Below are 56,017 nucleotides of genomic sequence, written 5' to 3' on the forward strand. Positions count from 1 at the left end.
GTCCACGGCGGAAAATCTCGAGGTGTTCGAGCCGGATGTCCCGGACTTCGTGCTCGCGCACGTGACCGGCCGGGCGAAGTACCCGCTGCCGGGCGCGGCGATCGTCCTGGTGATCGACGGGGAGTTCACGCTCAAGGGTTCCCGATCGAAGACCGTGCTGAAGCGGGGCGAGGCCACGTATGTGTCGCCTGAGGAACTCAGCCTGTCGATCAGCGGCGAGGGCGAACTCTTCATCGCGTCCACGCACCTGCCGGAGGGCGAGCCCGCGATGCCGTAGTGCGTCCGCTGGTCGCCTGCCGAGACCTGCCCCTGTCCCGAAATCCCAACTCTCGGTGTTGGGAGCAAGCAACAACAGACCTCTCGAATTCTCCTCAACTAGGCTGGGTCGGTGACTGAAACCGCAGAATTGATGCGCCCCCGGGGTTCTCGCCGGACAAAGCGTCACCGGCGCGCATCGCCTGTCACCGTCATCGCTGAACTGCTGATCACGGCCGGTGTGCTGGTGTTGCTGTTCCTCGGATGGCAGTTGTGGTTCAACGAACTCGTGATGGGATCGAAGCAGCACGACCAGGCGCTCGAGACAGCTCAGGAGTGGGAGCGCGACGTCGAACCGGCGCCCGCCAACGCTGAACCCATCGTGCGGCCCGAGCCCGCCGCGGACGGTGAGATCTTCGCGAACCTGGTCATCCCGCGCTTCGGCCAGGACTACTACCGTCCGATCGCGCAAGGCGTCGGGCTGAAAGCGGTGCTGAACACCATCGGCGTCGGACACTATCCCGGTGCGCAGATGCCCGGCGAGGTCGGCAACTTCTCGCTCGCGGCACACCGCACTTCATACGGGCGACCGTTCAATCTGCTCGCCGAACTGCGTAAGGGCGACAAGATCTGGGTCGAAACCGCCGACGGCTGGTACGAGTACGCCTACCTCACCCAGCGAGTGATCCAGCCCACCGAGGTTGAGGTGATCGAGGTGTTGCCACCGGGCCTCACGGAGGTGGACCGGTACATCACCCTGACCACGTGTCACCCGATGTGGTCAGCACGGGAGCGGCTGATCGCGCACGGGGTGCTCGATCAGTTCTATCCGCGAGCCGCGGGCGTTCCGGAAGAGATCGCTTACACGCAGGCGCAGCCGCAAGCAGGAGGTCAGTAATGTACGCAGCTCTCTGGCGGGTGATGCCGGGACCGTGGTGGGTGCGGCTGTTGCTGCTCGTCGTCCTCGCGGGCGTCGTGCTGGCGGCGCTGGCGTTCTGGGTGTTCCCCTGGATCGATTCGTTGCTCGTGACCGAGGTCACCGTGGGGGAGGCGCCCACCGGGGATTAGCCCCTTGAAGGGCGGGGTTTCGAGACGCGTCCGACTCCGTCGGGGGCTCCTCAACCGGTTTCAGGACGCCAGTTCGCGCGTCTGCGGGCCGTGTGCGAAGGTGCGCCGGTACGCGGTCGGCGTGGTCTGCAGAGTACGAACGAAGTGGTGCCGCATCACCGACGCGGTGCCGAAACCGGTCCGCTGCGCGATGTACTCCAGCGAGTCATCCGTCTGCTCCAGCAATTGCTGCGCCCGGATGGTGCGCTGCCGATTCAGCCACGCCGCCGGCGTCGTGCCCATGTCGGCACGGAACCGACGGGCGAAGGTGCGGCTCGACATCAGCGCCTTGCGGGCCAAGTCATCGACGGTGAGGTCCTCGTCAAGGTGCTCGAGCGCCCAGTCGGCGACCAGCGCCAGCGAGTCGTCGGTGCACTCAGCGATCGGCGAGGCGATGAACTGGGACTGCCCGCCATCGCGCTGCGGGGGCACCACCATCCGACGCGCGATCACGTTCGCGGCGGCCGCGCCGAGTTCCTTGCGCACGAGGTGCAGGCAGGCGTCGATGCCTGCCGCGGTGCCGGCGCCGGTGATCACGTTGCCGTCCTCGACGAACAGCACATCCGGATCGACGGTCACCTCGGGGTACTGGTCGGCGAGCCGGTCGGCATACATCCAGTGAGTGGTCGCACGGCGACCATCGAGAACGCCCGCCTCGGCCAGCACGAAGGCGCCCGAGCAGACGCTCAGCACCCAGGCTCCGCGCGATTGTGCGTCCCGGATGACCTGCAGGAAGCGCTCGTCGACCGGCGCGCGTTCGCCGTCTCGGTAGATCGAGTGCGCCGGCACTGCAATCAGGTCCGCGTCGGCCGCGGCATCCAACCCGCTGGTGATGAGCATGTCGTAGCCCAAGCTGGTGCGCACCGGACCGGGATCCGCGGTGGCGATGGTGAAGTCGAACTGGGGGCCATCCATCTCGGAGCGGTCGATGCCGAACACTTCGCAGACGGTTCCGAACTCGAAGGGCGCGACGCCCGGGAGGGCGAGCAAAACGACCTTGTTCAACATGGCGGGCTCCTTGGCAGGAAATTGTCGATGTATGGCAAGACTGCCACTCGTGGCTGAAAATCGCAAGACCTAGATTTACTGCCATGTTCGTTCTAACCGTTTTCCTTGTTCTACTTGCTGCACTCGCCGTCTGGGGCATAGCCGCCTCGGCCTGGCAACTTCCGCGCGACGGCTACCGGCAGATTCCGATGCACGATCCGACTGACTGGACCAGCGGGGCATCCCCGGTGATCCGCTGACCTCTTCCCCATTCCCAGACCCCGCGACGCCAACCGCGTCGAGGGGTCTTGTTATGTCCCGTCACGGTTGCGGACACCGAAGTGCGAGCCTGTGACGCGGATTTACCCATCAAGGGTGAAACTGCCTCGCCAGCCGCTAACGTGGCGGTGTGAACTGGCTGGTTACCGGCGGGGCCGGGTACATCGGAGCTCACGTTGTGCGCGCCCTGCAGGATGCCGGGCTCGGCGCCGTCGTGATCGACGACCTGTCGAGTGGACGCGAAGAGTTCGTTCCAAGCGAGACGCCGTTCGTGCGCGGCTCAATCCTTGACAGCAATCTGCTCGATCGGGTCATCGATGACTACGACGTGCGCGGAGTTATCCACGTCGCGGGCTTCAAGTACGCCGGCGTCAGCGTGCAGCAGCCGCTGCGCACGTACGCCCAGAACGTCACCGGAACTGCAACGCTTCTCGCGGCAATGCAGGCGGCGGATGTTGACGCCATCGTCTTCTCGTCGAGCGCGGCTGTCTACGGCACGCCCGATGTCGACCTGGTCACTGAGAGCACGCCCAAGCGTCCGAAGTCCCCATACGGGGAGTCCAAGCTCATCTGTGAGTGGATGCTTCAGGATCAGGAAGTCGCCACAGGGTTGCGCCACACGTCGTTGCGGTATTTCAACGTTGTCGGGTCAGGCACGCCCGAGGTTTACGACAGCAGCCCGCACAACCTGTTCCCGCTGGTTTTCGATGCGCTGCTTGCCGAATGCAGCCCGCTGATCCACGGCGACGACTACGCGACTCCCGACGGCACCTGCGTCCGCGACTACCTGCACGTCGCTGACCTGGCCCGTGCCCACGTCGCCGCGGCCAAGCGGCTGATGGCGGGGGAGCCGATCGAACCGGTGTACAACCTCGGCAGCGGCGATGGCGTCTCGGTGCGGGAGATCATGTCCGCGGTGGCGGAGGTCACCGGCATCCGGTTCGAGCCCGAGATCGGGCCGCGCCGTCCTGGTGATCCGGCGCGGATCGTGGCGAACGGCGATCTGGCAGCCCGGGATCTGGACTGGCGGATGCGCCACTCCTTGCACGAGATGGTGGCAACTGCGTGGCAGGCACGCCGTCATGGAACGTCTCACTCGTAACGAAAAGGTCGAGCGGCGGGGCGGCGATATCCCATTCGGGGGACGACAGATCGTGCGTAACGCGATCACCGGCGCGCCGCAACTCTCGTTGTCCGGTTGAGGGTTCTAAGATTTGCGACTTGACGTGGAGGTAACTACAACGGTGTAATTATCCCTAGCGCGTTACCACGACGCGTTGGAGGGGAGACCGGGACATGCCGAGCGGATACCGCAACTCAGTTCCTGATGACTGGTTCGTCGACCCCGTCCGGCTGGGGGTGCCGGGGGTTAGAACCGCTGTAGATGATGACAATCCGCTGGCCTGGCAGTCTGACGCGTTGTGCGCGCAGACCGACCCGGAAGCGTTCTTCCCCGAGAAGGGCGGTTCGACTCGCGATGCGAAGAAGATCTGCTCGACTTGCGAAGTTCGTTCCGAGTGCCTCGAGTACGCGCTCTCGAATGACGAGCGCTTCGGGATCTGGGGCGGCCTGTCCGAGCGGGAGCGCCGCAAGCTGCGCAAGCGCGCGGTGTAGACGCCGTCACACGCAACACAGCACGCGGCATCCGTGCCGCTAGTCTTTCGGCTCCGCGCTGGTGAAACTTCACCGGCGCGGAGCCGTTCTAGTGGCGCGCGGTTTCGAGACGCGTCACTCGCTTCGCTCGCGGCGCTCCTCAACCACCGGGTGGGGCGGTAGAGACCTTTTCCGGCGAGTGCTGCCCCGCATTTGTTTGACGCCGCTTAGGCTCGTAGCCAAATGCATCCGAGAGTCACAGCGATCCTGGTCGCCCGCGACGGGGCTAAGTACCTGAACCGCACGATCGAGGCTCTCGCCCGCCAGACCCGCCAGCCGGACCGGCTGATCGGGGTCGACGCTGGCTCCCGGGACGACTCCGGCGCGGTGCTCGGCACCGCCCGTCCGAGCCAGATCGTCCGCGTCGACGGCCAGCCAACCTTCGGCAAGGCGATCGCCCACGCCGTGCACGCCGCGCAACCGGCCGAGACCCAGAACGAGTGGCTGTGGCTGCTCGCCCATGACAACGCACCCGACCCGCACGCCCTCGAGCGGCTGCTCGGCGCGGTGGAGATCGCTCCGACCGTCGCGGTCGCCGGCCCGAAACTGATGCGCTCCGACGACCCGTCGGTGATCGCGGCCTACGGGGAGACGCTCACCCGTTTCGGGGCATCCGTGATCCTCGTCGAGAACGAACTCGACCAGGCGCAGCACGATGCGACCAGCGACGTGATGGGCGTCGGCGCGAGCGGCATGCTCGTGCGACGCAGCGTCTGGACCGAACTCGGCGGATTCGACCCCGGACTGCCCACCGTGGACGCTGCGCTGGACTTCTCGATCCGAGCCCGCCTGGCCGGTCACCGCGTCGTCGGCGTGCCGGATGCCCGCGTCGCCAGCGCCGGCGGACCGGAGTTGTTCGGCCGGGAGACCGTCTCCGGCGCCACCACCCGTCGGATCGCCCGCTCCGCGCAACTGCATCGCCGACTGGTCTACGCCTCCGCCGCGGCCGTGCCATTGCACTGGCTCACCCTGGTCCCGCTCGCCATCCTGCGATCGCTCTGGCACCTGGTCGCCAAACGGCCCGGCGCAATCCCGGGGGAGTTCCACGCCGCGTTCCAGACCGCGTTCGGCGGCAGCCGCGTCATCGGCGCGCGTCGCAACCTCGGCCGCACCCGACGGTTCGGCTGGGCGGCCATCGCCCCGCTGCGGATGCCGTGGGAGCAACTCCGCGAGCATCGAGCGCACGAACGCGCCGTCTCTGCGGGCCCGGCGGTCGAGACCGTGCCTCGAGAACGTCCCGACTTCTTCACCGGTGGCGGCGCCTGGGTCGTGTTGCTCGCCGCGCTCGTCGGCGGCATCGCGTTCAGTCCGTTCGCGTCGGCCTCGGCGCTCGCCGGCGGGGGACTGCTGCCGCTCAGCGACTCGGTCGCCGAACTCTGGGCGAACGCCGCCCTCGGCTGGCGCGACATCGGCACCGGCGGCCTCGGCGCCGCCGACCCGTTCGCCGCGGTGCTCGCCGTGCTCGGCAGCATCACCTTCTGGTCGCCGACGCTGTCGATCGTCGGCCTGTACCTGATCGCCCTGCCGCTCGCCGCGCTCGGTGCCTGGTGGTGCGTCGCCTGGTTCTCGGAGCGGTCCTGGGCGCCGAACGTGGCCGGCCTGCTCTGGGCCTTCGCGCCACCGTTCCTCACCGCACTGAACGACGGCCGACTCGGTGCCGTCATCGCGCACCTGTTGCTGCCGTGGCTGGTGCTCTGCACAGTCCGCGCGGTGCGCTCGTGGGGCGCCGCGGCATCCGCAGCCCTGCTCTTCGCGGCCGTCACCGCGGCGGCGCCCGCCCTCGCGCCTGCCCTGCTGCTGCTCTGGATCATCGGCATGGTCGTGCGTCCGAAGCAGATTCACCGGCTGGCGCTCATCCCGATCCCCGCGCTCGCGCTGTTCGCGCCGCTCGTCTGGGACCAGGTGCGGCGCGGCAACCCACTCGGGCTGCTCGCCGACCCGGGACTGCCTGCCGGCTTCACGCCCGCCTCAGGTTGGCAGCTCTCGCTCGGCGCACCGGAACTCGGCCTGCATGGCTGGACCAGCGTCGCCGCCGCGATCGGCCTCGAAGACAGCCCCGCGGCCGCCGTGCTCGTGGCGGTCCTGCTGGTTCCCCTCGCGGCATTGGCGCTGGCGGCGCTGTTCCTGCGCGGCTGGCTGTCCGCCATCGCGGCTCTCGCGGTCGGCCTGCTCGGCTTCGTCACCGCGGTGGCCGCAGCGCACATCGAGGTGTCGGTGCTCGAAGCCGGCACCACCGCGATCTGGCCGGGCTCCGCGCTCAGCCTCTACTGGCTCGGCGTCACCGGCGCCGCCGCGATCACGGTCAGCGCCCTCGGCCGGTTCGTCGCCGCCCCAGCGCTGGTCACCGTGATCGCGTCGATGGCTGTGGTCGCGCCGCTGCTGGTCGCCCCGCTCACCGGAACCAGCGCCGTGCAGCCAAGCAACGGACGGATGCTTCCCGCCTACGTCACCGCGGAGGCCAAAGCCGCCCCCGACCGCGGCACCCTCGTGCTGCGGCCGACCCCCGACGGGGGCTTCGCGGCCGAGATCCAGCGCGGCGCCGGGACCACCCTCGACGAGCAGTGGACCGTCGCCGCGACCAGCACCGAGATCACCGAGGCCGAACGGCAGGTCGCCGAACTCGCCGCGAACCTGGTCCGGCCAAGCGGCTATGACCCGGTGCCCGCGCTCACCGAACTGGGCATCGGCTTCATCGTGCTCGGCGACGCCGAACCCGGTGCAGCGGCGCAGGCCCGACGGCTGGCCGCGCAGACGCTGGATTCGAACAGCACGTTTGTCGCCGTCGGCGAGACCACCACCGGAATGCTCTGGCGCTACCCGGGCTTGGAACCGACGCCGCTCGAGCGGGTCGAACCGGCCCCTTGGCAACCGTGGGTCATCGGCATCCAGCTCGCCGTGTTCGCGCTCACCCTGCTGCTGGCGATGCCGACCGGTCGGCGCCACCGCCGGTCCCGGCGCACCGCCTCGGAGCTGACCGCCCCAGCCGACACGTTCGATCCCGAGGACGCCCATGTCTGATCCCACTGACCGCCCCGGGAACCGGCCCGCGCCGATCCCCGAGTATCCCGAGGGTCCCCAGAACGTCGACTTCTCGGAGTTCTCCGACGAGTCCGGCCGCCGCGCCAAGCCGCAGGCGCTCGCCGTGCGCATCACGGTCGGCGTGATCGGCGTCGCGGTCGCGGGGGCCACGATCGCCGCGGCCGCTCTGCTGCCGCTCCCACAGTTGCGTGCCACGCCAGCCGCGGTGTCGGTCACCCCGGTGTCCACCGAGCAGCAGTTGGTGTGCGCCGGTCCGCTGCTGCGGCTCGGCGATGCGCAGGGTCAGGATGCCTCGAACGCGTCAGCCATCGGCAGCGAACAGCTCCAGGTCGGCGGCGACGTGACCGAAAGTTCGATCGCCTCCAGCGACGCGACCGATAGCGCTCCGACCGTGCTCACCGCTCCCGCGGGCCTTGATGCCGCCGCCGTTTCGGGGGCGCAATCGCAGACGTTGAGTGGGGAGGGCCTCGGGGGCTTCGCGGCGACCGCGTGCACGGAACCGACCAGCGACACCTGGCTGGTCGCCGGATCCAACGGGGTCGGCCGCACTTCGATCCTCACGCTCAGCAACGCCAGCGAGGTGTCGTCGACCGTGAACCTGGCGCTGTACGGCGCCAACGGTGAGGTGCAGGCGCCAGGCGCGACCGGCATCGTCGTTCCCGCGGGTGGTCAGCGGGTGTTCCCACTGGCCGGACTGATGCCCGGCGAGCAGTCCCCGGTGGTGCGGGTCACCAGCCGCGGCGGTGCCGTCACCGCGAACCTGCAGCAGGTGACCGAGCGCGGGCTCGAGGCAGGCGGAGTCGACGTCGTCGGCGGGACTGCGAGCCCGTCCGACCGATTGCTGATCCCCGGTGTGGTCATCACCAACGGGGCCGCGACCCTCGAGAACCTCAGCCGCGAGGGCTTCGCCGATCTGCAGACCACGCTGCGCATCTTCACCCCGGGCGAGGCATCCGCCACGGTACGGGTCGGGATCACGCGCGACTCCGGCGACCCGACCGGACAGTCGTTCGAAGTCGACCTGCAGGCCGGCGCGGTCAGCGAACTGCCGATCGACAACCTCGCCGACGGCACCTACACGGTGTCGGTCCTGTCCTCGGTGCCCGTCGTCGCGGGGGTGCGCGCCTCTACCGTCGGCACCGACACCGCCGACTTCGCCTGGCACAACGCCGCGCCGCAGCTGGATGACGAGGTGCTGTTCAGCGCCGCAGCGGGCGACGCTCCGACCCTGTTCGTCACGAACCCGAGCGACACCGAGGTGACCGTGACCCTGGCCGCGGATGCCGGCAGTGACCGGCCGATCACGGTTCCCGCCGGCGGTACTGCCAGCGCGTCGCTCACCGCGGCCACCAGTTACCGGCTGAGCGGAGCGGATGGACTGCACGCCGCGGTCTCCTACAGCGGCGATGGAGTGCTGGCGAGTCATGCGGTGCCAGTGCCGCGCGCGGCATCCGAACCGGTCACGATCTACCCGTAGGGGCCCACCTTCTTCTTCCCGAAACTCCTCCCTTCTCGGCGAGACGCTTTTCGTTTCGACGGACTCTTTCGCAGATCAGCATGAAATGGAGGAGTTTCTGCGCGCGGATGCCAGAACTTCCGTCATCCCGGATGCCATACACCTCGCCAGAATTTCGAGGGCAAAAACGGAGGGTCATCGCCGTGGAATGACGCAAGACCAGCCGGTGCGTGGCACGGTTGCATGGCCTCTACGCACTCAAGCAAGCTTGCCGCCGGGACTTTTGTCGCAGCAACCGTAAGGTGTTCGCATGACTTACGCCGCGGCCTCCGACCGCTACGACCAGATGGAGTACCGGCACACCGGACGCAGCGGGCTCAAGCTGCCGGCCCTGTCGCTCGGCCTTTGGCAGAACTTCGGCGATGACAAGCCGGGCGGGGTGCAGCGCGCAATCCTGCGCCGGGCCTTCGACCGCGGCGTGACGCACTTCGACCTGGCCAACAATTACGGTCCGCCGTACGGCCAGGCCGAGATCAACTTCGGGCAGGCGCTGCGCACCGACTTCGCGCCGTACCGTGACGAGCTGATCATCTCGACCAAGGCCGGCTGGGACATGTGGCCGGGACCGTACGGGCAGGGCGGCGGCTCGCGCAAGTACGTGCTGTCGAGCCTCGACCAGTCGCTGCAGCGGCTCGGACTCGACTACGTCGACATCTTCTACAGTCACCGGTTCGACCCGGACACTCCGATCGAAGAGACCATGATGGCGCTCGATCAGGCGGTGCGCTCCGGACGCGCGCTGTACGTCGGCATCTCGTCGTATTCGGCGGCGAAGACCCGCGAGGCGGCGACCATCGCCCGCGAGCTGGGCACGCCGCTGCTGATTCACCAGCCGTCGTACTCAATGCTGAACCGTTGGATCGAGCCCGACCTGCTCGACGAGCTGGCGACGCAGGGCATGGGATGCATCGTCTTCACCGCGCTCGCGCAGGGACTGCTGACCGGCAAGTACCTGACCGGCGTGCCCACCGACTCGCGCGGATCGCGGCCCGGGACTCTCAAGCCGGAACACCTCGACGAGGCCATCCTCGAGCGGGTGCGTGGACTGAACGAGATCGCCGCCGCACGCGGTCAACAGCTCGCTCAGTTGGCGTTGCAGTGGGCGCTGCGGGATCCGCGGGTGACCTCCGCGGTGATCGGCGCGTCGTCGGTGGAACAGCTCGACATGAACCTGGATGCGCTGAACGGTCCGGAACTGTCGACGGACGAACTGGCGGCGATCGACCGGTTCGCGGTCGACTCCAGCATCAACCTGTGGGCGGAGCAGACCGCGGACTAGGTGCGATCCGCAGATCGAGGCTGAACCCCTTCCAGCCGAGGTTCTGCCCTGCGGTGGTGCTGGAGCGTTGGCGCGAGCCCGTGAGGGATCGCCCCAGCGAGCGTATCGTTCTGCGTAGTTCCAAGGAGCGCGTCCCATGAATACTCCGTCCACCCTCGTCGCTGACCGCTACCGGCTGGTTGCGATGCTGGGTGCGGGCGGTATGGGGGTCGTCTGGCACGCCTGGGACGAGCGCCTGCATCGTGATGTGGCGCTCAAGATGCTGCGCACGGGGCCGGAACTGACTGACACCGAACGCCAACTGGCGACCGATCGGGCGATGCGCGAGGCGCGGATCACTGCGGGGCTTCATCATCCGCACGCAGTTACCGTGTTCGACGTCGTCGAGCACGAAGGCCAGCCGTGCATCGTCATGGAGCTCATTGAGTCGACGCCGCTGTCGACCCTGCTGCAAGAGCACGGCACGCTAACCCCGTCCGAGACGGCGCGGGTCGGGGCGCAGGTCAGCTCTGCCCTGGCTGCGGCCCACAAGCTGCGGATCGTGCATCGGGATGTCAAGCCGGGGAACATCCTCATCACTGAGGACGGCTCCGCGATGATCAGCGACTTCGGCATTTCCCACGCACTCGGGGATGCGTCGATCACCGCGACCGGAATGATTCACGGCACTCCCGCCTACCTCGCGCCCGAGGTTGCGCGGGGGCTGCCGACGAGCTTCGCATCCGACGTGTTCTCGCTCGGGTCAACCCTCTACGCGATGGTGGAGGGGGACCCGCCGTTCGGTTCGGACAAGAACGCGATCGCCTTGCTGCACAAGGTCGCGGGCGGCGGGTATCCGCCGCCGGAGCACGCCGGCCCGCTTGCGCCGCTGCTGCTGGAGATGCTGGCGAAGCATCCCAAGCTACGGCCGAGCATGGCGTCGATCAGCCAGTCGCTTTCGGCGTTGCATGACGAGACCCGAATCGCGGCCGCGCCGGCGGCCCACCCGGTGGTGCCCGACCTATCAGGTGAGGACCCCGCTCCGGAACGCACCGAGGATGTGGCGACCAAACCCATCGAGCGACACCCGCCCACTGCAACCGTTCCGCTGCACGATGCCGAGGAAGCAGCGACTAAGCCCTTGGCTGAACCCGCCGCCCGCCACCCCGTGACGGCGGAGCCAAGTTTCGGGCACGTCCCGCCGCCGAAAAGTGTGGCGGCGCCCGAGGGCCGGATCAGGCGGCGTCGTCGCGCGAGTGTGATCGCCAGCATCCTGGTTCTGGTCGCTGCTGCCCTCGCCTTCGGCGCAATCCTGCTTGCCAATCCGCTTCGGCCGGGCGCTGACGACGCTGCCGAACCCGGGACCGGCAGTCCGACCGCACCGTCGGTCACCGAGACACCGGATTCCGAGGCCGCTCCGCCCACGCCCGCGCCCGAGACGCCAGCGCCGCCTGAGCAAAGCACCCCGCCTACGAGTGCGCCGCCGCCGACGGAGGCACCGGAGCCGGAGACGCCCGAGCAGCAAGCCGTGGACACAGTCGCCGGTTACTACGCGATGCTCCCAGGCGATCTCGACAGCGCATGGCCACTGATGACCGCCGACTACCAGGAGAATCACGCCGGCGGTCGGGGCGCCTACGAGGCCTTCTGGGACGACATCGCCGACGTCGAGGTCGCCGATGTCAGGGCTTCGGCACCAGATCGGGCGCAGGCGACGCTCACGTACTACTTCCGCGATGGGCGAGTCGTGCGGGAGGTGACGGCGTACCGGTTGGAGGACGAGGGCGGCGCGCTCAAGATCGCGGCGACCGAGGTGCTCAGCAGCACGCAGCTCGAATAGGCGAGAAGGGGAGCGGCGCCTAGAAGTGCATGAAGCGGCCGGGGGCCAGCTCCCACGGGTCGCGGCCAATCCACTCGGCGACCGCCCGGAAGACACAGCTCTCGATGACCGCGCGCCGGTGCCACTCGTCGTTGCGGTGGAGCTTGGTCATCCGCTGGATCGGCAGCCGGTACAGGATGATCCTGCTGCCGCGGCGGTCGACGGTCCAGCGGTCCACCCCGTCGGGGTTGGACAGGTTCGACGGAAGCGCCGCCACCTCGAACCGCACCTTGGCCAGGTCGTCGGGCCAGACATCCTTCAAATACTCCGCGGTGGACGCGACGACCTCATCGAAAAAGTCCATACGGGTGTTCAACGGCGGCAGGTAGGGGCCGGTGACCGAGGAACGCACCCCGCGATGCCGCTCGCGGGCACGGGCGCGGGCAGGCGCCTGGCGACGAGTTCGGGGCATGTCAACCAGCCTATCCGTCACAGGTGGGCAATAGGCTTGAGCAACGATGAGTGCCCGAGTCTGCAGCAAGGTGGCGTGCCGTGATGAGGCCGTCGCCACTCTGACCTACGACTACGCGGACTCGATGGTCGTCCTCGGACCCCTGAGCCTGCAGGCGGAGCCGCACACCTACGACCTCTGCGTGCGGCACGCGGAGCGTCTCTCGGCTCCCAAGGGCTGGCAAGTTGTCCGGCACGTGCTGCTCGGTGAGATAGGTTTCGGGGTGTGAGCACGCCCGATCTGAGCCAGTTTGTCAAGACCTACGACGTACGAGGACTGGTTGGCAGCCAACTCACCGACGAGGTCATCGAGGCCTTCGGCGCCGGGTTCGTCGACGAAGTCGGCGCCAACGGCTCCGAAGTGCTTGTCGGACACGACATGCGTGACTCGTCCCCGGGTTTCGCCGCCGCCTTCGCCCGTGGCGCGCAGGCCCGCGGCGCGACGGTGATCAACATCGGCCTGTGCTCCACCGATGAGAGCTACTTCGGCTCGGGCACCTTCAACGTTCCGGCCGCGATGTTCACCGCGAGCCACAACCCGGCCACTTACAACGGCATCAAGTTCTCCCGCGCCGGCGCGCAGGGCATCAGCCTCGACACCGGACTCGCCGGCATCCGCGACCGCGCCGCCGCCTACCTGGCAGACGGCATCCAGACGGTCGACCAGCCCGGTGGACTCGTCGAACGCGACCTGCTCGCCGACTACGCCGGCTACCTCCGCTCGCTCGTCGGACTCGGCAGCATCCGCCCGATCCGAATCGTCGTCGACGCCGGTAACGGCATGGGCGGAATGACGGTTCCGGCGGTGCTGTCGGATGCCGCCGGCCTGCCGAAGCTGCCGGTCGAAGTGATCCCGCTCTACTTCGAGCTGGACGGCAGCTTCCCGAACCACGAAGCCAACCCGCTGGACCCGGCGAACCTGGTCGACCTGCAGAAGGCCGTCATCGAACATGGCGCCGACCTCGGCCTGGCCTTTGACGGCGACGCCGACCGTTGCTTCGTGATCGATGAGAAGGGCCAGCCGGTCACCCCGTCCGCGGTGGCGGCGATCGTTGCCCTCCGGGAGATCAACCGGGTGCGTGCGTCCGGCGAGAGCGGCGATATCTACGTCATCCACAACCTGATCACCTCGCTGATCGTCCCCGAGACGATCGAGCAGGCCGGCGCGATCCCGGTGCGCACCCGCGTCGGGCACTCCCTGATCAAGGACGAAATGCATGCCACCGGCGCTATCTTCGGCGGCGAGCACAGTGCGCACTACTACTTCCGCGACTTCTGGGGTGCCGACAACGGCATGCTCGCGGCGATGCACCTGATCGCCGAGTTCGGACATCAGGATGCCCCGATGTCCGAGTTCACTGCCGCGTACGACCCGTACTTCGCCAGCGGCGAGATTAACTCGACCGTGACGGACGTTCCCGCCGCCTACACCCGCATCGTCGAGGAGTTCCACGATTCGGAATTCGACGAGCTCGACGGGCTCACCGTCTCGGGCGCGGGGGACACCTTCTGGTGGTTCAACGTGCGCCCTTCGAACACCGAGCCGCTGCTGCGCCTGAACGTTGAAGCGGGCACCCGCGGCGAAATGGAACGTCTGCGCGACCGCGTGCTCGCCCTGATCCGCGCCTAGCGTCATTCGTCGATGGCGCACCTTTCTGCCGATGGCGCATGCCGAAACCACCGCCATCGGCAGAAAACTGCGCCACCGCGTGCTCGGGGTTGAGGAGCGCGTGCCTACATTCCCGGCAGTTCCAGCCCCTCGAACACCTCAATGGTGCTCCCCGGCATCAGCAGGTGCGGGTGGCCTTTGAGTAACTCGACCACCTGGTCGGCGCTGTCCGCCTGCATGATCGAGTAGCCGGCGGCTTTGCTCGACGATGGCGATGTGCCGTCCGCGGTGACCACCTGGCCGGTGGCGAGCGGGGTGCCGAGGTCGACGAGCGCGTCGCCGGCCCGGTCCGCCCATTCCATCCAGAGCCGCATGCCCTCGTTCGCCTGCTCCGAGTCGTTCGATTCCATCTGCGCTTCTGCCGACTGCTCAGCGTTGTAGAGCACGAGGTACTTGGGCATCATTGCCTCCGAAGTTCGGTGCCCCGCTGGTGGCGGAGCCTCAGCTCAGGTGTACCACCCGGCACTCACCGACGGAATGGGTCAGGCCTGCGGCATCCGGGACCGTAACCGTCAGCCCCACCTGCGACAATGGTGCAATGCCTGTCACCCAGTCAACCAACGTGCAGTTCAAGGTCGCCGACATCACCCTCGCCGAGGCCGGGCGCCACCAGATTCGCCTCGCCGAGAACGAGATGCCCGGGCTGATGGCCCTGCGTGAGGAGTTCGGCACCAGCCAGCCGCTCAAGGGCGCCCGCATCGCCGGGTCGCTGCACATGACCGTGCAGACCGCGGTGCTGATCGAGACCCTCACCGCCCTCGGCGCGCAGGTGCGCTGGGCGAGCTGCAACATCTTCTCGACGCAGGATGACGCGGCCGCCGCGATCGCGGTCGGTCCGACCGGCACGCCCGAGGCTCCGGCCGGGGTGCCCGTGTTCGCGTGGAAGGGCGAGACCCTCGAGGAGTACTGGTGGGCCACCTCGCAGATCTTCGACTGGTCGGCGGAGGCCGCGGCATCCGGTGACAGCTACACCGGCCCGAACATGATCCTCGACGACGGCGGCGACGCCACCCTGCTCGTGCACAAGGGCCGGGAATTCGAGCTGGCCGGCGCGGTTCCGGCGACTCCGGATGACGCCAGCCACGAGTTCCGCGTGATCCTCGACGTTCTGCGCGCGTCGCTCGCCAGCTCGAGCGACAAGTGGACCAAGATCGCCGCCGACATCCAGGGCGTCACCGAGGAGACCACCACCGGCGTGCACCGCCTGTACGAGCTCGCTCGCGAGGGCCAGCTGCTGTTCCCGGCGATCAATGTGAACGACTCGGTCACCAAGTCCAAGTTCGACAACAAGTACGGCATCCGGCACTCGCTGCCCGACGGCCTGAACCGCGCCACCGACGTGCTGATGGGCGGCAAGGTCGCCCTCGTCGCCGGCTACGGCGACGTCGGCAAGGGCGCGGCGGAAGCGCTGCGCGGCCAGGGTTCCCGGGTCATCGTCACCGAGATCGACCCGATCAACGCCCTGCAGGCCGCGATGGACGGCTACCAGGTCGCCCGCATCGAGTCGGTCGTCGACCAGGTCGACATCTTCGTCACCGGCACCGGCAACCTGAACGTCATCACCGTTGACCACATGCTCAAGATGAAGCACCAGGCGATCGTCGCGAACGTCGGCCACTTCGACAACGAGATCGACATGGCCGGGCTGGAGAAGCTCGCCGGTGCCGAGCGGATCGAGATCAAGCCGCAGGTGCACGAATGGCGGATGCCGACCGGTCGCAGCATCCTCGTGCTCAGCGAGGGTCGCCTGATGAACCTCGGCAACGCCACCGGACACCCCTCGTTCGTCATGAGCAACTCGTTCACCAACCAGGTGCTCGCCCAGATCGAGCTGTACGCGTACCGCGAGAACTACGAGCTCGACGTGTACGTGCTGCCGAAGAAGCTCGACGAGAAGGTTGCCCGGTTGCACCTCGGCGCGCTCGGCGTCGAGCTCACCGAGCTGACCGCGGAGCAGTCTGCGTACATCGGCGTTCCGGTCGAGGGCCCGTACAAGGTCGACCACTACCGGTACTAAGCCGCAGCCGCGGGTCGAGTACCAAGCCCGCAGCCGCGGGTCGAGCCTGCCGAGACCAGTCCCGCGTCCGGTGGTTGAGGAGCGCGCGACGAAGTCGCACGCGTCTCGAAACCACGCGCCCGCAGCGCTGATTTCGAGACGCGTCGCTCGCTTCGCTCGCGGCGCTCCTCAATCAGCGGTTAGGGAAACGGTGCGGCAACCCGCCGAGGGTCGGAGCCAGCCGCTCCAGGTGCTGACGCTCGAGCGTGAGCGCCTGGTACTCCCGGTCGCGACGCACCGCGGCAACGCCGGCGAGGAACAGCTCGGCGTCGATCTGCGGCACCGGTGACACGAAGGCGGATGCCTCGGCCGCGAGTTCGTGGCTGAGGCGATAACGAGTGGCTGGGGTGAACCGCGGCGCCTCGGCGAGGAACGCGGCGATCCGTCGGGCGAGGGGATCCGGCATCCGTGCCACATCGGCGGTCACCGCCCACTGCTGAAGCTGCGCGGGAACACCGTGGACGGGCGGCGTGAGCCGCGACATCCGTTCGTGCTGGCTGTAGGTGCCCGCCATCAGATCGCCCAGTCGCTTCGCCTTGGGGGAGAGCAACCCGATCAGCGCCGCCATGCCTCCCACGGTCAGGAAGATTTCCAGCACGCCGGTCAGCGCGCGGATGAACGCGTGCCGAAAGCCGATCGCCCCGCCGTCATCACGGACGATGCGCGCGCCGATGGCGAGTTTGCCGAGCGAGCGACCATGGGTGAGCAGCTCCACGGCGGTGGGCAGCGCGACCAGGCAGAGCACGAAGCCGGCGATCAACACCGCGGACAGGGCGGCTTGATCGAGGTTGAGTTCGGTCGAGATCCACACCAGCAACAGTAGGTAGCCGATGTAGATGACCAGGTACGCGACGAAGTCGATGGCGGTTCCCGCGCCGCGCAGGATGAAGCTGGTCGGCCGCAGGTCGAGGCTGACGGCCTCACCGATGAGCAATTCGTCGTCGGCGGCGTCGTGGTAGAGCGTCGCGGAGCCGGACATGACAGTATCTAAGCAGATGGATCTTGACGCATACTCCGCAGCGCACCGGGACGAATGGGACCGCCTCGCCCGCCTCGGTGACAAACGTCGATTCACCGGCGCCGAGGCCGACGAGCTGATCGAGCGGTACCAGGCCGGGGCCAGCCAGTTGTCGGCGATCAAGACCACCGCGGGGCAATCGGTGGCCGGCGATCGGCTCTCATTGGCCCTGTCGCGGGCGCGACTGCGCTTCACCGGCACCAGCACCAACGTGCTCAATCAGCTCACGGTATTCTTCGGCGCGCAACTGCCGGCGGCGCTGTATCGGATCCGCTGGCTCACGCTGGCGGTTGCCGCGTCGGTGATCATCGTCGCCGCGTTGTACGCGGTCTGGATCGCCATGAACCCGGAGGTGCTGGCCAGCCTCGGCTCGTACGAGATGCTGCGCCAGTATGCCGAGCAGGAGTTCGTCGGCTACTACTCGGCGAACCCCGAGGGGTCCTTCGCCGGTCAGGTGTGGACGAACAACGCCTGGATCGCGGCGCAGTGCGTCGCGTTCGGCATCACCGGCGTGTGGGTTCCGTACGTGCTCTTCCAGAACGCCGTCGGCCTCGGTCAGGCGGCAGCGATCATGGCCGAGTTCGATCGGCTGGACCACTTCTTCCTGTACATCTCACCGCACGGGCAGCTCGAGCTGTACGCCATCTTCGTCGCCGGTGCCGCCGGCCTGAAGATCTTCTGGGCCTGGGTGGCCCCCGGTGCTCGAACCCGCGGGCAGGCGCTCGCGGAGGATGGCCGCGCCCTGTTCGCAGTGGTGATCGGCCTGATCCTGGCGCTGCTCCTCTCCGGCATCATCGAGGGCTACGTCACCCGGCAGGACTGGCAGTGGCCGGTGAAGATCGGCATCGGCACGCTCGCGCTCGCGGCGTTCCTCGTCTACCAGTGGGTGCTCGGACGCCGAGCGCACCGTGCCGGGCAGACCGGCGACCTCGACGAGTTCGAGGCCGGATCGAAGCGGCTCATCGCGGGCTAACCTCCGCCACCGCCGGTCCAGCCTGTCGAGACCGTCGACACCGATGGCCGAGGTTTCCGCCGATGGCGTATGCCGAAACCGTGGCCACGGGCGGATACCTCCGCCATGGGTGAAGTGCGTCCCCAGAAGTGCGTCCCCAGGAGTGCGCCGCCAGCGTCCCACGATGTCTTCTCCGCGGCGCTCACGCAACCACACACCCTTGTCAGTGTGCTTCGGGCGCGAAGGCAACCACGGCAACCTTGCATCGTGATCAACGTGCCCCTCGCCCGTGACGGGCTCATCCTCGCGCGAGATTTGCGCGAGGTCGGCGAGGAGGCCTACATCAAAAGGGCGCTCGCCACCGGCGAGTGGCATCGCGTGCGCCGCGGCGCGTTCGTGCTGAGCGACCACTGGAAGACGTACTCCTGGCAGCAGCGCTTTAGAACAGTGGTGGTTGCCGCTGCGCTGATCGCCCCGGAACCGCCGCTGCTGTCGCACCTGTCCGCTGCTGTGATCTGGGGACTTCCGATTGTCGGTGCACGGATGGATACCGTGCATACGATCGTGCCCCGCACATCGGGCGGCCGGTCGACCCCTGGCGTTCACCGTCACCGCGCAGGACGTGCCCGACGAAGTGATGATTGACGGCTTTCGCGTGACGACTCTTGAGCGCACTGTCCTCGACGTCGCGCGCACCGAATCGACCATCACTGCAGTGTGCGTTGCAGATCGGGCGCTATTCGTGCCGAAGCATGGAGGTGCTTTAACCACGCTCGAGGGGCTGCGCGAGCAGATGGATCCCCTCAGACGCCTGAGTGGTGTTCGCGCGGCCGAGCGGGTCCTCGACTTCTCGACGACGCTCGTCGGATGGCCCGGGGAATCAGTCAGCAGGGTGCAGTTGCGTCGGCTCAGGGTTCCGGATCCGGTGCTGCAGCAGCCCTATGTGCTGCTCGATGGTCGAGAGGTCACTCCCGATTTCAGTTGGCCGGGCTACCGTCACCTCGGTGAGTTCGATGGCTACATCAAGTACCAAAAGCCTGAGTACATGAATGGCCGCACTGCCAGCGAGGTCGTGGTGGAGGAGAAGCGCCGGGAAGACGGCCTGCGTGCGCTGGGGAACGGCATGACTCGGTGGGTGTGGTCAGAGGTATGGGACATCCGCAAATTTGAATCGGTACTGCGGCTGGCGCCGATGCCGCGCGGCCGCTGACCGCCGACTTGTCTTGCGATGGCCGCGGTTTCTGCCGATGGCGCATGCCGAAACCCCGGCCCCGGACGGGAAACCCCGGCCACCGGCGTAGCACGCCTAGCGGACGCAATACACCTAGCGGCTGCAACACGGCTGGCGGCTGCAACACGGCTAGCGGCTGGAGCAACCTGAAGATTGTTGATCTTCGTTTCCTGTGTCATATAGGATCGACGATCTGGGCCAAGTGATGCCCACAGCCGGTTTACAAAGGAGTAAGCGATGACCGCTACTGCACCCAAGGTCGCCCCGACGCCGATAAGGCGCACGATGAAGAATCTGCGGTGGTGGATTCTCGGATGGGCGCTGTTCGCCGGAATCCTGAACTACATGGACCGCAGCGCGATCTCGATCGCAGCCCCGGAGCTCATCGCAGACCTCGGCCTGACGCGCACGGACATCGGCCTGCTCGGCACGGTGTTCTCCTGGACCTACGCGTTCTCGCAGCTGCCAGCAGGATTCCTGGTCGACAAGCTCGGCGCTCGCCGCATGTACTTCATCGCCATCGCCGGCTGGAGCATCGCGACGGCGATCATGGCCTTCGGCACCAAGCTGTGGCACTTCGTGACCTTCCGCGCGCTGCTCGGCCTGATGGAGGCGCCGAACGGCCCGGCATCCGCCAAGCTGACCGCCGACTGGTTCCCGCGCTCCGAGCGTGGTCAGGCGACCGCGATCTGGGACAGCGGGTCGAAGTGGGGCCCCGCGGTCGCGCCGCCGGTGCTCACGTTCTTCCTGATCACTTTCGGCTGGCAGTCGATCTTCGTCTTCCTCGGCGTCATCGGCGTGGTCCTGGCCGTTGCGTTCTACATGTTCTACCGGATGCCGGAGGAGCACCGTCGCGTGTCCGAGGAAGAGCTCGCGCACATCAAGTCCGAACAGGACATCGAGGCGAACAGCAACACCAAGGCATCCTGGATCAGCCTGTTCAAGCACCGTCAGGTGTGGGGCATGATGGCCGGCTTCTTCTGTGTCATCTGGATCTGGAACATCTTCATCGTCTTCCTGCCGCTCTACCTGCAGGACGCGCACGGCGTCACGATCGCCGGAACCGGCATTCTCGCCGCCATTCCGTATATCGGCGCCGCTGTCCTCGGTATCACCGGTGGCTGGCTGATGACCCGGTACACCAAGCGCTCGGGTCGTGACTCGCTCACCGCGAAGCGGTACTTCATGTCCGGTGCGGCCATCGTCGCCGGCATCCTCGTTGTGCTCATCCCGTACCTTCCGACGCTGCCGCTCGCGCTCGGTGTGATGACGGTCGCGCTTGGTTTCGTCGCCACGATGCAGGCGGCCGCCTGGGCCATGCCGGGCGATATCGTCCCGCGCAGCCAGATCGCCTCCGTCGGTGCCATCCAGAACTTCGGTGGCTACTTCGGTGGTGCCTTCGCGCCGCTGCTCACCGGCGTGCTCTATGACGCCACCGGCTCGTACACGCCGTCCTTCGTGATCGGCGGCATCATCGCGTCGCTTGCGGCGGTCGCGTACACGGTGCTCGTGCGCAAGCCGATTACCGCAACGGTCCCCGCGAAATAGAGGAAAGCATCATGACACTCACCCAGCACACGATCGCCGACGGAGCCGAAGCCACCGGCTACCGCGTGGCGATCACCGCTGACGTCGTCCGCCCGGACGGCTCGTCGGTGCACGGCGATCTCGGACTGGACCGCTTGACGGCCCGTGGCATCGACTGGTCGGTGCTGCCGGAGGATGCCCCGGTGCTGCCACCTGAGCACTTCGACAACGTCGATGCGGTGCTCGCCATGGGACACACCCATTTCGATGCCGAGACGGTGGACCGAACCCCGCGGCTTCGGCACATCGCCCGGTTCGGCGCAGGCTACGAGACGATCGACCTCGATGCCTGCACGCGGGCCGGTGTGGTGGTGACGAACACGCCGACAGCGATCAAGCGAACCCTCTCCACCGCTGCGGTGACCATGATCCTCGGACTGATGCACCACGTGGTGCCGAAGGACCGCATGGTTCGTGAGTCGCGCTGGGCGGATCGCGAGCGTTTCCGTGGTGTCGGTCTCGAAGGCAGGACGCTCGGAATCGTGGGCTTCGGCAGCGTCGGGGCGGATGTCGCGAGGCTCATGCAGAACTTCGACATGACGATCATCGGCAACAACCGGAGCGGCAAGAGTTCAGCGGCGCAGGAGCTCGGGGTCGATCTGGTGTCCCTGCCCGAGCTGCTCGAACGGTCGGATGTCGTCCTGCTGACAGCGGCGCTCACCCCGGAAACCACCGGGATGATCAACGCTGCGGCTATCGAGAAGATGAAGCCGTCAGCGTTCCTGGTCAACGTGGGCCGCGGAAAGCTCGTCGATACGGATGCGCTCCGCGCTGCCCTGAGCAGCGGCCGCATCGCCGGGGCGGGGCTGGACGTCTTCGATCCGGAGCCGCTGCTTCCGGATGACCCGATCCTCGGGATGGAGAACGTGCTGCTGAGCCCGCACGCGCTCGGCTGGACCGACCAGTTCACCGACGCGGTGTCGACGGCGGTGCTCGACTGCATCGTCGCGATCGCCGAGGGCCGGGTGCCGGATTCGGTGCTCAACCCGGAGGTCTTCGCAACCGAGGCGTGGCGCGCGAAGGTTGCTGCGGTCTAGAACGAATAACGGCAGTCGACGCTCATCCCGTACCGCACGGGGTGGGCGTCGACTGGTTTACAGCCGGCCGGCTCGCTTCAGCTCGAGGTAGGTGTCCGCCAGCGCCGGCGGGAGGTCGGCTGGCGCCGCCGTGACCACTTCGGCGCCGAGCTGGCGGATGGCGGCTGCAACCCGAGAGGCGTCCAGCAGTGAACGTTCCGCGGAGGCGGCCCGGTACACCTCGGAGCGGTCGCCGCGGGCGCGCGAGGCATCCAGAACCTCCGGATCCGTGACCGACGCCACCACGACGGTGTGCTTGCGGGTCAGCTGCGGCAGCACCGAGAGCAGCCCGTGCGAGGCGCCGGCGGCGTCGATCGAGGTGAGCAGAACCACCAGCGACCGCTGCGCGCTGACCGAACGCACCAGAGAAGGCACCGCGTGCCAGTCCATCTCGATCAGTTCGGACTCGATCGGTGCCATCACGTCGACCATGCGGGTCATCAGTTCCGCGCCGGTCGCGCCCTGCACCCGGCCGCGCACCCGGCGGTCGTAGATGACCAGGTCGACCCGGTCGCCAGCGTGCGAGGCGAGCGTGCCGAGCAGCAGCGACGATTCGAACGACGTGTCCAGTCGGGGTTCGTCGGCGATGCGGGCGGCGGAGGTGCGTCCGCTGTCGATCACGATCACGACCCGGCGGTCACGTTCGGGTCGCCAGGTACGCACCACCAGTTGGGGGCCGGATGCCGAGGGCCTGCGTGCGGTGGCGCGCCAGTCGATCGAGCGCACGTCGTCGCCGCGGACGTACTCACGCAGGCTGTCGAACTCGGTGCCCTGGCCGCGGATCATCACCGAGGTGCGGCCGTCGAGCTCGCGCAGCCTGGCCAGCCGTGAGGGCAGGTGCTTGCGGGCGGTGAACGGCGGCAGTACCCGGATCGCGCCGGGCAGCGCGATCGTGGCCTGCCGGGCGGCGAGCCGGAGTGGGCCGAACGAGCGCACGGTGACCTCGGCGGCGGTGCGCTCGCCGCGGCGGAACGGGGTGAGCGTCGTGGTCAGCGCCCGGCGCTCGCCGGCCGGAATGGTCAGCTGAGCACGGGGCGGCGACGCCGCGGCGGAGGGCTGCCAGGCGTCGCGGACGATGGCCCGCACCGTGCGCGGACCCGGGTTCGTCACGAACAGCGTGGTCGGCACGGTCTCACCGAGACGCACCCGGGAGGGCAGGTCGCGGCTCAGCCTGAGCGCCCGCGGGGAGCCCGCGATCAGCAGGTCGATCACGACGAGCACCACCACGAGCGCCAGCCACACCAGGAAGGCCACCACGTTGTCGAACACCACCAGCGGCACAATGCCCGCGGCCACGAGCAGTACGAGCCATCCGCTGATCGCCATCAGAGCCCACCGGTCACATCGGCACCTGAACCTGCTGCATGATCGAGCGCAGGATCGCGTCGGCGGAGACGCCCTCCAGTTCCGCCTCGGGGCGAAGCTGGATGCGGTGCCGGAGCACCGGCAGCACCATCGCCTGCACGTGGTCCGGGGTGATCGCGCCGAAGCCCTGCAGCCACGCCCAGGACTTCGCCGCGGCGAGCAGCGCGGTCGTCCCGCGCGGGCTCACGCCGAGCTTCACCGAGGGCGACTGCCGGGTGGCGCGGGCCAGGTCGACCGCGTAGGCGAGGACATCCGGTGACGAGCCGACCCGGCGAACGGCCTGCTGAGCGGCCTCCAGTTGGGCGCCGTCGAGAACCGCGGTGACGCCGGCCGCGGCCAGGTCGCGGGGGTTGAATCCGGCCGCGTGGCGGGTGAGCACCTCGACCTCGGCATCGCGGGCGGGCAGGTCGAGCACGAGCTTCATCAGGAACCGGTCCAGCTGGGCCTCGGGCAGCTGGTAGGTGCCCTCGTACTCGACCGGGTTCTGGGTGGCGGCGACCAGGAACGGCACCGGCAGTTTGCGGGTCTGCCCGTCCACGGAGACCTGTCGTTCTTCCATCGCCTCGAGCAGCGCCGACTGGGTCTTCGGCGGAGTGCGGTTGATTTCGTCGGCGAGCAGGATGTTGGTGAACACCGGCCCCTCCCGGAACTCGAAGTCCCCGGCCCGGGTGTCGTAGACCAGCGAACCGGTGACATCGCCCGGCATCAGGTCGGGCGTGAACTGCACGCGCTTGGTGTCCAGGTTCAGGGCGGCACTGAGGGTACGCACCAGCAGCGTCTTCGCGACGCCGGGCACCCCCTCGAGCAGCACATGCCCGCCGGACAGCAGCGCGATGATCAGCCCGGTCACGGCGCCGTCCTGGCCGACGACGGCCTTGCCCACCTCGGCGCGAACTCGGCCGAAGGCGTCGCGCAGTTCCTGATCTGTCATCCGTGTGTTCTTCCTGTCTCTGGGGTGGGATTCGTCGCTGCGCTGACCGCGCGTTCGAGGGTGAGTAATTCGTCGGAGAGGCGGACGAGTTCCGCGTCGCTGTGTGGGTCGGCATCGACCAGGAGCGCGCGGATCGCCGGCACGGGGGAGCCGGTGACGGATGCCACGGCGTCCACGATCTCGTCGACGGTTGCCGTGCGGGACAGACCGACCTGGCGGCCGAGCCGCTGCAGGGTGCCGATGCGCAAGGAGTCGAGTGCCCGCAGCCTGGCGTTGTTGCGCTCGTACAGGCGGGCGCGGCCCTCGGTGGTCTCGCTCGCCGGCACCGTGACCGGCAGGTTCTCGATCACCAGCGGACCGAACCGGCGCCCGCGCCAGACGGCGGCGGCGATTCCGGTGAGCAGCACTGCCAGACCGATGCCGACCGTCCAGCGGGGCAGCAGCTGCTCCGGTGAGACGTTCTGTTCGGTGAGATCCTCGGCCGTCGGCTGGTACCAAACCAGAGTGTCGGTGGCGCCGAATAGGGTGAGCGCCAGCGCCGCATTTCCTTCCAAGGCCACTCGCTCGTTCGTCAGGGCGGTGGTAGTGCCGAGCACCGTCACAGTGGTCCCCGACGAGGGGAGTTCGATGAGTGAATAGATGTCGTCACCGCTGCCCAGGCACCCGGTCGCCCCCGGGGCGTCCAGGATTCGGTAGCCGAAGCCGTCGCCGGTGACGGATATCGCGTTCCTGACCGCGCCGATGCTGCAGTCTGCCTCGAGTATGCCGTCCACCGCGCCGGCCGCCGCGATGCCGGGTGCGAGCGCGTTCAGCGCGGGGAAGTCGGGGTCGATGACCACCAGTCGGTCGGCGAGGGTGGCGACCTCGGTGAGCTGCTCGTCGGTCAGGTAGCCATCCGGGTCGTGGAAGACGACGGTGGTAGCGGCCGGGCTGTCGACTGCAGCCGTGGCATCCGCGAGCGACGAGGGCGTGTGCACGTCGACGCCCTGATCCTTCAGCACCTCGGCGATGGCGCGAGCGCCGTCCGGCGCTGCGCTCGTGGGGGACAGCGGGGTGCCGCCGGCACTGGAACCGACCAGACCAAAGGTGAGCACCCCGACCACCACGGCGAAGAGTGCGCCGATGATCCAGAACGCGGCGCGCTTGCCGGAAGCTCGGACCGTTGGGGTGAGCGTGGTCTGTGTGGGCGGGCGCGCGGTCGCCGTGCTCTCGCTCATGCCAGCACCTCGAGGGCGGGCTTGGTGGCGCGCAGTTGCGCCTCGAGTTCCGCCACTTGCCGGTACTGCTCGGTGGTGCCTGCCTGTTGCAGGTAGCGCACACCGTCGAAGGCACGAGCGGCATCATCCAGGGCGGTTTGGCGCTCGGGGAAGACGTGGCCCGCCCGACGAGCGAAGTCGCGCGCGGTGGTTCCCGGGCTCGTCGTGACCAGTGTGCGTTCGGCGAGGCCACGGGCGATGGCGCGGAACATCTCGGCGGTCGCCAGCGTGAAGTCGCCCCGGCTGGCGGCCCCCTCGGCGGCCCGGCGAATGACCTCGGCGCTGCGAGAGTCATCGACCCCGAACAGTGAACCGGCGACTTGACTGCGGCGTCCGAAGCGGGGGAGCCCGAAGATGAGGAAGGCAACCAGCAGCACCACCGCGATCAGCGCGCCGATCACGAGGAAACCGACGAACGGCGGCGCGTCGGCACCGCCGAACTGCAGCGAGTTGATCCAGTCCCAGATCGACTGCACCAGCAGGTCGAACCAGTTCGGGCGCGCCGCCTGATAGGCCGGATCGGTGAGTTCCCGAAGGATCCAATCGCGCGCCTGCTCAGCATCGGGATCGACGGGCACGTCGAATGGCAACGCCATCCCGGCGATAGGAAAAGCGGTCATGCCCAGGGCGATCCCGCCTCCGGTGCGGTCGGAGCACCCTGCATGCGCGGCGCGGCCGGCGCGGCACCAGGTCGCAGCGGGTCAGGAACCGTGGTGTCGCCCGCGTGCCGGGCCTCGACGAATCGAGTCAGGTCGAGGTCGAGCCCCTCCTTGCGGATGCGCAGATCCAGGTAGAGCAGCGCGGTTGCCGCTCCCTGCACCACCAGAATCATTGCGCTGACCACGAGAGTGACCGCCACCAGCACCAGGTAGGTGACCGCACTGGCGATGATCGCGGCGGTCGGGTCCCCGCCGATCGTCATCAACGGAGCGAGGAAGGTGAACACGATGGTGATCGGCGTGGTGATGATCTGCGACGCCACGTTCAGGATCACCGACACCAGCAGCAGGATGCCGAACGTGCGCCAGAAGTAGCCGCCGGTCAGTCGCCAGGATCGCGCCATCGCCTGCCGAAGCGGCAGCCGCTCGATCACCAGGGCGCTGGGCACCATGGCGAGCTTCGTGGACAGCCACGCCCACAGGGCAAGCGAGCCGAGCCCGGCAAAGATGCCGAGGATGACCGCGGCCGCGACCGAAGCATCGCCCAATTGCGAAACCAGCGCGATGATGGCGAGCACGATCACGGTGGCCGCCACGATCACCACCAGCGTGACCAGCAACACCCAGCCGACCAGCGCCCAAAGCCGGCCCTTCGCCAGCCGCCACAATTCGCGGAACTTCAGCTTCTCGCCGAGCGCGCCTCGAGACACCTCGAGCACGATGATGCCCTGCATCAACCCGGCCGCCATCAGCGAGAACAGGAACGGGATGATTGCCGAGAGCAGAATCGATCCGGCGGCGCCCGCCGCGACGGCGTCAGCATCCTCGGGCGCGGCCATCTCGGTGCGCGAGATCGCGAACGCTGTCACCAGGCCCATCACGACCGCCGTGAGCAGCAGCACAACCCCCTGCAACAGCAGCGACACGCCGAAGGTCGGCTTCGGGTTCCGGCGCAGGGTCTTGAACGACGCGCCCAGGATGTCGCCAAGCGTCAGCGGACGCAACGGGATCAATCCCGGCTTGCGCGGCGGCGTCCAGCCCTGTGGCTGCGGCGCGACCGCCGGGAGGTACTGGCCGTACTGCGGCACGGCCGGCGGCGGGTACTGCCCGGGCGGGTACTGGTCGACCGGCGGGTACTGACCAGAAGTCGGGACTTGCCCCGGCGGCGGATACTGCCCCGCGGGCGGCGCGTACGGGCCAGGTGGCGGCGGCGGGTTCTGCCCAGCCGTCGGCGCAGAGCCTGCATCACCGGCGGGCGGTTGCCACTGCTGGTTGTTCGTCACGAACGATTCCCCAATCCCCGTTGCCAAGAAGCGGCCCCTATCATGCTTTCACACTCGGATACTCTTGTGGGAAAGCTCAACAAACCCGGATCGAGGAGCATGAACCCGCGAATTCTCGTTGTCGATGACGACACCGCTCTGGCAGAGATGATCGGCATCGTGCTGCGCACCGAAGGGTTCGAACCGCACTTCTGTGCCGACGGCGCGGGTGCGCTCGCCGCGTTCCGCGACGCCGACCCCGACCTGGTGCTGCTCGACCTGATGCTGCCCGGCCTGGATGGCATCGAAGTGTGCCGTCAGATCCGCAACGAGAGCGGCACCCCGATCATCATGCTCACCGCAAAGAGCGACACCGCGGATGTCGTGCAGGGCCTCGAAAGCGGCGCCGACGACTATGTGGTCAAGCCGTTCAATCCGAAAGAGTTGGTCGCCCGCATCCGGACCCGACTGCGTCCGGCGACGGAAACCGAAGCGCAGCTTCTGCACATCGGTGACCTGGAACTGGATGTCGCCGGGCACGAAGTGCGCCGCGGCGACACCAAGATCAACCTGACCCCCCTCGAGTTCGAGTTGCTGCTCGCCCTGGCGATGAAGCCCCAGCAGGTGTTCACCCGGGAGATGCTGCTCGAGCAGGTCTGGGGTTACCACTACAAGGCCGACACCCGCCTGGTCAACGTGCACGTCCAGCGCCTGCGGGCCAAGGTCGAAGAGGACCCGGACAACCCCCGCATCGTGATGACGGTGCGCGGCGTCGGCTACCGCGCCGGGTCCAGCTCCTAAGGAACCTATGCCGCGTATCAACTGGAGGGGCTGGTTCGACCGGCTCGTACGGTTGTGGCGCACCTCGCTGCAGGCGCGAACGGTGCTGGTCACCGTGCTGCTGTCTTCTCTCGCGGTCAGCGTGATCGTCGGCTACATGTCGCTGTCGATCGGCACCAACCTGTTCGAGTCGCGCCGCGACCAGGTGCTCGCCGAAGCCGGCCGAGCCGCGCTGCAGGTGCAGCAGATCTTCGACGGGTCCACGGCATCCGACCAGATCACCGCGATCGACCTGGAGACCCTCCGCAACGGCGCCCAGACCGCGATCGTGCGCAGTACCTCCACGGTGAGCGGCACCCGGTTCGCGCTGGTGCGCACGCTCGGCCAGGGGCCGACGCTGAACAACATGCAGGGCATCGCCAGCACCGATCTTGAACTCGACCGCGTGATCTCCGACGACATCAAGCAGGCCGTTGCCGACTCCGGCGACCAGCTGTTCTACCAATCGATCCCGCTGCAGTCCGCAGACGGCGGCGAGATGCCCGGCCTGATCGTCGGCGCACCGATCGAGGTTCCCACCGCCGGCGAGTACGAGCTGTACCTCGTCTACAACCTGCAGGACACCCAGGAGACGCTGAGTTTCGCGCAGCGCACCCTCGCGATCGGCGGGCTCGGGCTGGTCGCAATGATCGGTGGCGTCGCCTGGGTGGTCGCCCGGTTCGTGGTCGCCCCGATCCGACTGGCCGCCGAGACCAGCCGCAAGCTGGCGGCCGGTCAACTGGAGCAACGCATCCCGGAGCGCGGCGAGGACGACATCGCCACCCTGGCCCGCTCCTTCAATGCGATGGCCGACAGCCTGCAGACCCAGATCAACCAACTGGCCGACCTGTCCCGGCTTCAGCAACGCTTCGTGTCGGATGTCTCCCATGAACTCCGCACGCCGCTGACCACGATCCGGCTGGCCGGCGACGTGCTCTACGGCCAGCGGGGTGCTTTCGACGCCACCACCGCCCGCACCGCGGAACTGTTGCACACCCAGGTGGAACGGTTCGAGATGCTGCTCGCCGACCTGCTCGAAATGAGCCGCTTCGACGCGGGCGTCGCGCAGCTCGAGACCGAGCCGACCAACCTGGTTCGCCTGGTGGAGGAGGTGATGGACGCGGTGCGGCCGCTCGCCATCGCCAAGGGGTCGGAGTTGCGGCTGGTTGCCCCCGGCGGCTACTTCGAGGCCGACGTCGACGCCCGCCGCATCCGTCGCATCCTGCAGAACCTGCTCGGCAACGCGATCGACCATGGTGAGGGCAACCCCATCGTCATCCACGTGGACAGCGACGAGAACGCCGTCGCGATCGCCGTCCGCGACTTCGGGATCGGCATGAGCCAGACCGAGTCCGCTCGGGTGTTCGACCGGTTCTGGCGTGCGGACCCGTCCCGGCAGCGCACCACCGGCGGTTCCGGGCTGGGGCTGGCGATCTCGCTGGAGGACGCCAACCTGCACTCGGCCTGGCTGGATGTGTGGTCTGAGGAAAGTGAGGGCACATGTTTCCGGCTTACGCTGCCCCGACAACTCGGCACCCAGTTGACCCGGTCGCCGCTTGAGTTGCCGCCGGAGTTCGTCGAGGGAGAGGAGGTGCACGATGAGAGCGCGTAAATCAGGCATTGCCGCGGGCCTCGCCGGGCTGCTCCTCGTCCTCACCGGATGTGTCGGCATCCCCAGCGCCGGGCCGGTCATCGCCGGCAGCGAGATCAGGGAAGATCTGGACGCCGACTCGGTGATCCTGCCGCAGGGACCGGAGGATGACGCCGACCCGCAGGCGATTCTGCAGGGCTTCGTCCGGGCCGGCACCGGACCGCAGGGCGACTACTCGGTCGCCCGCGAATTCCTCACCCCGGATCTCGCCCAACGGTGGAAGCCGAACGCCGGCGTTACGGTCAGCCAGCCCGGCAGCGACAACTACACGCAGACCGGCGAACGCACGCTCGAGTACACCGTGGTGCCGGTAGCCACAGTCGACTCGAACGGACGCTACGTGGCCGCCGAGGCATCCGGTCCGGCGACCATGCAGTTCACGTTCGAACAGGTCGGCGGGCAGTGGCGGATCAGCGAGGCCCCGGATGGCATCGTGCTCACCGGATCCTCGTTCGAGCAGATCTTCAACCCGTACTCGGTGTACTTCTTCAACCCGACCTTCAGCACCATGGTGCCCGACCTGCGCTGGTTCCCGACGCCGCTGCTCGCCCGCCGGATCGTCGCCGCCCTGCTCGCCGGCCCGTCGGAATGGCTGGCGCCTGGGGTGGTGACCGAGTGCCCGAATGGCACCACGCTCGGCCCGGACGGGGTGCGCCAGGACGGCAACCGGGTCGTCGTCGACCTCAGCGCGGAAGCGGCCGAATCCGACACCGAGCGGCTGCAGCGGATGAAGCTGCAGCTCACCCACAGCCTCGCGGATGTCACCAGCGTCACCTCGATCGGCATTTCGATCAACCAGGGCGAGGTGGCGATCCCGGAAACGACCAACGCCGGACCGGTGGTCGAGCCGGAGGTCGACAGCCGCGTGCTGCTGCGCAACGCCGACGGCTTCGGCCACTACCGCCGCGGCGAGATCGAGCCGATCGCCGGCATCAGCGGGCAGGTGCAGGACTTGGCGGCGACCGAGGTCAGCCTGTCGCGGAATGAGCAGTACGCCGCGGTGCAGGCGCCCGGCGGGGTGTACGCGGTGCAGGTGGGCGGCGAACCGCTGCTCGTGGACGCCCGTCCCGGCCTGATCGCGCCGTCGGTCGACGATCTCGAGTTCGTCTGGTCGGTGCCCGCGTTGAATCCGGCCGGGTTGATCGCCACCGACCTGGCGGGAACGCCGCATCCGATCGGCTCCGGGCTCCCGGCGAGCGGCCGGATGCTGGCCATAGAAGTCTCCCGGGACGGTGCCCGCATCGCCCTGCTGGCCGAGGCGGACAACGTGACCCGGCTGTACGTCGCGGCCGTCGTCCGTGAGGACGGGGTGCCGGTGTCGCTCGGGCCGCTGACCGAGCTGGCGCTGGAAACCAACGCGATCGACGCCACCTGGGTGGATTCGGTTCGAGTCGCGACGCTCAACTTCGACGACGGCGACTATCGAGTGAGTGTCCACGAGATCGGCGGACTGAGCACGTCGCTCGGCGAGCTGACCTTCGGCGAGCAGATCGTGGGCGGCAACAGCATCGACGGCCTGCGGGTGCTCGGCAACGACGGGATCATCCAGCAACCGCGCGGAACCGGGTGGCAGAGCAGCAACGTGGAGGCCGACTTCCTCGGCACCCAGCGGTAGCCCCCGTCAGCTTCGGTGGTTGAGGAGCGCACCAGGCCCACCGCACTTCAGTGGGCAGGGGTGCCTATTTGCTATGTCACTTCTGAGTGACATAGCAAAAACGGAGGGGTCGAGGTCGCAGAATGCCCGCACCCACCCGCTGCGCTCGCGGCGCTCCTCAACCACCGGGCTCGCTCCACAGAGACAGTCGGATGATGCCGATGACGCGCACGACGTGCCAGCGTCGGCGGATGCATCCGATCCTGAAGGACGCCCTGCTCGACGCGGCCGCGTTGCTGTTCCCGGTGCGCTGCGCCGGCTGCGGCGCGGACGACCGCAGCGTCTGCGACGACTGCACCGCCGCGCTCGCTCCCGCGGTCACCGCGCGGATGCTCGACGACGGCACCCCGGTGACCACGGCTCTGCTCTACGACGGAGTCGCGCGTCAGCTGATCCTCGCGTTCAAGGAACAGGGCAGGACGGATGCCGCCGCCCCACTGGTCGCGGCGCTCGCCGCCGCCCTGTCCTCAGTCGCTGCTCCCGGGGTGGAAGTTGCCCCGGTGCCCACCACCCGTGCGGCCTACCGGCGCCGCGGCTTCGACCCGGTCGGGCTGCTGCTTCGGCGGGCGGGACTGCGACCTCGCCGCATCCTGGCTCGACCCCGCCCGGGCGCCAGGCAGAAGACCCTGACGATCGACGAGCGTGCCACCAACCGGCACGGCTCGATGCGCGCGAAGACGGCGCTGGCCGGGCGGCGTTTCCTGGTGGTCGATGACGTGTTCACCACCGGCGCGACCCTCGGCGAGGCATCGCGGGCGATCCGTGCGGCCGGGGGAGAGGTTGTCGGAGCCGTAGCCGTCGCCTACACAGTGCGACGGTCCGCCGGACCCAGCGAACTCTCAAGATCGGGCCGGTGACTTCCGTCGCACACCGGACTACGGTGGGATGCCACAGGCGCGAGAAGGGGAACGACCGCCGGAAGTCAGGAGGCGGCACCCTGCGTCGGAGCGAAGGAGGTCGCCATGGACACGACTATTACCGCCCGCAATCTGGACATCACCGATCGGTTCCGTGATTACGCCACGGAGAAGGCGGAAAAGGTGTCCCATCTCGCTCCCAAGGCCATCGCGTTTGAGATCAAGCTCTCCCGTCAGAGCGAGCCGCGTGGCTCCACCCCAGAGGACCGGGTCGAGCTCATGCTGATCGGGCCGGGACCGCTCGTGCGGGCTGAGTCCGCGGCATCCGATAAATACGCAGCCTTCGACATGGCCTTCGCCAAACTGCTGGAACGCGTGCGTCAGGCCAAGGATCGGCGCAAGGTGCACCGTGGCCTGCACCGGCCCACCTCGCTCAGCGAGGCTGCGACCTCCCCTGCCTCGTTCGGCAACACCGACCTCGTCCCGGCAGATGCCGACCTGATCGCCAAGGTCGCTACCGGCGAGGTGCCTATCCAGAACGCCGAGACCGCCGAGGAAGGTGAGTACTCGCCGGTTGTGATCCGCGAGAAGGTGTTCCCCGCCGCTCGGATGTCGACCGACGACGCCGTGGACCATATGGAACTCGTCGGACACGACTTCTTCCTGTTCATTGACAGCGAAAACGACCGGCCAAGTGTCGTGTATCGACGCAAGGGCTGGGATTACGGGGTTATCAGCCTTTCGACCGACGAAAGCGTCTCGGAGGGTGTGAGCGGCAGCCGCGCGTACAGGCGCTAGCTAGATAGGCTTGCTACGATGACTCGCCGATCCCGGCATGCCTATTTTGCGGTCGGGATCGACGAGGCGCGGTCCCGCGCCCCATGACGAACCCGGGAGTACTCGTTGGCAAACGTTCTAGAAAAGGTCCTCCGTGTCGGTGAAGGGCGCCTGCTCCGACGGCTGAAGGCCTACGCGGAAGCCATCAACCAGCTCGAAGACGACTTCACCAGCCTCACCGACGAGGAACTGCGGAACGAAACCGTCGAGCTGCGCGAGCGTTACTCGAACGGCGAATCGCTCGACGACCTGCTGCCGGAGGCGTTCGCCGCGGTGCGGGAGGCATCCAAGCGCACCCTCGGCCTGCGCCACTTCGACGTGCAGCTGATGGGTGGCGCAGCGCTTCACCTCGGCAACATCGCCGAGATGAAGACCGGTGAGGGCAAGACCCTCGTCGCGACTACGGCCGCGTACCTCAACGCGATCGCCGCGCGCGGCGTGCACGTCATCACGGTCAACGATTACCTGGCCACTTACCAGTCCGAGCTGATGGGCCGCGTCTTCCGCGCGCTCGGGATGACCACCGGATGCATCGTGGCTGGACAGACCCCGGAGGTGCGTCGGCAGCAGTACGCCTGCGACATCACCTACGGCACCAACAACGAGTTCGGCTTCGACTACCTGCGCGACAACATGGCCTGGCAGGCCAGCGACATGGTGCAGCGCGGCCACTTCTTCGCCGTCGTCGACGAGGTCGACTCCATCCTCATCGACGAGGCCCGCACCCCGCTGATCATCTCGGGTCCGGCATCCGGCGAAGCCAACCGCTGGTTCACCGAGTTCGCGAACCTCGCGAAGCGCCTGGTGCAGGGCGAGGACTACGAAGTCGACGAGAAGAAGCGCACCGTCGGTGTGCTGGAGCCCGGCATCGAGAAGGTCGAGGACTACCTCGGCATCGACAACCTGTACGAGTCGGCGAATACCCCGTTGATCTCGTTCCTGAACAACTCGATCAAGGCCAAGGCCCTGTTCAAGCGCGACAAGGACTACGTCGTGATGAACGGCGAGGTGCTGATCGTCGACGAGCACACCGGCCGCATCCTCGTCGGACGCCGTTACAACGAGGGCATCCACCAGGCGATCGAGGCCAAGGAGGGCGTCGCCGTCAAGGCCGAGAACCAGACCCTGGCGACGGTCACCCTGCAGAACTACTTCCGCCTGTACCAGAAGCTGTCGGGCATGACCGGTACCGCCGAGACCGAGGCGGCCGAGTTCATGGCCACCTACAAGCTCGGTGTAGTCGCGATCCCGACGAACCGCCCGATGCTGCGCAAGGACCAGCCCGACCTCGTCTACAAGAACGAGGAATCGAAGTTCGGCCAGGTGGTCGAGGACATCGTCGGACGCCATGCCAAGGGCCAGCCGGTTCTCGTCGGCACCACCAGCGTCGAGAAGAGCGAACTGCTGTCGCGGATGCTCGCCAAGCGCGGCGTCAAGCACGAGGTGCTGAACGCGAAGAACCACGCGCGTGAGGCGGCCATCATCGCCCAGGCCGGACGGCTCGGCGCGGTCACCGTCGCCACGAACATGGCCGGCCGTGGTACCGACATCATGCTCGGTGGCAACGCCGAGTTCCTCGCGGTGGCGCAGATGAACGCCAAGGGTCTGAACCCGAACGACACCCCAGACGAGTACGAGGCCGAATGGGACGTCGTGTTCGAGGCAGTCAAGGCCGAGGTGTCGACCGAGGCGGCGAAGGTCATCGAAGCCGGCGGACTGTACGTGCTGGGCACCGAGCGGCACGAGTCGCGGCGTATCGACAACCAGCTCCGTGGACGCTCCGGCCGCCAGGGCGACCCGGGCGAGAGCCGGTTCTACCTGTCGCTGCAGGACGATCTAATGCGGCTGTTCAACTCCGGTGCCGCCGAGGCGCTGATGGGTCGGAACAACGTTCCGGATGACCTGGCCATTGAGTCGAAGGTCGTCAGCCGCGCCATCCGCAGCGCCCAGGCACAGGTCGAGGCGCGCAACGCCGAGATCCGCAAGAACGTGCTCAAGTACGACGACGTGCTGAACCGTCAGCGCGAAGCGATCTACAGCGACCGCCGCCACATCCTCGAGGGCGACGACCTGCACGAGCGCGCGCAGCAGTTCCTCGAGGGCGTCATCGGTGAGGTCATCGACGGACACACCTCCGAGGGGCACAGCGACGACTGGGACTTCGAGTCGCTGTGGACGGACCTGAAGCAGCTGTACCCGATCTCGATCACGATCGACGAGGTGCTCACCGAAGCGGGTGCTCAGGGCAAGATCACGCCGGCGTTCCTGAAGAAGGAGATCCTGTCGGACGCGAAGCTCGCGTACCAGCGCCGCGAAGAGTCACTCGGCTCGCCGGCGATGCGCGAGCTGGAGCGCCGCGTCGTGCTCAGCGTGATCGACCGTCGCTGGCGCGATCACCTCTACGAGATGGACTACCTCAAGGACGGCATCGGCCTGCGTGCGATGGCACAGCGCGACCCGCTGGTCGAGTACCAGCGCGAGGGTTACGCGATGTTCCAGAACATGATGGGGCAGATCCGCGAGGAGTCGGTCGGCTTCCTGTTCAACCTCGAGGTCGAGGTCACCGGTGGCACCGGAACCGCGCAGGTCGCGGCGAAGGGCCTCGGCGGCAGCCAGGCTCCGGCCGAGCGGCTCAGCTACTCGGCGCCGAGCGCGGACAACGCCGGCGAGGTCGAGGTGCGCAACCAGCGTGGCCAACTCGAGCGGGCGGAGACCCAGCGCGCCCAGCAGGCAGCCGCCATGCTGCGTCGGGCCGCCGGTCAGCCGCAGGGAGCGCCTGCCCAGCAGACCGCTCAGCAGACTCGTCCGGCGCAGGGCGCTCAGCCCGCGCAGCGCGGTGCCTTCGGTCAGACGAAGACCGAGGAGCACGACCACGACCACGCTCCGGTGAACCGGGCCCAGCGTCGCGCGCAGGAAAAGAAGAAGCGCTAGTCGCCTAGGCCCGGTGGTTGAGGAGCGCGCGACGGAGTCGGAACCGCCGTCGCAGGCTCCGGCGGCGCTGGCGTCGCGGATCGCTGCGCGATCCCTTTAGCTCCAGCGCGCTGATCGAGCCTGCCGAGACCCCGAATATCTCGGCAGGCCCAAAATCAGAGGACGTGAATCGCGGTGGCCCGCCAGCGCTTGTCGAACCCCTCCAACCGGATCGCGACCGCTCGCGTTCGCGCCCGTCCGTTGACGATGACCACCGCTTCGACGACGCCGTCGGCCGGCCGGGTGATGATCGGTGTGCCAACGTGAAATGACGGCCGCATAACCGGCTGACCGCGAGCCTGACGTGCCCGCGCGGAGATCAGCACGCGTTTCAGCAGGTGCTTGTGAACGTCGGAACTCACCCAACGGCTGATCTGCTCCAACTCCCGTGCCCCGGCGAGGATCTCGATGACACAGCGCGTGAGGTTCGACACGAGCGGCTCCGGGTTGGGCAGCAGATCCTCACTGGTGGGTTGCTGACCGAACTCATCGTCGAGCGTAGGTCGGGCGATTCTTGCCGGCGGCGGGGCTGCGCTCGCGGGTTCGGATGCCCCGGCATCCGCCTGGGTGGCGCGATTCATGCGGTCTCCTGGGGGAGGAGTGGTGCCTGAACGGGTAGGAATGGTGCCTGAACTGGTATCCCCCGAACGGGGGTGAGCACACTCAACCAGTCGACCCCTGCGCTGTCCATGCCCCCACGTGGGGGCTGTGGATAACCTCGCAGGCTCTGGCGCCTGTGGATAAGTGCCGAGGCCTGATATCTTCTCAGGTGTTGCTCACGCTTGAGCGCGCCGACGAAGGAGTGGCCATCAACACCGACTGGCATTTCCCAGTGATGATCGCGGCGTCGTTGGTGCTGTTCATCGGACTACTTCGCCTGGTGCTCGGTCGGGAGCACTTCAACCGCCGACGCGTCGCCGTGTTGGTCGTCTCAGGGATAGTCGTCGTGCTGGGGATGCTGTTCGGCAAATACGGAGCGACCGCACTTGGCCTTCCGTGGTGGATCTACTATCCGGTGCCGGCCCTCGTGACCGTGGTGCTTCCGCCGCTGGTCTTCCGGCTGGGTTGGAAGCGCACGCTCCTATACCTGCTGCTCAGCGCGCTGTCGGCGCCGCTGATCCACGCGCTGTTCTCGTTCTTCCTCGGCTGGGACGAGTACATGCCATTTATCCCGATCCCGAGCCTGGCGTCGCTGCTCTCAGGCTTGGCCTGATCAACCCAAGTGGGTGGTGCGGCGACGCTGCCTTATGTCGTCCGATTCGGAAATACCGACGCGGCGGCTTCGGACAGGATGCCCCGCAGCCAGTCGGTGAACTCGTCGTCACCCAACCATGGGTTCCAGATCATGTCGATGCCCAGCGTGGGCAGCTCGAACGGGAACTCCTCGATGTGTACGTCGATGGCGTTTCCAAACGCCACGGCGACGCCCCAGCCCACGATTGCCACGCCGCCGGACCGGGCAACCAGATGCGGGATGAGCAGGTTGTCCGAAACCCGGGATCGCACCGTATATGGCAGCCCCTGTTCGTCGAGCACGTCATAGGGGCGGGTGAGGCGGGAGGCAGCCTCGTAGACGACGTGCGGGAGGTCGGTCAGCATCTCGGTCGCGGTCGCGCCCTGGGCGGCATCCCTCGAAGCGATCATCACCCAGCGGTCATCGAACAGGCGCTCCCGTGGATGCGGGGAGGCGAAGGCCTCGGCGAGCAGGACGACGTCGACGCCTTCCTCGGTGAACAACGCGTTCGACGCCAAGGTCGTCGTGATCAGCCGCAACTGTGTGTTCGGCGCGCGCTCGGCGAGCACCCGCGCCAGGTGACTGCCGATCACGAAGGCCGTGCTGGTGGTCATCGCCACGCTGATGGTGCGGCGGTCGACCGCCGGGTCGAATGAAAATGGGCTGACGATGCGGGCCGTGTCGCGCAGGGTTCGGCGCAGCGGTGCGAGAAGTTCGATGGCGTGCGGGGTGAGCGTCATCTTGCTTCCCTGTCGCACGATGAGCTCGTCACCGAGCAGCTGCCGCATCCGGCGGAGGGCATGACTCATTGCCGGCTGCGAAAGGCCGACTTTGCTGGCTGCCCTGGTCACCGAGCGCTCTTCGAGTAGTGCCAACAATGGCACGAGCAAATTCAGGTTGACCGAAGCCAGGCGGGCGAGCTCCGCGTCGCTCTCCGACGACAACCGGTTATGCATCGCGGGGAGGAAGTGTGATCCGAACGTCGCTGAGCGGTTCGCCGGCGTTGTACTGGGCACCGAGGATGAGTCGTCCGTGGCCGGTGAGCAGAGCCGCGGCCTCGACGACCGTTGAGCCGTCGGCATCGATCTGGCGCTGCCGCACAGTCAGGTCGGCGAATGGCAGCCGTTTCGCGGGGTCGCTGCTGCCGTGCTCGCGGACCCAGAGCGTGCCGGTCTCGCCGGAGAGCTCGATGGCGGGTTCGCGCAGTTGTACCTGCAGCGCGCCCCAGTGCCCGCTGAACAGGATGCCGCCGAGAAATTGCAACGAACCGTGGTTGGTGTCGTCGGCTGGCTTTGCCTGATCCAACGGGAACTCGAAACCGGCGTCACCGCGCGATGCCGGGTCGACTGTCTCGATGGCGCCGTCATCGAGACGCTCGATGTAGGAAACAAAGCTGTCTTTCACGGCCCATGTCAGCCCTGGCGTCGTCGCCATCTCGCACTCCTCATCCCGGTTATTACGCGCGGAAGGCCAACATTGGCATGTCGCCTCGATGTGCGTCAAGTGAATCCACGGGCGGGCTCGACATTCGGTGAGTGCATGAGTGGACAGCCGGAGAACATGCATCCGATGAATCTGAACGATGCACGATATCCATTTGATGCGTACTGAGTCTGCCGCAAGACTTGGCATGGGCCTGGCAATGCCGCCGTGGCCGGAATCCCGGAGACACCATGAAGATCATCCTTGACCGTCCCCGCTGTGAGGCCCACGGCCTCTGCGAAGAGGTCGCGCCGCAGCTCATGCACCTGGACGATGACGCCGAACTCGTCATCGACATCGAGGACGTCGACGGCGAGCAGCTGGAGGCGGCCAGAGCCGCCGTGCGCGTCTGCCCTGTCGCCGCCCTCCGGCTCGGCTGAACATGTCGCGTTTCGCCCGCATCGTCGTGGTCGGGAACGGAATTGCTGGGCTCACCGCCGGCGACTCGCTGCGCGCCGCCGGGTTCGACGGCGAACTGACCATCATCGGCGACGAGCGTCACATGCCGTACAGTCGTCCCGCGCTGTCGAAAGCGGCGTTGCTGGACAGCGACGAGATGACGTCGCACCAGCTGCCCGCGCCGAGCAATGAGGCCAGCGAGCTGCTCGGAGTCAGCGCGGCGAGCCTTGACGTGGACCGCAAGCGGGTCATCCTCGATGACGGAGCGGATGTCCCCTACGACGCTGTGATCATCGCGACCGGCTCGCGAGCCCGCCGACTCGGCGGCGACGACAGCCGGGAGCTCACGCTGCGCGGACTCGACGATGCGCTGACGTTGCGTAGCCGGCTCGCGGACAAGCCATCGGTCGTCGTGATCGGCGGCGGCCCGCTTGGCATGGAGATCGCATCCGGATGCCTCGCCGTTGGATGCGAGGTCACCCTCGTCGCCAACGGCCGGCCGTTGGTCAATCAATTGGGCGAGTACCTCTCTGACTTCTTCGTGAAGACGGCCTTGGATCACGGGCTGAGGTTGGCCTCATCGCACGCCGTCGGAGTCGACAGCAGCGTTGAGCAGCCCCGCGTGGTGCTCGCCGACGGCTCTGTGCTGGAAGCCGGCCTGGTGATCAGCGCTGTCGGCGACCTGCCGAACACCGAATGGCTGACGTCGAGCGGGCTGCTGGTGAACGGCAGGCTCGAGGTCGACGGTCGCGGACGGTTGCACCCGGACATCGTGGCCGTGGGTGATGTTGCGGTGTTCCCCACCCGGCGCGGGCTTCGACGCATCCCGCTCTGGACCAGCGCGATCGAGCAGAGCAAGGCTGCCGCGCGGGCCCTGATTGACCCGGATGCCCCGGACCTGCAGTTCGAGCCGTATTTCTGGACCGAGCAGTTCGGCCTCAACCTCAAGGCGAGCGGGTTCCTGCCGCTGGTCGGGGAACCTGAGGTGATCGAGGGCGACTTGGATGCCGCATCCGCCCTGATGCGCTGGACCCATGAGGACGGCACCGGCACCGGCACCGGTGTGGCGCTGAACTACCGCATCCCGATCCCCAAGTTGCGGCGCCTGAGCGCGGCCCCCGCGGTCGCCTGAAGCGAGCTCCTTCAATCACCAAGAAACGGCCCGGGACCGCTCACGCGATCCCGGGCCGTTTCTTGCTGGTGAACTCGCGGCCCTAGGCGGCCACGAACTCGAGCACAGGCAGCTTGTCGAGGCCGAGGCTGGAGTTGTTGATCTTGCGCACCGGCTCGCCGACGCTGATCCGCCGCACGCGCTTGACCAGCGAGCTGAGCACCGCGAACGCCTCGAGCCGGGCCAGACCCTGCCCGGCGCAGGCGTGCACGCCGTAGCCGAAGGAGAGGTGGTCAACGGGGTTCCGCTTGATCAGGAACGCATCCGGGTCCTCGTAGTGGCGCGGGTCGTGGTTCCCGGAGCCGAACAGAACCGCAACGTGCGAGCCGGCAGGAATCGTCGTACCGTCGACCTCGGTCTCCTCCTTGACGAGTCGACCCTGCGCGATCATGAGTGCTTCGTAGCGAAGCACCTCGTTGAATGCAGACGGGATCAGCGACGGGGCCTCGCGGAGGAGCTCCCACTGGTCAGGGTGGGTGGCGAGCTGGTGGATGGCGTTGCCGATCGCGGCGATCGTGGTGTCCATGCCTGCGGCGACGTACTGGTGCACGATGTGGCCGGGGCTGTCGGTCGGGATATCTCCACGTTCCGCGGCGTCGAAGATGGCGCGGCCCATGCTGCCGGCAGCAAGGTCCTCGGCCTTCAGCACGGTCGCCCACTCGAATAGCTCTCCGGCGATCGGGAAGTTCTGTCCGGTCCGCTCGTTCATGGGGCCGAGCACGTTGAACGCCGCTTCACCCCACGCGAGCGTCTTGTCGCGCACCTCGCCCTGGACACCGATGAGGTCGGCGACTACCTGGAGCGGGAGCGCCCGCGCGATGTCGTCGACAGCGTCGAAACCGTCGCGCTCGAGGAGGTCCGTGACGATCCGGTCGGCCTTCTCGTCGATGCTGTCCTTTAGGCCACGGAGGGCGCGTGGCGAGAGGTTCTCGGTGAGGGCAGCTCGCAGGGCCGGGTGGGCAGGTGGATCGGTGGCCAGGGTGGTTCCCTGGAGTGCGCCGTTCATCGCGTCATTGAACGCGACGGCGTTCGATGAGAACGCCTCCCAGTTCGCCAGCGCGTCGCGGATGGCGTCGTAGCGCGTGAGCGCCCAGACGCCGCTGTTCTCGAGGTGGACGACGGCGGCCTGTTCTCGCAGTTCAGCGAAGGTCGGGTACGGGTTCGCCAGATTCTCATCCGACCAGAGATCAATGTCGGATGTTACGGGGGCTTCTACGGTCAACGGGCACCTCACTGGGTTCGTGCGCAGGTGCTTGGGCTCGCACCTTTGCGAGTTCATCGGTGTCCACATTCAAGGGCCTCAAGCGCTCATCCCACAAGTGAATAGTCGGCATGTAGATCATGCGCGTAGCGAATGTTGCGACATCCGAATGATTCCCCTGCGCCACTCTTCGTCTAGGTTGTTGATCATGTTTCGGAATCTCGGTGTTGTCGGCGTGATTGCGGGGGCGCTCGTCTTAGCAGGGTGCGCGGGGACTCCGAGTAGTGAAGCCCCGAGCCCGGGTGCAACTGTTCCGACCCCGCAGCACTCGTACGAGGTACGTCCGATCGCCACACCGGAGGCCGACCTCCAGGTCGGGGACTGTCTGGATGCCGACCGCGTAGTCGTTTCGTGTGATGAGGAGCATATATCCGAGGTGCACCTGGTGCTCACCTTGCCGGACCCTATCGGAACTCCGTATCCCGAGCTAACCGATCTTCACACCAGGGTGAATGCGGCGGACGAGGCAGCCATGATTGCCTACTTCGGAGGCATGCCAACAGCGTCCTACAGTTCGGAAGGTCCGGGGCTCTCCGAGGATGAATGGAACGAGGGCGACCGTCTGGTGATCAGGTCGTTCGCATTCATCAAGGACACAAACGGGGAGCGGATCCCCGTGACGGGGTCGCTGCGCGGGACGTTTGGGGAGCAGTCAAGCCAGTAACTGTCAGTTACTGGCCATCGCCCAAGTGACGCGGATGCCCCCTGAGGGAGGCCTATTCCAGTTTGCGCAACGAACTCCGGCGCAGAATCACGAGAATCAGCAGCGCGATGATGGTGGGCAGGGCGGAGACCAGCCACAGATTCGGATGCAGGATGGTGAGAACGGCATCCTTGGAACAGCGGTGTCAGCTCAGGCGCTCCATCAGGTGGACAGTGACTTCGTCACCGACATCCTTCTTAAGGAGCTTTCGAAGCTTGGCGCTGATCGAGAGCATATGACCACCACGGCCAGTAGGCATGAACGACGTGGTCACGGGTTGGTTATCGACCGTCGCCGTGACCTTGACGGCTTTGCCTGTTCCGAAGAAGGCGGCGGAGTCAGGCATTTCGACGCACGACCATACTTCGCCCTTGACATCGACGCCGATGGGGGCGGTGAATGTGTGATCGAGGGGCGCCGGCGCCGTTCCGGCATTCATGCCGACCTGCTCATTAGACGCACAGTTACCTCGTCGCCGAGCCCCTTGCCAAGGACATTCCGGAATGCCGCACGGAGCGCGAGCATGTGCGTGCCTCCTCCGACGGGCAGCATGGTCGTTGCGTAATCGTGGCCGTCGACCGTGCCGGAGACTTTCACGGACCTACCCGTGCCGAAGAACTCGGCGGAGTCCGGCATCTGCACGCAGAGCCAGCCGCTGTTCGAATCGGCGATGATCTGCGCGGTGAAGGTGACGTCAATCGGTTGGACGGTGATGGAACCGAATTGTGATGCCATGTCACTACTAAACAGGACTCCGGGAAGAGGCGCGAGCGGGGTCGGGTTGGACAGTCATGTGGATAACCCACACGCCCGCGGTCCGGGTGTGGATAACGTGCACGCATGCGCTGGGACAACCTCTTCGATGACCTGGAGAGCCAGCTCGAACACGAACTGCGCGCAGACCGAGTCGATCAAAGCGCCGAGGAGGAGCGGCTCAGGCTCGGCCGGCTGACTATCCGCGACCGGATTGCGGCGCTGCGCGAAGCCGGCGCCGACGTCGCGCTGACCCTCGGCGACGGTGAGCAGATCGTGGTGCGCCCGGCCTCGTTCGGCCGGGACTGGCTCTCCGGCGCCATCGTCGGCACCGACCTGCGGACCGTGCAGTGCGTCGTGCCGATCGCCGCGATCGCCTCGATTATTCTCGCCGCCGACCGGGTGGAGGCCAGCACGGTGACGCCCGCGGCCGAAACCGTGCCCGCGATCACCGAGCGGATCGGCCTGCAATTCGTGCTCCGTGACCTGTGCCGCCGACGCAGCGCAGTGCGGGTCGGCACCCGGCACGGCAGTTTCACCGGAACCATCGACCGGGTCGGCCGCGATCACTTCGACCTCGCCGAACACGAGGCCGGCGACATCCGCCGTCAATCCGCTGTGCTGCGGTACCGGCTGATCCCGTTCGATCAGTTGCTGGTGGTGCGCGTCTGACGTTCGAACAATTCGGGCAGGTCGGCGAACTCTGCCTGGTTGAACAGGCTCATCCGACGTGCCTCCTCGTACTGCGATTCGATGAACGCCTCGAGCACGCTGCGCTCGATCCGCCAGGGACCGTTCGAACCGACGCGGATCGCCGGCAGTTCGCCGGAGCGCACCAACGCGAACGCCTCCTCCACTGTGACGTTGAGCAATTCGGCAGTGTCGGCGACGCTCAGGAACCGGCCGAGCGGCGAAGCGCCCGCGATCTCATCCATGGCTCGATTATCGGCCGGATGCGCCTGTCCTGACTCCGCCTGTGGATAACTTCGACAGCCGATGCCGCCGACTAAGCATCATGGGGAACCTGCGCGTCAGAGGGGAGTGCCCGATGAGAGTCGCCGGCCGCCCGAGCCGGCCCAGGACGTTCTGGGTCGACCCTCGATTTCTCGTCGGTGTGGTGCTCGTCGTCGCCTCGGTCGTCGGGGTGATAGCGGTGATCGGCGCCGCCGACAGCAGCGTGCAGGTCTACGCGGCCCGCGCCGCGCTCGCACCGGGTGACCGGGTGGATGCCGAGGACCTGGTCACGCGAAGCGTTCGGCTCGGCGAGGCACGTGACCGCTACCTCGGACCGGACGAGCTGCCCGACGGCGGAGTGGTCATCTCCCGCCCGGTTTCCGCGGGCGAGTTGCTGCCGCTGTCCGCCGTCGGCCAGAGCAGCGGCGCCCGGCTCGCCGCGGTCGTGGTGACGACGACCGGCGCGCTCAGTCGGGCGGTGACCGAGGGCAGCAGCGTCGATCTGTGGGTGACCAGGCCGGCGGATGCCCCGGACGCGGCACCGCCGACGGTGCTGGTCGGCGCCGCCCACGTGGTCGCGATCGCTGAGCCGGATGGGCTGCTCGCCGGCGAGGAGGGAGCATCCGTCGAACTGCTTGTACCCCGGTCGCGGCTGGCCGGAGTGCTCGAGGCAATCGCGGCGGAGGCGGCGCTGTCCCTGGTGCCGACGACCGTCCCGGTGCGGGGCTGAGATGAGCAGGCTCGCCTTCGCGGTGCCGGTCGAGGTGGAGGATCGGCTCGCCGAGGACTGCCGGCGGTACGGCCACGAGATCATCGCGCGGTGCGACGACGCCGACGAACTTGCCGTCCTGTTGGCCGAGCGCCAGACCGACGGCGCGGTGGTTGCGACCTCACCGCGCTATCTCACGGCGCGGCTGCTGGCGGAGGCGGACCTCGCCGGCACCCGCCTGGTCGGCCTGACAAGCAGTGAGGCCGACCGCCGGCACGCGTCCACGTTGGGTCTCTATGAGCTGGTCGATGTCGCCAGCGAGTGGCATGAAATCGAGGGGCTGCTGGTGGGCGTTCCGACCTCCGCACCGGCAACCCCGGCCGCGTCCGGCGGCCGAGGGACGGTGATCGCGGTCTGGGGGCCGGGCGGCGCACCAGGCAGGACGAGCATCGCGATCACGGTCGCGGCCGAGTTGGCGGCATCCGGTCACTCCGTCGTGCTCGCCGATGCTGACACCTACAGCGGCACGATTGCGCCAGCGTTGGGGCTGCTCGACGAGTCGCCAGGTTTCGCCGCGGCCTGCCGGCTGGCCGGTGCCGGTGCGTTCACCGCCGCCGAGTTCGACCGGATCGCGCAACCGTTCGGCAGCGGCCAGCGCGGCTTCCGGGTGCTCACCGGGATCGGCCGCCCGCATCGCTGGCCGGAGCTGTCGGCCGCGCGGGTCGCCGCCGTGCTGACCGCGGTGCGCGGCTGGGCGGACTACGTCGTGGTCGACACCGGCTTCAATCTCGAGCGCGACGAGGAGATCTCAAGCGACCTGCACGCGCCGCGCCGGAACGCTGCCACCCTGACCGCGCTGCGGGAGGCTGATCGGGTGATCGCGGTCGGCGCGGCGGACCCGGTCGGGTTGTCGCGCTTCCTGCGTGCGCACGTCGACCTGCTCGAGACGGTCACCACCGAGAAGATCCTCGTGGTGATGAACCGGGTGCGGGCAAGCGCGATCGGGCTGAACCCGGGCGGGCAGATCGCCGAAACGCTGTACCGGTTCGGCGGAATCTCCGACCCGACGCTCGTGCCCTATGACCGCACCGCCTTCGACGCGGCGTTGCTCGGCGCGAGCACGGTGACGGATGCCGCGGGCCGTTCTCGTGCGAGGCAGGCAGTCCGCGACCTGGTGGCTCGAAGCATCCTCGATCCGGTCGCAACGCCCAGCCGCCGTGGCCTTCGCCGAGGTCGGGCTGCTCCAAAGGAGCGATTAGCCTAGGTCTGTGTCGACCCTCAGTGATCTAGTTCAGGCGCACGGCAGCGCATCCGACGCGGACATCGAATGGCTGCATTTGCTGGTCGGAGACTGGCAGTTGCTCGCCGACCTCGCCTTCGCCGACATTGTGCTCTGGGTGCCGACCGTCGACGACGACAGCTTCGTGGCCGTCGCTCACGCCCGGCCGTCCAGTTCGGCAACGCTGTTCTACCGCGACTTCGTCGGCCAGCGGATCAAGCCCGAATGGAAGAACCTCGTCACCGACGCGTTCACCCGTGCGAAGATCGTCGACACGGCCTCGCCCGATTGGTACGAGGAGACCCCGACCCGGGTGCGTGCGGTGCCGGTCATGCGGCGGCTCGCACCAAGCGGCAAGGAGACCACCGAGACTCCGGTCGCCGTGGTCACCCGGCACACCAATCTCAGCGAGGCGCGCACGCCGAGCCGGCAGGAACTGACCTTCAACGCCTGCGCCAACGACCTGTTCGAGATGATCGCATCCGGCGATTTCCCCGACCTGGCTGCGCCGAGCGGTCCGCGACGCGGTGCACCACGCGCCTCGGACGGGCTGATCAAGCTCGACGTCGACGGCATGGTCACCTTCGCTAGCCCGAACGGGCTGTCCGCGTTCAACCGGATGGGTTTCGAGGGCGAGCTCGAGGGGGAGTCGCTCGCCGAGGTCACCACCAAATTGCTGACCGGCAAGCTCATCGTCGACGAGTCGTTGCCGCTGGTGGTCACCGGGCGGGCGCCGTGGCGCACCGACATTGAGGCGCGCGGGGTCACCGTCACGCTCCGGGCGATCCCGATCCGGGACCGCGGGGAGCGGGTTGGCGCGATCGTGCTCTGCCGCGACGTCACCGAGGTGCGGCACCAGGAGCGGGAGCTGATCACGAAGGATGCCACCATCCGCGAGATCCACCACCGGGTGAAGAACAACCTGCAGACGGTCGCGTCGTTGTTGCGCATCCAGGCGCGCCGCACGCACAGTGACGTCGCCCGGGAAGCGCTCGGCCAGGCCATGCGGCGGGTCGCGGCGATCGCCGTCGTGCACGACACCCTGTCGGAAGGGCTCAACCAGGACGTCGACTTCGATGTGGTGTTCGACCGGGTGCTGCTGCTGGTCGCCGAAGTCGCGGCCAGCCACAACACCACCGTGCACCCCAAGTCGACCGGCCGGTTCGGCACGCTGCCGAGTGAGTACGCGACGCCGCTTGCGCTCGCGCTGACCGAGTTGGTGACCAACGCGGTGGAACACGGGCTCGCCGGTCGCGACGGGAACGTCACGATCCACGCGGAGCGTTCGGACGGGCAGCTCGCGGTCAAGGTCGTCGACGATGGGGCCGGCCTGCCCGAGGGGAAGGTCGGTTCCGGACTCGGCACTCAGATCGTGCGCACCCTGATCCAGGGTGAGCTGAGCGGAACCATCGACTGGCACACCCTTGAGGGTGAGGGCACCGAGGTCACCATTGAGGTGCCGCTGCTCTACCTGAGGAAAAAGAAGTAGCGGCGGCATCCGTAGCTCTTCGCACGCGGCGTCCCTCGCCGGCGCTAGCCTTTCGGCTTTGCGCGCGCGAAACTTCACTAGCGCGGGGCCGGATCGCTAGCGCGAAGGCCCAACGCGCTGCAACGCCGCGAAGGCTGAGAACGCAACACAACGCAAAACGCAACGCGACGCGGTGGCAACGCAAAAACCCGGGAGCACGAGGCTCCCGGGTTCGCTGGAGAGCTTAGGAAGCGCGGCGGGCGCGAGCGGCGCGACGCTTGAGAGCGCGACGCTCGTCTTCGCTCAGTCCGCCCCAGACGCCCGAGTCCTGGTTGGTCTCGAGGGCGTACTGCAGGCACAGTTCGGTGACCGAGCAGCGTCCGCAAACCGACTTCGCCTTCTCAATCTGGTCCACCGCGGGGCCGGTGTTACCCACCGGGAAAAACAGCTCGGGGTCGACCGTGAGGCAAGCGGCCTTGTCACGCCAATCCATGAATAGGTACTCCTTTGGGGCATACGAACAACGACAGGTTTAAGCCTGTTGAGGGGGGAGGGGAAGGTTTCCGGGAAGGCCCACCGCGTTGTAGGCGCCAAAACAACCTCAGATAGGTTCTCATAGGGAGTACGCCAAATCAATAGTTTTGTATGGGACAACCCTGTGAATCACACCCGCACGTCACCTCTCGTTTACCTGCTCGCCATCGTTTTGTTCGCTGAATGTGCTGTGCTGGCCGGGGCAACGGCTTTTCTGATCGTCGAATTGTTCATTGCCACGCCGGAGTCCTACGCGAGCGCGGTGGCCCTGGTCGTGCTGGTTGCGATCGCCGCCATCTGGCTCGGCGCGATCGCCGTTGCCACTTTGCGCCGACGCCCGTGGATCCGCGGCGCCGCGCTCGTCTGGCAAGTTCTTCAGATCGCCGTGGCGATCGGCAGCTTCCAAGGGCTGACGCCGCGCGCAGACATCGGCTGGGCGCTGCTCGTCCCGGCCGTGCTCGCGATCGTGCTGCTGTTCACGCCGGCGGTGGTGGCGCAGACGTCGCGGGCGAAGCCAGGCGAGCCGGGCGACGCCGGTACCTCAGGCAGTTCAGACGATTCAGGCCGCGACGCCGAGTAGCTTCCGGATACGGGCGACGTGCCCGGTCGCCTTCACGTTGTAGAGCGCGTGCTGAATTCGGCCATCCTCGCCGACGATGAAGGTGGAGCGGATGACTCCGTCAACCAGCTTCCCGTAGAGGCTTTTCTTACCCCACGCGCCGTACGCGTTGTGCGTGCCGAGGTTCGGGTCGCTCAGGAGCGGGAAGTTCAATCCATCGCGCTCTTCGAACTGCTTGAGCTTCTCCGGCTCATCCTTCGAGATACCGACCACCTGCACGCCGGCGCCGACGAGGGAGCTGAGGCTGTCGCGGAAGTCGCAGGCCTCCTTGGTGCATCCCGGGGTCATCGCGGCGGGATAGAAGTAGACGATGACACTCGAGCCGGCGAAGTCCGACAGCGACACCTGGTCGCCGTTCTGGTCGGTGAGGGTGAAGGCGGGGGCGGTGTCGCCAGCGGTCAACTGCGTCATCGGAACTCCTGTCGTGTTTCCTCCAGCCTAGGTCGCTGGCGTGGGCGATCCGGGTCTCGGTGATTTGTCCACAGGGACCGGCGGGTGCTATCGTTTCTTCTCGGCCCGTTACGACAGGCCACGCACCTCTAGCTCAATTGGCAGAGCAACTGACTCTTAATCAGTGGGTTCCGGGTTCAAGTCCCGGGGGGTGTACGGAAGCCCCGCGACTCTCGCCAGTCCGGGGCTTTTTTCTTTGGGATGACCGGGTCGCGTTCGTTGTACCAACCCGACGTGGCCGGCCATCGATTGACCACTCTCGGCAGCGATTCACCGCTTAATAGCCAGGTCCGCGACACGGAACACGGGTTTCGGCGCCCAAATGTAACAAATTGGCAACGGTGGCCGATCCCTGTTCCCAAGCGGGTTTGAGCGGTAATCAGCTCCACCACTGACCCCTAGATAAGTCATACGTATGGGCTCTCGGAGCGGAGGCCACTGCTAGCGTCGTAGGTGGTTTTACGACCCAACTCGCCAGGACGCGCATGCTTGGGAGCCTCCTAGTGGCTCCGCTTGCATTCGTACGGTGAGACGGTGATGCACACGACCCCGATGGTCGAGTGGGCCCCAGTCGGCCAACCATCGTCTACCCGTCCGCAACGACTCACGCGCGCCGTTCGCTTCGCCGTTCGGCCGTGTGTCGGAGAAACCAACCCGTGACAGACACGATTGCCGTCAAAGCTGACCAGCTGTTCAAAGTATTTGGAAAAAGACCGCGCGAGGCTGTCCGTGCCCTGAGCAGCGGACGCAGCCGACAGGATGTCGCCGACCTCGGCACCGCCGCGGTGATCGACGCCTCATTCGAGGTGAAGCAGGGCGAGATCTTCGTCGTGATGGGCCTGTCCGGTTCGGGCAAGTCGACCCTCATCCGCATGCTGAACGGCTTGCTCGATGCGACATCCGGCAGCGTCACGATCGCCGGAGAGCCGATCACGGGTGTGAGCGCGAGCCAAGTCAGGGACGTGCGTCGCAAGCGGGTCTCGATGGTGTTCCAGCACTTCGCCCTGCTCCCGCACCGCACCGTGCTCGACAACATCGCCTACGGGCTCGAGGTGCAGGGCATGTCCCGCACCGAACGGCTCGCCAAGTCCCGCGAGATGGTCCGCCTGGTCGGCCTCGCCGGCTGGGAAGACAAGATGCCGTCGGAACTGTCGGGCGGAATGCAGCAGCGCGTCGGCATCGCCCGCGCCCTGGCAGCCGACACCGACGTGCTGCTGATGGACGAAGCGTTCTCGGCCCTTGACCCGCTGATCCGCCGCGAGATGCAGGAGCAGCTGCTCGAACTGCAATCCGACCTCGGCAAGACCATCATCTTCATCACCCACGACCTCAACGAGGCGATGTTCCTCGGCGACCGGATCGCGGTCATGCGCGACGGCCGGATCGTGCAGATCGGCACTCCCGAGGAGATCCTGACCGACCCGGCGAACGACTACGTCGCCCAATTCGTGCAGGATGTCGACCGCGCCCGCGTGCTCACCGCCGCAAGCGTGATGGAACCGGCCCGCGCCGTGGTCGCAATCACTGCCGGCCCGCGCGGGGCACTCCGCACCATGCGCGACCTGCAAAGCGCCGCGACCCTGGTGCTCGGCCGCAACCGCCGGCTTGAGGGCGCCGTCCGCGACCAGGACGTGCTGAAGCAGGTCCGCGCCGGCGGCACCGACCTGCGCGCGATCATCCAGACCGACCTGTCGACCGTCGGCCCCGACACCCCACTGGTCGACCTCGTCGGCTTCTCCGTGGAAAGCGACGTGCCGATCGCGGTCGTCGATGAGGACAACCGACTGCTCGGAGTCATCCCGCGTGTCACCCTGCTCGCCGCACTCGGCAACGTGACCACCCACACCGGCGACGTTCAGATCGTTGAACCGCCCAGCACGATCCCGGTCAGCATCATCACCGAGACGCTGCGTGAGACCGACGAGACCGGCGCGACCGGAGCAACCCGCGCGGCCAGCGAGACCGGCGGAAGCGACGCCAAGGCTTCGAATGCGCCGACACCGAGCGAGGGAGTGCTCCGATGACCGACTTCCGTCTGCCGCTCGGCGAATGGGCCGAGACGTTCGTCGATTTCATCACCGAGTACTTCGGCGGCTTCTTCAACGTCATCCGCGACATCTTCAATGCGGCCTACGACGCCGTCGATCTGGTGCTGTCCTCACCGCCGTTCTTCGTCATCATCGCCGTCGCGGCGCTGCTTGCCCTCGCCGTTCGCGGCTGGAAGCTCGCGGTCGGCACCATTCTGGGACTGCTCATCGTGGTCGGTGTGAACCAGTGGGACAACGCGATGAACACGCTCGCGCTCGTGCTCGTCGCGAGCGTCGTTGCCATCCTGATCAGCGTGCCGATCGGTGTGCTGGCTGCTCGATCCAGGGTGGCCTCTGCGATCATCCGACCGGTGCTCGACTTCATGCAGACCATGCCCGGACTCGTGTACCTGGTCCCCGCTCTGATTCTGTTCCGCGTCGGCGTCGTGCCCGGCATCGTCGCGACCATCATCTTCGCAATGGCCCCCGGCGTGCGGATGACCGAGCTCGGCATCCGCGGTGTCGATCGTGAGGTCGTCGAGGCAGGCCAGGCATTCGGCTCGTCGCCGGGGCGCATCCTTCGGCAGATTCAGCTTCCGCTCGCGATGCCCTCGATCCTCGCCGGGATCAATCAGGTCATCATGCTCTCGCTGTCGATGGTCGTCATCGCCGGAATGGTCGGCGCCGGCGGCCTTGGTGGCGACGTCGTCCTCGCTCTGGGTCGTATCGACGTCGCGCTCGGCTTCGAAGCCGGAATCTCTGTCGTGATCCTGGCGATCTTCCTCGACCGGGTGACCTCGTCCCTCGGCCAGGGGAGCACCCCGCTGGGCAAGCTGCTCGCGTCGTTCCCGGCCAAGAAACCGACGACGCCGGCAGCCGCTCCGGGTGCTTCGGCTCCGGATGCTTCGGCACCAGCCGCTGTTCCGACCTCGAAATCGGATGCCTCGAAGCCGGAGCTCATCGCCCGCTGACCTGCCTACCGCCGGTCGAGCTCGCCGAGACCCTCGACCAGCGGAGTCCAAGCTCGCGACCGCACCAGCGCTCGTGATCCTGCATGCATTCGCGCATGCGCCATCCGTCAACCCCCCTCGTCGCACAGCAGGCGAGAAGAAAGGAAGACACCATGAAGAAGCGCACCTCCGCGCTCATCGCCGCCGGAGCCGTCACGGCTCTCGCACTGTCCGGCTGCTCCGCCGACGCCGGCTCCGCAGCAACCCTGGAGAACGGCGACAAGTCGACTCTCGATATCGCCGTCTTCAACGGCTGGGATGAGGGCGTCGCCGTCTCCGAACTGTGGAAGGCCGTGCTCGAAGAGAAGGGCTACACGGTCAACCTCGAGTACGCCGACCCGGCTCCGGTCTTCTCCGGCCTGTCAACCGGCGACTACGACCTCAACATGGATGTGTGGCTGCCGGTCACGCACGAGAGCTACATCGAGGAGTACGGCGACGACATCGTCGACCTCGGTGCCTGGAACGAGGAGTCGAAGCTCACCATCGCGGTGAACGAGGACGCCCCGATCGACTCGCTGGCTGAACTGGCCGAGAACGCCGACCTGTTCAACAACCTCCTCGTCGGCATCGAGCCGGGTGCCGGTCTCACGAAGGCCACCACCGAGCAGGTCATCCCGACCTACGGTCTCGACGACATGGAATACCTCACTTCGTCGACCGCCGCCATGCTGACCGAGCTGACCGCCGCCACCAAGAACGGCGAGAACATCGCGGTCACCCTCTGGGAGCCGCACTGGGCCTACGGCGCCTTCCCGTTGAAGAACCTTGAAGACCCCGAGGGAACCCTGGGCGGCACCGAGAGCCTGCACTCGTACGCACGGGACGGCTTCGAGGAGGACTACCCGACGCTGGCCGAGTGGATCAAGAACTTCGAGATGGACCTCGACACGCTCTACTCGCTCGAGACTGCCATGTTCGTCGACAACGACACGGACGACTACGGTCCGATCATTGAGAAGTGGATCTCGGAGAACCAGGAGTACGTCGACTCGCTCACCAGCTAGTCGCACGACCTGAATGAGGACCCCGCCGACCCGGTGGGGTCCTCTTTGCGTTGGGGCGCTCCCCGCTGGTCGAGCTTGCCGAGACCGGTCTCGGCAAGCTCGATCCGCGAGCAGGCCTGACCGGCGGTGTGGGACTACGATCGCCCCATGATCCCCGTCGAGAACCTGCTCGCGTTCACACTCGCGTCGGTCATCATCGTCGCGATCCCCGGACCCAGCGTGTTGTTCGTGATCGGTCGCGCGCTCGTTCTCGGCCGAACCGGCGCCCTGCTCAGCGTGCTTGGCAACGCCATGGGGGTCTTTGTCCAGGTGATCCTGGTCGCGGCCGGCCTCGGCGTGCTCATCGAACAGTCGGTCGTGCTGTTCACCGTCGTCAAGTTCGCCGGGGCAGCGTTCCTTATCTACTTAGGCATCCAAGCCATCCGGCACCGGAAGAGCAGGATGACCACCGATATCGGCCGCGTCGGAGGTGTCCGGCGAGTGCTTGGCGAAAGCTTCATCGTCGGCATCTCCAACCCGAAGACGGTGGTGTTCTTCATCGCCGTGCTCCCGCAGTTCGTCGCACCGGGGGTCGGCTGGGTACCCCTTCAGATGCTGCTGTTCGGCGCAATCTTCCTCGCCATCGCGGTTGCCCTCGACAGCGTGTGGGCCCTCGCCGCCGGAGCCGCCCGGGACTGGTTCGGCCGATCGCCGCGCCGCATCGCGGGCCTCAGCGCCACCGGCGGCGCCGCGATGATCGCGCTCGGCGGCACGCTCGCCGTCACTGGCGCCAAGAGCTGACGCGAAAAGCTGACACTCCCGCGTCAGGCCTTCGAGGCGGACACTACAGGGATGAGACCGACTCGACTGCCCGATGCGCGGTACTTCGCTCTCACCTGGGCCATCCCAGAGAACTACGCGGGCATGACGACGGCAATCTTCCGCCGCTCCCGGGCGTTCGACGAGCATGGCGCTGCCGTCACTGTGCTCACCTTCGATGCGCGCCCCGACTATCCGGAATTCACCGAGCGACTGCGCGCCAACGGCACGCTCTCGCCGGGAACGACCATCCTTAATCTCTGGGAATGGCTGCGTGAGCATGACCTGCCCGGCAAGCCGGTGCCGCCCGGGGCGGTGTTCAGCCCGATCGGCTCGCTTGAGGGTCTCGGCAAGCTCGACCAGCGGGATGGGCTCGACAAGTGGGAGCACCTCGATCTGCGGGAGGCAGACGGCTGGCCCGGCGAGACCGCGCTCACTCGCACCCGCATGGCGGAGGATGACCGCACCGTCCTGCAGGTGGACTACTTCCGGGCAGATGGGTCGCTGCTCGCCAGCGACCGGCGGGATTGCCGCAAGCTCGGAACGCCGGGCGGACGATCGGTCGTGCTGTGCGACCGAAACGGGCAACCGCTGTCGCACTGGTCACGGATCATCCCGCTGTACCACGCCTGGGTCGACGCCCTCACCGGTGGAGAGAACAGCGTGCTGATCATTGACAGCAAAACGGTGGCAACCAGCTTCATCGGTTACCGCCGGCGCAACGTCCTCACCGTGCACGTGGTTCACGGCTCGCACCTCGCCGATCCACGCAACAGTGCGAGTGGATTCAGTGCGACGCGACGCCACGTGTTCGAGAACCTGAATGAGTTCAACGCCACCGTGCTGCTCAGCGAGCGCCAACGCCAGGATGTGCTCAGTCTCGCCCCCGAAGCCCGAACGCTTCGCGTCATCCCGAACGCGGTTCCGCTCGGGCCGTCCCCGGCTCCACACCGGAATCGCGACGCCGGAGTGATGCTGGCCTCGCTGCACTTCCGCAAGAGAGTCGAGGACGCCATCGCCGCGAGCGCCTCCGCGAACGCCCGGCTCGACGTGTACGGCGACGGTCCACTTCGCGACCGGCTGCAGCGCGAGATCGATGATTCAGGGGCGGGCGATCGGATCCGGCTCCGCGGCTACGACGCCGCGGCGAAGGACCAGCTGGCCGCTGCTTCGTTCCTGCTGCTCACCTCCACGGCGGAGGGGTTCCCGTTGGTGCTGCTTGAGAGCATGGCGGCCGGGTGCATCCCGATTGCCTACGACGTTCGCTACGGTCCTGACGAACTGATTCGAGACGGCGAGAACGGATTCCTCGTCCCCGACGGTGATCGGGCGGCCCTCGCGGCCGCGATCGTTCGGCTGCAGCGGATGCCCGAGCCTCAAGTCCGCGCGATGCGGGAGCAGGCCAGAGAAACGGCGGAGCAATATTCGCCGGACGCCATCATGGCCAGGTGGGCGTCCCAGCTGCACCGGCTGCTCAGGCTGAAACGGCGGCGCTCATTTCGAGCGCGCCTTCGTCGGCGGATTCGTCGGCTGGTCTTGTCAGGCTTCGTGAGTGCCCTGAACTCGGTCTCGGCAGGCTCGACCAGCGGAAGTGCAGGCTCGATCAGCGGAAGCGAGGGCTCGACCAGCGAACGTATTCCGCGTTCGTGAGCGAGGGAGCGCTCAGCTCTCCAGCTTGCGGCGAATGTTGTCGGATTCCTTCGCGACCGTGCCGATGGCGATCGCGAGCGTGCACGCCCAGCTGATCCACATCAGCACCAGGCGCCAGTCACGCGGACCTTTTCGGGTTGCCTGCACGGTGCTCCAACCGCCGAACATGGCGCTCAGGATGCTGGTGTTGAGAATGAATTTGCGCACATCGCCTCCTCGATTTCCTCTCAAACGCT

General features: G+C 67.2%; 57 protein-coding genes and 1 tRNA gene (1 of these 58 only partly in view). 39 read left to right on the top strand and 19 right to left on the bottom strand.

Translation table 11 applies throughout. The features are described from left to right. The 3 genes from manA to GO591_RS15735 form a co-directional block, all read left to right on the top strand. Positions 1–277 carry the 3' end of a mannose-6-phosphate isomerase, class I gene (manA, locus tag GO591_RS02475; protein WP_157155358.1) on the top strand. The gene continues 866 nt to the left of window position 1, outside the view, so the window shows 277 of its 1,143 coding nt (coding positions 867–1,143); its start codon lies beyond the left edge, outside the window; the stop codon is at positions 275–277. 111 nt (positions 278–388) lie between these two features. Continuing rightward, positions 389–1,153, top strand: a complete 765-nt coding sequence (locus GO591_RS02480; RefSeq protein WP_157155359.1) for a class E sortase — start codon at positions 389–391, stop codon at positions 1,151–1,153. Further along, positions 1,153–1,323, top strand: a complete 171-nt coding sequence (locus GO591_RS15735; RefSeq protein ID WP_198295530.1) for a hypothetical protein — start codon at positions 1,153–1,155, stop codon at positions 1,321–1,323. The genes GO591_RS02480 and GO591_RS15735 overlap by 1 nt, the downstream gene beginning before the upstream one ends. A 60-nt stretch (positions 1,324–1,383) precedes the next feature. Here GO591_RS15735 and GO591_RS02485 read toward each other — a convergent pair whose 3' ends face one another. Then, positions 1,384–2,370, bottom strand: coding sequence for a GlxA family transcriptional regulator (locus GO591_RS02485; protein ID WP_157155360.1), 987 nt, complete (start codon positions 2,368–2,370; stop codon positions 1,384–1,386). 83 nt (positions 2,371–2,453) lie between these two features. Here GO591_RS02485 and GO591_RS15740 point away from each other — a divergent pair, with 83 nt between their 5' ends. The 7 genes from GO591_RS15740 (at position 2,454) to GO591_RS02515 (ending at position 11,934) form a co-directional block, all read left to right on the top strand. Then, the gene (locus GO591_RS15740; protein ID WP_198295531.1) at positions 2,454–2,609 is read left to right on the top strand and encodes a hypothetical protein; all 156 of its coding nucleotides are present in this window, start codon (positions 2,454–2,456) and stop codon (positions 2,607–2,609) included. 149 nt (positions 2,610–2,758) lie between these two features. Continuing rightward, entirely contained in the window at positions 2,759–3,730 is a 972-nt protein-coding gene (galE, locus tag GO591_RS02490; protein ID WP_157155361.1) for a UDP-glucose 4-epimerase GalE, read from the top strand. A gap of 194 nt (positions 3,731–3,924) precedes the next feature. Continuing rightward, entirely contained in the window at positions 3,925–4,242 is a 318-nt protein-coding gene (locus GO591_RS02495) for a WhiB family transcriptional regulator (RefSeq protein WP_157155362.1), read from the top strand. A 222-nt stretch (positions 4,243–4,464) separates the two neighbouring features. Continuing rightward, positions 4,465–7,299 (top strand): glycosyltransferase, encoded by a 2,835-nt coding sequence (locus GO591_RS02500; RefSeq protein WP_157155363.1) that lies wholly within the window; start codon positions 4,465–4,467, stop codon positions 7,297–7,299. Then, positions 7,292–8,797, top strand: a complete 1,506-nt coding sequence (locus GO591_RS02505) for a DUF5719 family protein (protein ID WP_157155364.1) — start codon at positions 7,292–7,294, stop codon at positions 8,795–8,797. Before GO591_RS02500 ends, GO591_RS02505 begins: the two co-directional genes overlap by 8 nt. 289 nt (positions 8,798–9,086) lie before the next feature. After that, positions 9,087–10,115 carry an L-glyceraldehyde 3-phosphate reductase gene (gene mgrA, locus GO591_RS02510; protein ID WP_157155365.1) on the top strand — a complete coding sequence of 343 codons (1,029 nt, stop codon included), beginning with the start codon at positions 9,087–9,089 and terminating at the stop codon, positions 10,113–10,115. Between the two features lie 136 nt (positions 10,116–10,251). Next, complete coding sequence (locus GO591_RS02515; protein WP_157155366.1) at positions 10,252–11,934, top strand: serine/threonine-protein kinase; 1,683 nt, start codon at positions 10,252–10,254, stop codon at positions 11,932–11,934. Positions 11,935–11,953: 19 nt separating this feature from the next. Here GO591_RS02515 and GO591_RS02520 read toward each other — a convergent pair whose 3' ends face one another. Continuing rightward, complete coding sequence (locus tag GO591_RS02520; protein WP_157155367.1) at positions 11,954–12,385, bottom strand: metallopeptidase family protein; 432 nt, start codon at positions 12,383–12,385, stop codon at positions 11,954–11,956. A 46-nt stretch (positions 12,386–12,431) separates the two neighbouring features. On the opposite strand from GO591_RS02520, the gene GO591_RS02525 reads away from it, so the two are divergent. Continuing rightward, positions 12,432–12,653, top strand: coding sequence for a DUF3499 family protein (locus GO591_RS02525; protein WP_157155368.1), 222 nt, complete (start codon positions 12,432–12,434; stop codon positions 12,651–12,653). Next, positions 12,650–14,053 (top strand): phosphomannomutase/phosphoglucomutase, encoded by a 1,404-nt coding sequence (locus GO591_RS02530; RefSeq protein WP_157155369.1) that lies wholly within the window; start codon positions 12,650–12,652, stop codon positions 14,051–14,053. Before GO591_RS02525 ends, GO591_RS02530 begins: the two co-directional genes overlap by 4 nt. A gap of 104 nt (positions 14,054–14,157) precedes the next feature. On the opposite strand, the gene GO591_RS02535 is transcribed toward GO591_RS02530, so the two are convergent. Further along, positions 14,158–14,493, bottom strand: a complete 336-nt coding sequence (locus GO591_RS02535; protein WP_157155370.1) for a YciI family protein — start codon at positions 14,491–14,493, stop codon at positions 14,158–14,160. 137 nt (positions 14,494–14,630) lie between these two features. Between GO591_RS02535 and ahcY the strand changes: the two genes are divergently transcribed. Then, a complete protein-coding gene (gene ahcY / locus GO591_RS02540; protein WP_157155371.1) occupies positions 14,631–16,109 on the top strand; it encodes an adenosylhomocysteinase in 1,479 nt (492 codons plus the stop codon). Positions 16,110–16,281: 172 nt separating this feature from the next. Here ahcY and GO591_RS02545 read toward each other — a convergent pair whose 3' ends face one another. Beyond that, positions 16,282–17,127: an RDD family protein gene (locus GO591_RS02545; RefSeq protein ID WP_157155372.1), complete on the bottom strand. Its 846-nt coding sequence runs from the start codon at positions 17,125–17,127 to the stop codon at positions 16,282–16,284. A gap of 16 nt (positions 17,128–17,143) precedes the next feature. Between GO591_RS02545 and GO591_RS02550 the strand changes: the two genes are divergently transcribed. The 5 genes from GO591_RS02550 to GO591_RS02570 all read left to right on the top strand — a co-directional run bounded on the left by GO591_RS02550 (position 17,144) and on the right by GO591_RS02570 (position 21,973). Then, a complete protein-coding gene (locus tag GO591_RS02550; protein ID WP_157157738.1) occupies positions 17,144–18,139 on the top strand; it encodes a stage II sporulation protein M in 996 nt (331 codons plus the stop codon). Between the two features lie 246 nt (positions 18,140–18,385). Then, positions 18,386–18,763 (top strand): hypothetical protein, encoded by a 378-nt coding sequence (locus GO591_RS02555; RefSeq protein WP_157155373.1) that lies wholly within the window; start codon positions 18,386–18,388, stop codon positions 18,761–18,763. Next, positions 18,741–19,328 carry a hypothetical protein gene (locus tag GO591_RS02560; protein WP_157155374.1) on the top strand — a complete coding sequence of 196 codons (588 nt, stop codon included), beginning with the start codon at positions 18,741–18,743 and terminating at the stop codon, positions 19,326–19,328. The genes GO591_RS02555 and GO591_RS02560 overlap by 23 nt, the downstream gene beginning before the upstream one ends. Before the next feature lie 258 nt (positions 19,329–19,586). Continuing rightward, positions 19,587–20,897, top strand: coding sequence for an MFS transporter (locus GO591_RS02565; protein WP_157155375.1), 1,311 nt, complete (start codon positions 19,587–19,589; stop codon positions 20,895–20,897). A gap of 11 nt (positions 20,898–20,908) precedes the next feature. After that, positions 20,909–21,973 (top strand): 2-hydroxyacid dehydrogenase, encoded by a 1,065-nt coding sequence (locus tag GO591_RS02570; RefSeq protein WP_157155376.1) that lies wholly within the window; start codon positions 20,909–20,911, stop codon positions 21,971–21,973. Between the two features lie 57 nt (positions 21,974–22,030). On the opposite strand, the gene GO591_RS02575 is transcribed toward GO591_RS02570, so the two are convergent. The 5 genes from GO591_RS02575 to GO591_RS02595 are packed head-to-tail and all read right to left on the bottom strand — an operon-like array spanning position 22,031 to position 27,506. Further along, complete coding sequence (locus tag GO591_RS02575) at positions 22,031–23,338, bottom strand: DUF58 domain-containing protein (RefSeq protein WP_157155377.1); 1,308 nt, start codon at positions 23,336–23,338, stop codon at positions 22,031–22,033. A gap of 13 nt (positions 23,339–23,351) precedes the next feature. Next, positions 23,352–24,308 (bottom strand): AAA family ATPase, encoded by a 957-nt coding sequence (locus GO591_RS02580; protein WP_157155378.1) that lies wholly within the window; start codon positions 24,306–24,308, stop codon positions 23,352–23,354. Continuing rightward, positions 24,305–25,525: a DUF4350 domain-containing protein gene (locus GO591_RS02585; RefSeq protein WP_157155379.1), complete on the bottom strand. Its 1,221-nt coding sequence runs from the start codon at positions 25,523–25,525 to the stop codon at positions 24,305–24,307. The genes GO591_RS02580 and GO591_RS02585 overlap by 4 nt, the downstream gene beginning before the upstream one ends. Continuing rightward, a complete protein-coding gene (locus GO591_RS02590; RefSeq protein ID WP_157155380.1) occupies positions 25,522–26,184 on the bottom strand; it encodes a DUF4129 domain-containing protein in 663 nt (220 codons plus the stop codon). Before GO591_RS02590 ends, GO591_RS02585 begins: the two co-directional genes overlap by 4 nt. Beyond that, on the bottom strand, positions 26,181–27,506 hold the full coding sequence (locus GO591_RS02595) for a DUF7847 domain-containing protein (RefSeq protein WP_157155381.1): 1,326 nt from the start codon (positions 27,504–27,506) through the stop codon (positions 26,181–26,183). Before GO591_RS02595 ends, GO591_RS02590 begins: the two co-directional genes overlap by 4 nt. Positions 27,507–27,605: 99 nt before the next feature. On the opposite strand from GO591_RS02595, the gene mtrA reads away from it, so the two are divergent. The 6 genes from mtrA (at position 27,606) to secA (ending at position 36,234) form a co-directional block, all read left to right on the top strand. Next, positions 27,606–28,286, top strand: coding sequence for an MtrAB system response regulator MtrA (gene mtrA / locus GO591_RS02600; protein WP_157155382.1), 681 nt, complete (start codon positions 27,606–27,608; stop codon positions 28,284–28,286). Between the two features lie 7 nt (positions 28,287–28,293). Beyond that, positions 28,294–29,916, top strand: coding sequence for an MtrAB system histidine kinase MtrB (gene mtrB / locus GO591_RS02605; RefSeq protein ID WP_157155383.1), 1,623 nt, complete (start codon positions 28,294–28,296; stop codon positions 29,914–29,916). Next, on the top strand, positions 29,903–31,570 hold the full coding sequence (locus GO591_RS02610; RefSeq protein WP_157155384.1) for an LpqB family beta-propeller domain-containing protein: 1,668 nt from the start codon (positions 29,903–29,905) through the stop codon (positions 31,568–31,570). The genes mtrB and GO591_RS02610 overlap by 14 nt, the downstream gene beginning before the upstream one ends. A 200-nt stretch (positions 31,571–31,770) precedes the next feature. Then, positions 31,771–32,466: a ComF family protein gene (locus GO591_RS02615; RefSeq protein ID WP_157155385.1), complete on the top strand. Its 696-nt coding sequence runs from the start codon at positions 31,771–31,773 to the stop codon at positions 32,464–32,466. 105 nt (positions 32,467–32,571) lie between these two features. Then, entirely contained in the window at positions 32,572–33,264 is a 693-nt protein-coding gene (gene hpf, locus GO591_RS02620; RefSeq protein WP_157155386.1) for a ribosome hibernation-promoting factor, HPF/YfiA family, read from the top strand. Between the two features lie 105 nt (positions 33,265–33,369). Beyond that, the gene (gene secA / locus GO591_RS02625) at positions 33,370–36,234 is read left to right on the top strand and encodes a preprotein translocase subunit SecA (RefSeq protein WP_157155387.1); all 2,865 of its coding nucleotides are present in this window, start codon (positions 33,370–33,372) and stop codon (positions 36,232–36,234) included. 155 nt (positions 36,235–36,389) lie between these two features. Here the strand turns inward: secA and GO591_RS02630 are convergent, their stop codons facing one another. Then, a complete protein-coding gene (locus tag GO591_RS02630; RefSeq protein ID WP_232466247.1) occupies positions 36,390–36,854 on the bottom strand; it encodes an Rv3235 family protein in 465 nt (154 codons plus the stop codon). A gap of 188 nt (positions 36,855–37,042) precedes the next feature. Between GO591_RS02630 and GO591_RS02635 the strand changes: the two genes are divergently transcribed. Next, complete coding sequence (locus tag GO591_RS02635; protein WP_157155388.1) at positions 37,043–37,486, top strand: hypothetical protein; 444 nt, start codon at positions 37,043–37,045, stop codon at positions 37,484–37,486. Between the two features lie 32 nt (positions 37,487–37,518). Here the strand turns inward: GO591_RS02635 and GO591_RS02640 are convergent, their stop codons facing one another. Both GO591_RS02640 and GO591_RS02645 read right to left on the bottom strand, forming a co-directional pair. Continuing rightward, complete coding sequence (locus GO591_RS02640; RefSeq protein WP_232466248.1) at positions 37,519–38,391, bottom strand: LysR family transcriptional regulator; 873 nt, start codon at positions 38,389–38,391, stop codon at positions 37,519–37,521. A gap of 64 nt (positions 38,392–38,455) precedes the next feature. Continuing rightward, positions 38,456–38,941 carry an HtaA domain-containing protein gene (locus tag GO591_RS02645; RefSeq protein WP_157155390.1) on the bottom strand — a complete coding sequence of 162 codons (486 nt, stop codon included), beginning with the start codon at positions 38,939–38,941 and terminating at the stop codon, positions 38,456–38,458. A gap of 239 nt (positions 38,942–39,180) precedes the next feature. Here GO591_RS02645 and GO591_RS02650 point away from each other — a divergent pair, with 239 nt between their 5' ends. Then, entirely contained in the window at positions 39,181–39,369 is a 189-nt protein-coding gene (locus GO591_RS02650; RefSeq protein WP_157155391.1) for a ferredoxin, read from the top strand. A gap of 2 nt (positions 39,370–39,371) precedes the next feature. Beyond that, positions 39,372–40,520, top strand: a complete 1,149-nt coding sequence (locus GO591_RS02655; protein WP_157155392.1) for an NAD(P)/FAD-dependent oxidoreductase — start codon at positions 39,372–39,374, stop codon at positions 40,518–40,520. Positions 40,521–40,602: 82 nt separating this feature from the next. On the opposite strand, the gene GO591_RS02660 is transcribed toward GO591_RS02655, so the two are convergent. After that, a complete protein-coding gene (locus GO591_RS02660) occupies positions 40,603–41,781 on the bottom strand; it encodes a cytochrome P450 (RefSeq protein ID WP_232466249.1) in 1,179 nt (392 codons plus the stop codon). A gap of 187 nt (positions 41,782–41,968) precedes the next feature. Here GO591_RS02660 and GO591_RS02665 point away from each other — a divergent pair, with 187 nt between their 5' ends. Continuing rightward, positions 41,969–42,484: a septum formation family protein gene (locus GO591_RS02665; protein ID WP_157155394.1), complete on the top strand. Its 516-nt coding sequence runs from the start codon at positions 41,969–41,971 to the stop codon at positions 42,482–42,484. Positions 42,485–42,668: 184 nt separating this feature from the next. Here the strand turns inward: GO591_RS02665 and GO591_RS02670 are convergent, their stop codons facing one another. Continuing rightward, positions 42,669–42,962 carry a DUF1905 domain-containing protein gene (locus tag GO591_RS02670; RefSeq protein ID WP_157155395.1) on the bottom strand — a complete coding sequence of 98 codons (294 nt, stop codon included), beginning with the start codon at positions 42,960–42,962 and terminating at the stop codon, positions 42,669–42,671. Beyond that, on the bottom strand, positions 42,959–43,258 hold the full coding sequence (locus GO591_RS02675; protein ID WP_157155396.1) for a DUF1905 domain-containing protein: 300 nt from the start codon (positions 43,256–43,258) through the stop codon (positions 42,959–42,961). The genes GO591_RS02670 and GO591_RS02675 overlap by 4 nt, the downstream gene beginning before the upstream one ends. Before the next feature lie 105 nt (positions 43,259–43,363). On the opposite strand from GO591_RS02675, the gene GO591_RS02680 reads away from it, so the two are divergent. After that, entirely contained in the window at positions 43,364–43,948 is a 585-nt protein-coding gene (locus GO591_RS02680) for a hypothetical protein (RefSeq protein WP_157155397.1), read from the top strand. Here GO591_RS02680 and GO591_RS02685 read toward each other — a convergent pair. Beyond that, positions 43,924–44,211 (bottom strand): helix-turn-helix domain-containing protein, encoded by a 288-nt coding sequence (locus GO591_RS02685; protein WP_157155398.1) that lies wholly within the window; start codon positions 44,209–44,211, stop codon positions 43,924–43,926. The genes GO591_RS02680 and GO591_RS02685 overlap by 25 nt on opposite strands. 113 nt (positions 44,212–44,324) lie before the next feature. On the opposite strand from GO591_RS02685, the gene GO591_RS02690 reads away from it, so the two are divergent. The 3 genes from GO591_RS02690 to GO591_RS02700 are packed head-to-tail and all read left to right on the top strand — an operon-like array spanning position 44,325 to position 47,707. Further along, positions 44,325–44,960, top strand: coding sequence for an SAF domain-containing protein (locus GO591_RS02690; protein WP_157155399.1), 636 nt, complete (start codon positions 44,325–44,327; stop codon positions 44,958–44,960). A 1-nt stretch (position 44,961) separates the two neighbouring features. Continuing rightward, positions 44,962–46,203, top strand: coding sequence for a CpaE/TadZ family protein (locus GO591_RS02695; RefSeq protein WP_157155400.1), 1,242 nt, complete (start codon positions 44,962–44,964; stop codon positions 46,201–46,203). A 4-nt stretch (positions 46,204–46,207) separates the two neighbouring features. Then, the gene (locus tag GO591_RS02700; RefSeq protein WP_157155401.1) at positions 46,208–47,707 is read left to right on the top strand and encodes a sensor histidine kinase; all 1,500 of its coding nucleotides are present in this window, start codon (positions 46,208–46,210) and stop codon (positions 47,705–47,707) included. A 223-nt stretch (positions 47,708–47,930) separates the two neighbouring features. On the opposite strand, the gene GO591_RS02705 is transcribed toward GO591_RS02700, so the two are convergent. Beyond that, positions 47,931–48,179, bottom strand: a complete 249-nt coding sequence (locus GO591_RS02705) for a WhiB family transcriptional regulator (protein ID WP_157155402.1) — start codon at positions 48,177–48,179, stop codon at positions 47,931–47,933. Between the two features lie 165 nt (positions 48,180–48,344). Here GO591_RS02705 and GO591_RS02710 point away from each other — a divergent pair, with 165 nt between their 5' ends. Then, a complete protein-coding gene (locus tag GO591_RS02710) occupies positions 48,345–48,800 on the top strand; it encodes a hypothetical protein (protein WP_198295532.1) in 456 nt (151 codons plus the stop codon). On the opposite strand, the gene bcp is transcribed toward GO591_RS02710, so the two are convergent. Then, positions 48,780–49,250, bottom strand: coding sequence for a thioredoxin-dependent thiol peroxidase (bcp, locus tag GO591_RS02715; protein ID WP_157155403.1), 471 nt, complete (start codon positions 49,248–49,250; stop codon positions 48,780–48,782). The genes GO591_RS02710 and bcp overlap by 21 nt on opposite strands. A 122-nt stretch (positions 49,251–49,372) precedes the next feature. On the opposite strand from bcp, the gene GO591_RS02720 reads away from it, so the two are divergent. The 6 genes from GO591_RS02720 to GO591_RS02745 all read left to right on the top strand — a co-directional run bounded on the left by GO591_RS02720 (position 49,373) and on the right by GO591_RS02745 (position 55,781). Next, positions 49,373–49,445: transfer RNA gene (locus GO591_RS02720), tRNA-Lys, on the top strand. Positions 49,446–49,945: 500 nt separating this feature from the next. After that, a complete protein-coding gene (locus GO591_RS02725) occupies positions 49,946–51,313 on the top strand; it encodes a quaternary amine ABC transporter ATP-binding protein (protein WP_157155404.1) in 1,368 nt (455 codons plus the stop codon). Further along, positions 51,310–52,287: an ABC transporter permease gene (locus GO591_RS02730; RefSeq protein ID WP_157155405.1), complete on the top strand. Its 978-nt coding sequence runs from the start codon at positions 51,310–51,312 to the stop codon at positions 52,285–52,287. Before GO591_RS02725 ends, GO591_RS02730 begins: the two co-directional genes overlap by 4 nt. Before the next feature lie 152 nt (positions 52,288–52,439). Then, on the top strand, positions 52,440–53,333 hold the full coding sequence (locus GO591_RS02735; protein WP_157155406.1) for a glycine betaine ABC transporter substrate-binding protein: 894 nt from the start codon (positions 52,440–52,442) through the stop codon (positions 53,331–53,333). A 147-nt stretch (positions 53,334–53,480) separates the two neighbouring features. Then, positions 53,481–54,113 carry a LysE family translocator gene (locus GO591_RS02740; protein WP_157155407.1) on the top strand — a complete coding sequence of 211 codons (633 nt, stop codon included), beginning with the start codon at positions 53,481–53,483 and terminating at the stop codon, positions 54,111–54,113. Positions 54,114–54,164: 51 nt separating this feature from the next. Beyond that, positions 54,165–55,781, top strand: a complete 1,617-nt coding sequence (locus GO591_RS02745) for a glycosyltransferase (protein ID WP_157155408.1) — start codon at positions 54,165–54,167, stop codon at positions 55,779–55,781. Between the two features lie 12 nt (positions 55,782–55,793). On the opposite strand, the gene GO591_RS02750 is transcribed toward GO591_RS02745, so the two are convergent. Further along, the gene (locus GO591_RS02750; RefSeq protein ID WP_157155409.1) at positions 55,794–55,988 is read right to left on the bottom strand and encodes a hypothetical protein; all 195 of its coding nucleotides are present in this window, start codon (positions 55,986–55,988) and stop codon (positions 55,794–55,796) included. Between the last annotated feature and the right edge of the window lie 29 nt (positions 55,989–56,017).

The organism is Diaminobutyricimonas sp. LJ205, assembly GCF_009755725.1.
Lineage (GTDB): Bacteria > Actinomycetota > Actinomycetes > Actinomycetales > Microbacteriaceae > Ruicaihuangia.

What these genes read in the sequence shown, in the direction of transcription:
- GO591_RS15735 (WP_198295530.1), top strand. Translation starts at nt 1,153, where the DNA reads ATGTACGCAGCTCTCTGGCGGGTGATGCCGGGACCGTGGTGGGTGCGG.
- GO591_RS02485 (WP_157155360.1), bottom strand. Translation starts at nt 2,370, where the DNA reads ATGTTGAACAAGGTCGTTTTGCTCGCCCTCCCGGGCGTCGCGCCCTTC.
- GO591_RS15740 (WP_198295531.1), top strand. Translation starts at nt 2,454, where the DNA reads ATGTTCGTTCTAACCGTTTTCCTTGTTCTACTTGCTGCACTCGCCGTC.
- GO591_RS02495 (WP_157155362.1), top strand. Translation starts at nt 3,925, where the DNA reads ATGCCGAGCGGATACCGCAACTCAGTTCCTGATGACTGGTTCGTCGAC.
- GO591_RS02500 (WP_157155363.1), top strand. Translation starts at nt 4,465, where the DNA reads ATGCATCCGAGAGTCACAGCGATCCTGGTCGCCCGCGACGGGGCTAAG.
- GO591_RS02505 (WP_157155364.1), top strand. Translation starts at nt 7,292, where the DNA reads ATGTCTGATCCCACTGACCGCCCCGGGAACCGGCCCGCGCCGATCCCC.
- mgrA (WP_157155365.1), top strand. Translation starts at nt 9,087, where the DNA reads ATGACTTACGCCGCGGCCTCCGACCGCTACGACCAGATGGAGTACCGG.
- GO591_RS02515 (WP_157155366.1), top strand. Translation starts at nt 10,252, where the DNA reads ATGAATACTCCGTCCACCCTCGTCGCTGACCGCTACCGGCTGGTTGCG.
- GO591_RS02520 (WP_157155367.1), bottom strand. Translation starts at nt 12,385, where the DNA reads ATGCCCCGAACTCGTCGCCAGGCGCCTGCCCGCGCCCGTGCCCGCGAG.
- GO591_RS02525 (WP_157155368.1), top strand. Translation starts at nt 12,432, where the DNA reads ATGAGTGCCCGAGTCTGCAGCAAGGTGGCGTGCCGTGATGAGGCCGTC.
- GO591_RS02535 (WP_157155370.1), bottom strand. Translation starts at nt 14,493, where the DNA reads ATGCCCAAGTACCTCGTGCTCTACAACGCTGAGCAGTCGGCAGAAGCG.
- ahcY (WP_157155371.1), top strand. Translation starts at nt 14,631, where the DNA reads ATGCCTGTCACCCAGTCAACCAACGTGCAGTTCAAGGTCGCCGACATC.
- GO591_RS02545 (WP_157155372.1), bottom strand. Translation starts at nt 17,127, where the DNA reads ATGTCCGGCTCCGCGACGCTCTACCACGACGCCGCCGACGACGAATTG.
- GO591_RS02550 (WP_157157738.1), top strand. Translation starts at nt 17,144, where the DNA reads ATGGATCTTGACGCATACTCCGCAGCGCACCGGGACGAATGGGACCGC.
- GO591_RS02565 (WP_157155375.1), top strand. Translation starts at nt 19,587, where the DNA reads ATGACCGCTACTGCACCCAAGGTCGCCCCGACGCCGATAAGGCGCACG.
- GO591_RS02570 (WP_157155376.1), top strand. Translation starts at nt 20,909, where the DNA reads ATGACACTCACCCAGCACACGATCGCCGACGGAGCCGAAGCCACCGGC.
- GO591_RS02575 (WP_157155377.1), bottom strand. Translation starts at nt 23,338, where the DNA reads ATGGCGATCAGCGGATGGCTCGTACTGCTCGTGGCCGCGGGCATTGTG.
- GO591_RS02580 (WP_157155378.1), bottom strand. Translation starts at nt 24,308, where the DNA reads ATGACAGATCAGGAACTGCGCGACGCCTTCGGCCGAGTTCGCGCCGAG.
- GO591_RS02585 (WP_157155379.1), bottom strand. Translation starts at nt 25,525, where the DNA reads ATGAGCGAGAGCACGGCGACCGCGCGCCCGCCCACACAGACCACGCTC.
- GO591_RS02590 (WP_157155380.1), bottom strand. Translation starts at nt 26,184, where the DNA reads ATGACCGCTTTTCCTATCGCCGGGATGGCGTTGCCATTCGACGTGCCC.
- mtrA (WP_157155382.1), top strand. Translation starts at nt 27,606, where the DNA reads ATGAACCCGCGAATTCTCGTTGTCGATGACGACACCGCTCTGGCAGAG.
- mtrB (WP_157155383.1), top strand. Translation starts at nt 28,294, where the DNA reads ATGCCGCGTATCAACTGGAGGGGCTGGTTCGACCGGCTCGTACGGTTG.
- GO591_RS02610 (WP_157155384.1), top strand. Translation starts at nt 29,903, where the DNA reads ATGAGAGCGCGTAAATCAGGCATTGCCGCGGGCCTCGCCGGGCTGCTC.
- GO591_RS02615 (WP_157155385.1), top strand. Translation starts at nt 31,771, where the DNA reads ATGACGCGCACGACGTGCCAGCGTCGGCGGATGCATCCGATCCTGAAG.
- hpf (WP_157155386.1), top strand. Translation starts at nt 32,572, where the DNA reads ATGGACACGACTATTACCGCCCGCAATCTGGACATCACCGATCGGTTC.
- GO591_RS02630 (WP_232466247.1), bottom strand. Translation starts at nt 36,854, where the DNA reads ATGAATCGCGCCACCCAGGCGGATGCCGGGGCATCCGAACCCGCGAGC.
- GO591_RS02645 (WP_157155390.1), bottom strand. Translation starts at nt 38,941, where the DNA reads ATGGCGACGACGCCAGGGCTGACATGGGCCGTGAAAGACAGCTTTGTT.
- GO591_RS02650 (WP_157155391.1), top strand. Translation starts at nt 39,181, where the DNA reads ATGAAGATCATCCTTGACCGTCCCCGCTGTGAGGCCCACGGCCTCTGC.
- GO591_RS02655 (WP_157155392.1), top strand. Translation starts at nt 39,372, where the DNA reads ATGTCGCGTTTCGCCCGCATCGTCGTGGTCGGGAACGGAATTGCTGGG.
- GO591_RS02665 (WP_157155394.1), top strand. Translation starts at nt 41,969, where the DNA reads ATGTTTCGGAATCTCGGTGTTGTCGGCGTGATTGCGGGGGCGCTCGTC.
- GO591_RS02670 (WP_157155395.1), bottom strand. Translation starts at nt 42,962, where the DNA reads ATGAATGCCGGAACGGCGCCGGCGCCCCTCGATCACACATTCACCGCC.
- GO591_RS02675 (WP_157155396.1), bottom strand. Translation starts at nt 43,258, where the DNA reads ATGGCATCACAATTCGGTTCCATCACCGTCCAACCGATTGACGTCACC.
- GO591_RS02680 (WP_157155397.1), top strand. Translation starts at nt 43,364, where the DNA reads ATGCGCTGGGACAACCTCTTCGATGACCTGGAGAGCCAGCTCGAACAC.
- GO591_RS02685 (WP_157155398.1), bottom strand. Translation starts at nt 44,211, where the DNA reads ATGGATGAGATCGCGGGCGCTTCGCCGCTCGGCCGGTTCCTGAGCGTC.
- GO591_RS02690 (WP_157155399.1), top strand. Translation starts at nt 44,325, where the DNA reads ATGAGAGTCGCCGGCCGCCCGAGCCGGCCCAGGACGTTCTGGGTCGAC.
- GO591_RS02695 (WP_157155400.1), top strand. Translation starts at nt 44,962, where the DNA reads ATGAGCAGGCTCGCCTTCGCGGTGCCGGTCGAGGTGGAGGATCGGCTC.
- GO591_RS02705 (WP_157155402.1), bottom strand. Translation starts at nt 48,179, where the DNA reads ATGGATTGGCGTGACAAGGCCGCTTGCCTCACGGTCGACCCCGAGCTG.
- bcp (WP_157155403.1), bottom strand. Translation starts at nt 49,250, where the DNA reads ATGACGCAGTTGACCGCTGGCGACACCGCCCCCGCCTTCACCCTCACC.
- GO591_RS02730 (WP_157155405.1), top strand. Translation starts at nt 51,310, where the DNA reads ATGACCGACTTCCGTCTGCCGCTCGGCGAATGGGCCGAGACGTTCGTC.
- GO591_RS02735 (WP_157155406.1), top strand. Translation starts at nt 52,440, where the DNA reads ATGAAGAAGCGCACCTCCGCGCTCATCGCCGCCGGAGCCGTCACGGCT.
- GO591_RS02740 (WP_157155407.1), top strand. Translation starts at nt 53,481, where the DNA reads ATGATCCCCGTCGAGAACCTGCTCGCGTTCACACTCGCGTCGGTCATC.
- GO591_RS02745 (WP_157155408.1), top strand. Translation starts at nt 54,165, where the DNA reads ATGAGACCGACTCGACTGCCCGATGCGCGGTACTTCGCTCTCACCTGG.